We start from the raw sequence: 57,671 nt of genomic DNA, 5'->3' as shown, positions 1-57,671 counted from the left end.
CGCGGCCTCGCCGCTCCTGGCGACATACGGCGCCGCGATCGACCGGGAATCGGCGCGGGAGATCCTCGCGACCAAGCTCGAGGCGGCGAACCGGGCCGCGGCCGAGCAGCAGGCGGCAGAGCAGGCGGCGCTCGATGCGGCGAAGGCGGCCGCGGAGCGCGAGAAGGCGGACAAGGTCGCCGCCGCGCAGGAGGCGAAGGATGCGCGGGCCGGGGAGCAGGCCGACCGGAAGGCGCAGGCCGAATACGACCGGCTGATGCGGCAGACCGCGGGCCCGGCGCGCACCCGCACGAGCGCGAAGCCGCAGAAGAGCGTGCTCGAGGAGGTGCTCGGGTCGTCCGTGACGAAGTCGATCCTGACCGGGGTCGTTGCCGGCATCTTCGGAACCCGCCGCCGGCGCTGAGCCGCCGCCCGGCATCCGCTCAGCTTGTGTGGGAGGTGTAGCGGCGCTCGAACCAGTAGAGCAGCTCGGGCCGGGACCGGTTGAGGTCCTGCAGCGTCATCGGTTCGGCGACCCGCACGATCGGCGCGTCGAGCTGTTCGACGATCAGCTCCATCGCCCCGCGCGAATAGAACTGGCCGCGCATCCGCAGCAGCAGCCGGCCGTCGAGTCCCGTGATGAACAGCTGCGGGTGCGTGTCGAGCGCGCCGCTTTCGTAGAGGTCGAGCAGCACGATGGTGCCGATCACGGACTTGTCGTAGCTCGTGACCCTGCCCAGGAAGCCGCGTTCGGAGACGCCGTCCCTGTCGACCCAGATCACGGTGCGGAAGAACGCGATCGCGGCGAGAACGCAGATGGCGACGAGGATGATCTGGCCGACGAAAACCGGTCGCCAGGAATCTGTCGGGATCGTGAGCCAGTAGAGCACGGCGGAAACCGGGGCGACGAGGGCGAGCACGGACAGACCGGACTGCCGGAGCAACCGGCCGTGCGGTCTCAGAGCGTGCGCCCGAATGAGCGGTCCCCCAGTGACTTTCACCTTAAGCGTTCCCCCTAGCCGGTGTACCCAGATTATCGCGAATGAGAGAGCGTGCCGGATAGCCACCTTAAAGGGGACAGCACGCCGCACCCCGGTGCCCGGGTGCGTGCGGGCAGACGCCGGAACCGGGCGGCACGAGGGGATCGTGCCGCCCGGTTCCGGGTGGAGGCTGCGGTGCAGCCGGTCGTGCGGGCCGGGTCAGCGGCCGAGGATGCCGCCGAGGTCGATTCCGGTGCCGGTGCCGTTCGTGGCGCCGGTGCTGCCGGAGCCGCTGAGGGCACCGTCGACGATGTCGCTGACGCTCGCACCGATGTCATCGACCGACGCCGAGGTGCCGTTGCCGGCCGGAGCGGTGACAGGAGCGGTGACGGGCGCGGTCGTGTCGGTGGTGAGCGGAGCGGTCAAGGGAGCCGTGACCGGGGCGGTCACCGGAGCAGTGACGGCCGTGTCGTTGCCGGAGGCGACCGGGACGTCGTTGCCGGACGCGACCGGGACGGAGGTGCCGTTGCCGATCGAGGCGCCGTTGCCGACGGAGTTGCCCGAGACGACCGGGCCGGAAACCAGCGGGGCGTTCAGCACTCCGCCGCCGAGGGCATCCGTGCTGGTTCCGTTCGCGCCGGACCCGTTCAGGCCGGACCCGTTCGCGTCGATGCCGCGCAGCGCGTCGTTCAGCAGGCCGAAGTCGACCGTGTTGGCCAGGCTGCTGCCGTCACTGCCCGAGGGGGAGACCGTACCGGTTTCCGCTGCCTGCGCCGGGGCGACGAAGCCGCAGACGATGAGTGCGGATGCCGCGACTCCGGTGATTCCGAATGCGGTGAGACGCTTCGTGATGGTGTTCATGAGAGCTCCATTTCGTAGTTCTGGTCCGGCCTCGGGTATTCCCCGGGCCGCACAAGTAGTCCGGAGCCCTCGTCGAGGCGGATTGGAATCCGTAGAGTGGGCTCGTGCCAGACTCTCCCAGCGCGCACCGCCGCGCGCAGCCACCGAGATTCCGGGCGCACCCGGCCCAGGCCGGCGTCGCGGCCTTCGCGCTGGCGGTCCTCGTCGGCACAGCGCTGTTGATGCTGCCGATCGCGCGGGTGGGTCCCGGTGGGTCGAGCCTGCTCGAGGCGATCTTCACCGCGACGAGCGCGGTCTGCGTCACCGGGCTCGTCGTCGTCGACACCGCGACGCACTGGACGCCCTTCGGGCAGGTCGTGATCATGCTCCTGATCCAGGTGGGCGGCCTCGGCATCATGACGTTCGTGTCCGTCGTCGGGCTCTCGGTGCTGCGGAAGATGAGCCTCCGCTCCCGGATCACTGCCGCTGCCGAGGTCAAGAGCGTCGGACTCGAGGACGTGCGCGGTCTGGTGCTCGGCGTCGTGGGGACATCCGTGCTGATCGAGCTCTGCGTCGCCGTGGTGCTGAGCCTGCGGTTCCTCTTCGGCTACGGCGAGCCGCTCGGGAGGGCGCTCTGGCTCGGGCTGTTCCACGCGGTGTCCTCGTTCAACAACGCGGGGTTCGCCCTGTTCAGCGACAACATGATCTCCTACGCGACCGACCCGTGGGTCTGCCTCCCGCTCGCCGCGGCGGTCATCCTCGGCGGTCTCGGCTTCCCCGTGCTCGTGCAGCTGCGCCGGTACCCGCGCCTGCCCCGGAAATGGGTGATGAACACCCGGCTCGTGCTCGCGGGCACCGTTGTGCTCCTCGTTGCAGGCGCCGTGTACCTCACAGCAGTCGAGTGGTCGAACCCGTCGACCCTCGGGCCGTTGGGCTGGTCGGACAAGATCCTGGTCGGATTCTTCCAGTCGGTCCAGGCGCGCACGGCGGGCTTCAACAGCATCGACTGGGGCCAGATGGACTCGGCGAGCCTGCTCGGCACCGACGTGCTCATGCTGATCGGCGGCGGCCCCGCCGGAACCGCGGGCGGCATCAAGATCACGACCTTCGCCGTCCTGTTCTTCGTCCTCGTCGCGGAGATTCGCGGCGAAGGGACGGTCACCGTGTTCGGCAAGCAACTCGCCCGCTCGGTGCAACGCCAGGCCATCACGATCGTGCTGATCGCCGTGGCCGTGATCGCCTTCTCCACCGTCATCCTGATGCTCCTGACCGATTTCAGCCTCGACGCGCTGCTCTTCGAGGTGATCTCTGCCTTTGCTACCGTGGGGCTCTCGACCGGCATCACCGCGGCCATTCCTCCCGGCGGGCAGGTCGTGCTGATGCTGCTCATGTTCATCGGCAGGCTCGGCCCGATCGCCTTCGCGTCCGCCCTCGCACTCCGGCAGCGGCCCAGCGCCTTCGAACTCCCCATAGAAAGGCCGATCATTGGCTAAGTTCTCCCTCTTCGGGCGTCGCTCGTCCTCCCGTCTCACCCAGGAGGACGCCGTTGTCGTGATCGGCCTCGGCCGGTTCGGCAGCTCCCTCGCCCTCGAGCTGATGAAAAGCGGCACCGAGGTGCTCGGGATCGACGGCGATGCCGATATCGTCCAGGCGCACAACGGCCTGCTCACCCACGTCGTGCGCGCAGACTCGACGAAAGAGGAGACCCTCCGCCAGCTCGCGGTCGCCGACTTCAGCACAGCGGTCGTCGCGATCGGCGGCGACATCCAGGCGAACATCCTCACGGCGTCGCTGCTGCTCAAGCTCGGGATCGGCAACATATGGGCCAAGGCGGTGAGCGAACCGCACGGCGCGATCCTCGACCAGCTCGGCGTGACCCACGTGATCTATCCGGAGAAGGACATGGGCAAGCGGGTCGCGCACCTCGTGCGCGGGGTGATGCAGGACTATCTCGAGATCGGCGAGAACTTCGCCCTCGTCAAGATGGCGCCCCCTCGCGTGATCGTGGGGGTCTCACTCGGCGAGTCCCGGGTGCGTCCGGTGCACGGCGTGACCGTGACCGCGTTCTTCCACGAGGGGGCCGGCTGGAGCTACACGACCCTCGAGACGGTTCTCGAGGCGGGCGATGTGATCCTCGTCGCGGGGGAGACCGAGCGGGTCGAGGCGTTCAGCAGGCTGCGCTAGGCCGGCGCAGAGGTTGGCGCCGCGTAGGCTCGCCCTATGAGTAGTGCAGCAGTGGCCGCCGCCCGCTTCGTGACAGAGGCCGCGATCGGGACCCGCGTCGTCGTGCGCCGCACCATCGAGGGCGGCGTGACGGATGCCGTCGGCTACCTCCGCGCGTGCGGTCCGGCCGACTGCGTGGTCGAGACGAAACGCGGTCTCGTCACGATCGTGCTTGCCGAGATCGTGGCCGCGAAGGAAGTGCCGCCGCCGCCGGCGCCGCGTGCGCCCCGGCATCCGTTCGCCGACTGACGAGTCTTTACTGGCGGAGAATGGGGGATTCGAACCCCGGCTGTGGGCGCTGTGCGCTCACCCGTTGATGAATCTTTACTGGCGGAGAATGGGGGATTCGAACCCCGGCTGTGGGCGCTGTGCGCTCACCCGTTGATGAATCTTTACTGGCGGAGAATGGGGGATTCGAACCCCCGAGGGCTCTCACCCAACACGCTTTCCAAGCGTGCGCCATAGGCCACTAGGCGAATTCTCCTGGCCGGTCATTTCCCGAAGGTAACAACCTCGAAGAATCTTACCTGTTTCTGAAGGCACTTGAGAACGCGCTGCGCAGGGACCTGCTTTTGGCTCGGTGCGGCTTTGCGCATAAACTGGGAGCGGCTCCTCGCGTGGCGCTATCTCAGCCAACTCCCCCAGGACGGAAACGTAGCAAGGGTAACTGGGCTCTGGTGGGTGCGCGAGGAGTTTTTTCATGCCCCCGCGGCCTCGAAAAGCGGATTCCGCAGGGCACTCTGACGCCCACCCGGGCCGAGGTCTGGGCATGCCGCGCACTAGTCACTACGCGCGCGTCGCATACTGCGCACAATTCCGTGATAACGATTCCATATCTACTCATAGACTGGGCTATGCGCGGATCGCGCCCCGACAGTGCCGGAGGCACCCATGGTCAACACGTCCGATAAAACCTTCTTGTGGCCCACCCAGCAGCCACGTCCGCTGAGCGATGAAGCGCTCGCGAGCGTAGACGCCTGGTGGCGAGCCGCGAATTATCTTTCGGTGGGGCAGATCTACCTGCTCGACAATCCGTTATTGCGGGAACCGTTGACCCGCGACCACATTAAGCCCCGCCTGCTCGGGCACTGGGGAACGACCCCCGGACTCAACTTCATTTATGCCCACCTGAACCGCGCGATCCAGGAACGCAAGATCAGCACCCTTTACGTCACCGGCCCCGGCCACGGTGGGCCCGGCATGGTCGCCAACGCCTACCTCGACGGCACGTACACCGAGATCTACCCCGGTGTCGAGCAGAGCGAACGCGGCGTCAAGGCCCTGTTCCGCCAGTTCTCCTTCCCGGGCGGAATCCCGAGCCACGCTTCACCGGAGACCCCCGGTTCGATCCACGAGGGCGGCGAGCTCGGCTACGCGCTCAGCCACGCTTACGGCGCCGCGTTCGACAACCCCGACCTGCTCGTCGCGGCCGTCGTCGGCGACGGCGAGGCCGAGACCGGACCGCTCGCCACCAGCTGGCACTCCAACAAGTTCGTCGACCCGCTCGTCGACGGCGTCGTGCTGCCGATCCTGCACCTCAACGGGTACAAGATTGCCAACCCGACCATCCTCGCCCGCATCCCCGAGGAGGAACTCCTCGACCTGATGCGCGGTTACGGCCACAAGCCGTACATCGTTTCCGGCGGATTCAACGAGGAAGACCCGCTCCTCGTCCACCAGCGCATGGCCGAGACCCTCGACGAGGTGCTCAACGAGATCGCCGACATCAAGGCCCGCGCCCTCGCCGGCGACACCGAGCGTCCGCGCTGGCCCATGATCATCCTGCGCACCCCCAAGGGCTGGACCTGCCCGACCACGATCGACGGCCTCAAGGTCGTCGACTCCTGGCGTTCGCACCAGGTGCCGCTCAGCAACGCCCGCGACACCGAGGCGCACACCCGCCTCCTCGAGGGCTGGCTCGCCTCCTACCGCCCCGAAGAACTGTTCGACGAGTCCGGTGCGCCGGTCGCGAAGATCACCGGGCTCGCCCCGGACGGTGAGCTGCGGATGAGCGCGAACCCCGTCTCCAACGGCGGCCTGCTCCGCAAGGAGCTGCGCCTTCCCGACTTCCACGACTATGCCGTCGATGTTCCCTCCCCTGGAGCCACGACGGATGAGGCCACGAAGGTCCTCGGAACCTGGCTCGCGGATGTCATCAGGGACAACCCAGACAACTTCCGGATCTTCGGGCCGGATGAGACAGCATCCAACCGTCTCGCCCCCGCCGTGTTCGCTGCGACGGAGAAGACCTGGAACGCCGAATACCACGAGGGCGACACCAACCTCGAACGCGCCGGCCGCATCATGGAGATGCTCAGCGAGCACCAGTGCCAGGGCTGGCTCGAGGGCTACCTGCTCACCGGTCGCCATGGCCTCTTCAACTGCTACGAGGCCTTCATTCACATCGTCGACTCGATGTTCAATCAGCACGCGAAGTGGCTCAAGGTCACCCGCGAGATCCCGTGGCGCCGCTCGATCTCGAGCCTCAACTACCTGCTCTCCTCGCACGTCTGGCGCCAGGACCACAACGGCTTCTCCCACCAGGACCCGGGCTTCATCGACCACGTCGTGAACAAGAGCGCGGATGTCGTGCGCGTCTACCTGCCCTTCGACGCGAACACGCTGCTCTCGATCTACGACCACTGCCTGCGCAGCGTCGACTACGTGAACGTCGTCGTCGCAGGCAAGCAGCCCGCGCCGAACTGGCTCACCATGGACCAGGCCGTCGCACACTGCGACCGCGGCCTCGGCATCTTCGACTGGGCAGGCACCGAAATCGCCGGCACCGAACCGGATGTCGTCCTCGCCGCAGCCGGAGAGGTCCCGACCCTCGAGATCCTCGCCGCCGCCGCGATCCTGCGCGAAGCGATGCCCGACCTCAAGGTCCGCGTCGTCAACGTCGTCGACCTGATGCGCCTGCAGTCCGAGGCGGACCACCCGCACGGACTCAGCGACGCCGAGTTCGACGCCTACTTCACCGCGAACAAGCCGATCGTGTTCGCATACCACGGGTACCCGTGGCTGATCCACCGCCTGACCTACAAGCGCCACGGACACGCGAACCTGCACGCCCGCGGGTACAAGGAAAACGGCACCACGACGACACCGTTCGACATGGTCATGCTCAACGACCTCGACCGGTATCACCTGGTGATGGACGTTATCGACCGCGTCCCCGGACTCGGCGCGCGCGCCGGTGTTCTCCGCCAGGAAATGCAGGATGCCCGCCTCCGCGCCCGCGACTACACGCGTGCATTCGGTGAGGACATTCCCGCGGTCACCGAGTGGGTGTGGGATGCGAACGGCATCGGCGCCACCCCGGTCGATGTGGGACTTTCCACAGGTGGGGATAACGTCTAATCGTGGCTGACAGTATCTACATCACCTCCGCCGAGGGTTATACAGGCAAATCTACGATCGCGCTGGGTGTTCTGGACACCCTGCTTCGTTCGGTCGAACGGGTCGGCGTTTTCCGTCCCGTCGCCCGTTCTTCCAACCATCCCGACTACGTGCTCGAGCTCCTGCTCGAGCACCTCTCCGCAGGCAAGGCCGCAAGTGCGACCGCTGCAACGAGCACCCCGCTCACCTACGACGAATGCGTAGGCGTACATTATGACGAAGTCCACCTCGACCCCGATGCGGCACTCGGCCGTATCGTGCAGCGTTACAAGGCCGTCGAGGCCCAGTGTGACGCGGTCGTCGTCATCGGAAGCGATTACACCGACGTCGGCAGCCCCACCGAGCTCGCCTTCAACCTCCGCATCGCCGCCAACCTGGGCGTCCCTGTGCTGCTGGTTCTCGGTGGACGCGTGGGCTCCGGCCAGGGCGAGACGCTCAACCAGGATGACAGGCTCGGCCAGAGCGACCCGCGCACGCCGGACGACATCCGCCAGTTGACGGATGTCACCATCGCCGAACTGCGCAACGAGCACGTCTCGCTGCTCGGCGTCATCGTCAACCGGGCAGATCCGACGCGCCTGGACGACGTGATCGGCGCCGTCCGCGACGTCGTCGACGCCCCCGGAAGCGAACTCGCGAACGTGCCGGTCTGGGCGCTTCCCGAGGACCCGTACATCGTCGCACCGAGCATGAAGAGCATCCTCAAGGCCGTGAAGGGAACCCTCGTCAAGGGGGACCCCGCGCTCCTGTCCCGTGAGGCCCTCGGAGTCGTCGTCGCGGCGATGTCGATGGTGAACGTGTTGCCCCGCCTGTTCGACGGGGCCGTCGTGCTCATCCCGAGCGACCGTCCCGATGTGCTCCTCGCCGTGCTGATGGCGAACTCCTCTGCGACGTTCCCCTCGATCGCGGGCATCATCCTCGTCGGCGGCTTCGACCTCCCGACGGAGATCGAACAGCTAGTCGAGGGGCTCGCTTCTTCGGTGCCGATCATCCGTACCGAACTCGCGTCCTACGAGGCCGCGGTGCGCATCACGCACACCCCCGGCCGGATGGCCGCGGATTCGCAGCGCAAGCTCGACACCGCGCTCGCCCTCTTCGAAGGCCACGTCGAGGCATCCGTTCTGCTCGATCGCCTCAAGGTGAGCCGCGCCGACGTCGTGACGCCGCTCATGTTCGAGTACACGCTGCTCGAACGTGCCCGGAAGAACCGCAAGCGCATCGTGATGCCCGAGGGGGAGGACGACCGCGTGCTGCGCGCCGCCGCGACCCTGCTGGCCCGCGATGTCGCAGACATCATCATTCTCGGGGAAGAGGTCGAGGTCCGCTCCCGCGCGATCGGGCTCGGCATCGACATCGGGAAGGCCCAGGTGATCAGCCCCTTCAACGAGGAGCTCCGCACCAAGTTCGCCACAGAGTACGCCCGCCTGCGCGCTCACAAGGGCGTCACCATCGACCAGGCCAGGGACGTCGTCACCGACGTGTCCTACTTCGGCACGATGATGGTGCAGATGGGACTGGCCGACGGCATGGTCTCCGGTGCGACGCACACCACGGCGCACACGATCCGCCCGAGCTTCGAGATCATCAAGACCCGCCCGAACACGTCCGTCGTGTCGAGCGTGTTCCTGATGGCCCTCGCGGACAAGGTCCTCGTCTACGGTGACTGCGCCGTGAACCCCGACCCGACCGCAGAGCAGCTCGCCGACATCGCCATCTCCGCTTCGGAGACGGCCGTCGAGTTCGGCATCGAGCCGCGCATCGCGATGCTGTCGTACTCGACAGGCGAGTCGGGCAAGGGGGCGGACGTCGACAAGGTCCGCGCCGCGACCGCGCTCGTCCGCGAGCGTCGCCCCGACCTTCTCATCGAGGGCCCGATCCAGTACGACGCGGCAGCGGATGCTGCTGTCGCCGCTGTGAAGATGCCGGCTTCGGCCGTGGCCGGCCGGGCCACCGTCTTCATCTTCCCGGACCTCAACACCGGCAACAACACCTACAAGGCCGTCCAGCGCAGTGCTGGCGCCCTCGCGCTCGGCCCTGTCCTGCAGGGCTTGCGCAAACCGATCAACGACCTTTCCCGAGGAGCACTTGTGCAGGACATCGTCAACACCGTTGCGATCACCGCAATCCAGGCGGCGTCACTCGACTCCGCTGCCGCCGCTGCTGCCGCGACTGCGACGGTCTCAGCATGAGCGCCGTCCTGGTAATCAACTCCGGTTCCTCGTCGTTCAAGTACCAGCTGATCGACATGCAGACGGAGACCGAGCTCGCGAGCGGTCTCGTCGAGCGCATCGGTGAGGCGAGCGGGCACGCCCGTCACACCGCCGCCGGTTCCGACCGCGTCGAGCAGACGCTGCCGATCCCGGACCACACCGCCGGATTCGCCGTGATGCTCGCCGCGTTCGCCGCCAGCGGCCCGCAGCTCAGCACGGCGAACCTTGTGGCCGTCGGCCACCGGGTCGTGCAGGGTGGCAGTATCTTCCAGGGTCCGACCGTGATCGATGACGAGGTGCTCGCCCAGATCAGCGCGCTCTCCGACCTCGCGCCGCTCCACAACCCGGCACACGTTCAGGGCATCAACGCGGCCAGGGCACAGTTCCCGGACGTGCCCCACGTTGCCGTCTTCGACACGTCGTTCCACCAGACGATGCCGGCACCGGCGTACACCTACGCGATCGACACCGCGCTGGCCGCCGAGTACGGCATCCGTCGTTATGGAGCACACGGCAGCTCGCACAAGTTCGTGTCCGAAGCCGCTGCGGAGTTCCTCGGCCGCCCGCTCGCCGAGCTCAAGACCATCGTGCTGCACCTCGGAAACGGGGCGTCGGCGTGCGCGGTCGACGGTGGAAAGTCCATCGACACCTCGATGGGCCTCACCCCGCTGCAGGGACTCGTCATGGGTACCCGCTCCGGCGACATCGACCCCGCCGTGCTGTTCCACCTGCACCGCAAGGCCGGCATGTCGATCGAAGAGCTCGACACCCTGCTGAACAAGAAGAGCGGCATGCTCGGACTGACCGGCAACGGTGACATGCGCGACGTCGAGGACGCCGCGATAGCCGGGGACGCGGTCGCCCAGGCTGCCCTCGACGTCTACTACCACCGCATCCGCGGTTACGTGGGCAACTACATCGCCCAGCTCGGTGGACTCGACGTGATCGTCTTCACCGCCGGTATCGGCGAGAATTCGGGAATCATCCGGGCCGGCGCCCTCGCCGGACTCGAATTCCTCGGCATCGAGATCGACCCGGCGAAGAACGACCCGTTCTCCCGGGCCGCCCGCGTCATCTCGACCGATGACTCGAAGGTCACCGTGCTCGTCATCCCGACGAACGAGGAGCTGGAGATCGCTCGCCAGACCCTCGCCGTCATCTAGCAGCACCGAAGTCGACGGCCGCTCCCTTCGGGGGCGGCCGTCGCGTGCGTTAACGCACCCCGCTACTGCTCGCGAGAGTGCACTTTTGGCCCTTAAAACGGCGGTTTAAGGGCCAAAAGTGCGCTCTCGCGAACGGGGCGTGGCGGATACCTCAGGCGGTTCTGGGGGCTGTGCTTCCGCGCACCACGAGGTGCGTGGGCACGATCGTGGTGCCAGGAACGGACGCACCGGGGGAATCGATCTGCCGCAGGAGCTTCTCGATGCAGAGCCGGCCGACCTGGGCGAAGTCCTGGTGCACCGTCGTCAGTGGGGGCCAGAATTCACCGGACTCGCGCATGTCGTCGAAGCCGACGACGCTCACGTCGGCGGGCAGGGCCCGGCCGGCCTCATGCATCGCGCGCATCACACCGAGGGCCATCTGGTCGTTGGACGCGAAGATGGCCGTGACGAGCGGGTCGGCGGCGAGGGTCACCCCGTGCACGTAGCCGCTCTGCGCACTCCAGTCCCCTTCGAGCACGGGGGGCACCGGGGCACCGGCCGCCTTCAGGGTGTTGCGCCACGACGCCGTGCGGCGACCGGCCGAGAAGGAGGACTCCGGGCCGGCGATGTGCCAGACCGTGCGGTGACCGAGGTCGAGCAGGTGCTGGGTGGCCAGGCGGGCGCCCTCGGTCTGGTCGGTGTCGACGACCGTGTACCGGGAACCGGCGTCGGAGTCGACGATGACGACGGGAAGCCCGGTCGGCACGGTCACGTCGATCCGGTCGAGCATGTGGGCTTCCATGATGATCACGATGCCGTCGACGGCCTGCTCGGCCAGCCGGGTCACGGCGCCGGTGACCGCACCCTGGGTGGGTCTCGTCACCGGGATGAGGGTGATCGAGTACCCGGCCTCCGCGGCCGCCATCGCCACCGCGTCGAGCGTGCGCATGTTGCCGAAGCTCGACAGGGTGAACATGATCACGCCGATGGTGCTGAACCGGCCCGACTTGAGGGCGCGGGCGGCGCTGTTCGGGCGGTAGCCGATCTCATCCATGGCCGCGAGCACGCGGTCCCGGGTGTCGGAGTCGACATTGCTGCGGGCGTTCACCACTCGGGAAACGGTCTGGGACGAGACGCCGGCCAGGGCCGCGACATCCGCCATCGACGGCAGGCGCTGCACACCGCGGGTCAGGGGACTCTGGGGAGTCGGGTGAGTCGGGTGACTCGGGGGAGTCGAGGGCGCGGAGGTGCCGGCGCCTTCAGCGGGGCTGATCTTTGCCACGTTCCCTCCCGGGTCCCGGAAAATGCTTCCGTATGTTTACGTAAACATGCTAGCGTGCTTACACGTCATGTTTACGCAAACATGACCAGGAACCTCGAACTCCATCATCCGCCGCACCACACTATCGAGTCAGAGAAACAGGAATGACGACGCTGTCAACGCTCACCCCCAGTGGCCAGGCGCTTTCCGGCCCACGGAAGCCGCACGTGCAGAAGCGCGACTGGACCGGCTGGAAGTTCATCGCCCCGTTCATGGTCGTCTTCACCCTCGTCCTGATCGCTCCGGTACTGTATTCGATCTACCTGAGCTTCTTCAAGGAACAGCTCGTCGGGGGCAACTCCTTCGTCGGCTTCGCGAACTACGGCCAGGCGCTCACGGATCCCCAGTTCTGGGAGTCGATGGGGCGGGTGACCCTGTTCTTCGTCGTGCAGGTTCCGATCATGCTCGGCATCGCACTCTTCGCCGCCCTCGCGATCGACAGTGCGCGCCTGCACCTGTCCAGCTTCTTCCGCATCGCGATCTTCCTGCCGTACGCCGTTCCCGCGGTGGTCGCCACCCTGATGTGGGGCTTCATGTACGGCACGAAGTTCGGCCTGGTCGGCAACCTCAACGACTTCTTCCACCTCGCCATTCCTGACCCGCTCGGGAGCAGCTGGGTGCTCGCGAGCATCGGCAACATCGTCACCTGGGAATTCATCGGCTACAACATGATCCTGTTCTATGCGGCGCTCCGGGTGATCCCGACCGACCTCTATGAGGCGGCCTCCCTCGACGGCGCCGGCGCCTTCCGCATCATCCGCAGCATCAAGATGCCGGCGCTGCGTCCCGCCATCGTGATCGGCGGCATCTTCTCGGTCATCGGCAGCTTCCAGCTCTTCAACGAGCCGAGCATCCTGCAGTCCCTGGCGCCCAACACCATCTCGACCTATTTCTCCCCGAACATGTACGCGTACAACCTGTCGTTCGCGGGCCAGCAGTACAACTATTCGGCCACCATCGCGATCATCGTCGGCCTCTTCACTGCCGTCATCGCCTACATCGTGCAGAACTCCGGTTCGCGGAAGGAGGTCTGAGATGTCCACCACTGACCAGGCCAGAGTGAACGTGCCCGCAAGCCAGGCCAGGGCCCCACGGATGTCCCGCTACACCCGGACGAACAAGTCCAACCAGGGCCTGCACACAAAGAAGTCGATCCTGCTCACGATCATCATGGGCGCGCTGGTCCTCTATAGCCTGCTTCCCCTGTTCTGGCTCTTCGTGAACTCGACGAAGACCCAGGCCGAGCTGCTCAACTCCTTCGGCCTCTGGTTCAGCGGTCCGAACGCCCTCTGGGACAACATCGTCGCGACCGTGACCTACAACGACGGAGTCTTCGTCCGTTGGTTCGGGAACACCCTGATGTACGTCGTCGTCGGGGCGGGAGGGGCCACCTTCCTCGCGGCACTCGGCGGTTATGGACTGGCCAAATTCAACTTCCCGGGCAAGAAGGCCGTCTTCGCCGTCGTGCTCGGTGCCGTGGCGATCCCCGGCACGGCCCTCGCGGTCCCGACCTTCCTCATGTTCAGCCAGATGGGCCTCACGAACACGCCCTGGGCGGTCATCCTGCCCTCGTTGATCAGCCCGTTCGGCCTGTACCTGATCTGGACCTACGCCCTCGATGCCGTGCCGACCGAGGTGCTCGAGGCCGCACGCATGGACGGGGCAGGCGAATTCCGCACCTTCTTCACCATCTCCCTCAAGCTCCTCGCCCCCGGCCTCGTGACCGTGCTCTTGTTCACCCTCGTGGCCACCTGGAACAACTACTTCCTGCCCCTGATCATGCTGAGCGAACCGACCTGGTACCCGCTCACCGTCGGACTCAAGCAGTGGAGCAATCAGGCCCAGACCGTCGGCGGCGACGTGATCTACAACCTCGTGATCACCGGTTCGATGCTCACAATCATCCCGATCGTCGTCGCGTTCCTGTTCCTGCAGCGCTACTGGCAGTCCGGTCTCGCCGCCGGCAGCGTCAAGGCGTGACCCCCCGACCCATTCGACCGCACCACCTGTCCCGCATCGCAGTCCATCCATTTACAAGGAAGTGAAAGGCATTTCATGAAAGCACCACACAGCACCAGGAAGGCACTGCGTCGCACCGCGGTCGTCGTCGCCACCGGACTCGCGCTCAGCATGTCCCTCGCCGCGTGTTCCGGATCCGGAACCGGATCGACAGCATCGTCGACCGCCAGCGCCGCGGACATCACCGCGGCCCTGAACGAGAAGTCGACCATCACCGTCTGGGCGTGGGCCCCGGCCGTGGAGAAGATCGCCGCGGCGTTCGAGAAGGAACACCCGAATGTGACCGTCAAGGTCGTCAACGCGGGAACCGGCAACGATCAGTACATCAAGCTCCAGAACGCGATCAAGGCAGGGTCCGGCGCGCCGGACATCGCCCAGATCGAGTATTACGCGCTTCCGCAGTTTGCGTTGTCCAAGTCGCTCGCCGACCTCAGCGCATACGGCTTCGACTCGTACGCGTCCGAATACACCGACAGCACCTGGGGATCGGTCAAGCTCGGCGACGGCATCTACGCCCTCCCGCAGGACTCCGGCCCCATGGCCATGTTCTACAACAAGGCCGTCTTCGACAAGTACGGCCTCACCGTTCCCACCACCTGGGACGAGTACGTCGCAACGGCCAAGAAGCTGCACGAGGCCAACCCGAACGCCTACATCACCAACGACACCGGCGACGCCGGCTTCACCACGAGCATGATCTGGCAGGCCGGCGGCCAGCCGTACACCACGACGGACTCCACCAAGGTCAGCATCAACCTCCAGGACGCGGGCTCGAAGAAGTTCGCAGACACCTGGAACACGCTGCTCAGCAACGACCTCCTCGCCGCAACGCCCAGCTGGAGCGACGAATGGTACAAGGGCCTCGGCGACGGTACCATCGCCACCCTCAACATCGGTGCCTGGATGCCCGGCAACCTCGAGTCCGGTGTGAAGGAAGCCGCCGGTGACTGGCGGGTCGCGCCGCTGCCGACGTACACGGCAGGCGACAAGGCAAGCGCCGAGAACGGCGGCGGTGGAGATGCCATCCTCGAGCAGAGCAAGAACAAGCTCGTCGCAGCCGGTTTCCTCCAGTACATGAACGAGGGCGCGGGTACCCAGATCTCGATCGACGCCGGCGGATTCCCGTCGACCGTCGCCGACCTGAACTCCGACGCGTTCCTGAACGCCACGAGCGACTACTTCGGCGGCCAGAAGATCAACCAGGTCCTCGTGCAGTCCGCGAAGGACGTCGTTCCCGGCTGGAGCTACCTCCCGTTCCAGGTCTACTCGAACAGCATCTTCAAGGACACGGTCGGCCAGGCGTATGCCGCCAAGTCCGACCTCAATGCCGGGTTGACCGCGTGGCAGAAGGCCACCGCGGACTACGGCAACCAGCAGGGCTTCACCGTCACCAGCAAGTAGCATCCTGCGCCACCGTCGGAGAAGGGTGGGCCTGGACCAGGCCCACCCTTTTCCGTCGCCTTCACCACCGTCGTACCGAACAAAGAGGATCTTCTCCCGTGTTGCACGCCCGGCTCAGCATCACCCGCGACAACGTTGTGGCACCCGTTTCGCCCCGGATCTTCGGCTCCTTCGTCGAGCACATGGGCCGCGCCGTGTACACGGGCATCTACGAGCCCGGTCATCCCGCCGCGAATGCGGAGGGATTCCGCCAGGACGTGCTCGACCTGGTGCGGGAACTGAACCCGAGCCTCGTCCGCTATCCCGGCGGCAACTTCGTCTCCGGCTTCCGCTGGGAAGACAGCGTCGGCCCCCGCGACACGCGCCCCGTGCGCCTCGACGTGGCGTGGCACAGCATCGAGACCAACGAGGTCGGCCTGCACGAATTCGCGGCCTGGGCGGAGACCGCGGGCGTCGAGGTGATGCAGGCCGTGAACCTGGGCACCCGGGGCGTCGCGGAAGCCGCGGCCCTGCTCGAATACGCCAATCACCCGGGAGGCACCACCCGCTCCGAGGAGCGCAGGGCCAACGGCCGCACGGAACCGTTCGGCATCCGCGTCTGGTGCCTCGGCAACGAAATGGACGGCCCCTGGCAGATCGGCCACAAGACCGCCGAGGAATACGGGCGCCTCGCCGCCGAGACCGCCCGGGTGATGAAATGGGTCGACCCCACCATCGAACTCGTCGTCGCCGGCAGCTCCAACGCCGAAATGCCCACCTTCGGCAGCTGGGAACGCACGGTGCTCGGGCACACCATCGACCTCGTCGACCACATCTCCCTGCACGCCTACTACGAGGAGAAGCCCGGCGACCTCGGCAGCTTCCTGGCCTCCGGCGTCGGCCTGGACCGCTTCATCGGAGACGTCGCCGCGATCGTCGACGAGGTGGCGGCGGAACGGGGCGTCGACCGCTTCATCGGCATCAGCGTCGACGAGTGGAACGTCTGGTACCAGACCCGCTTCAACGAGGTGGACAAGGAGGACCTGCTCACCGGCGACTGGAACGCCCACCCCCGGCTGATCGAAGACGAGTACAACGTCAGCGACGCCGTCGTCGTCGGTTCCCTGCTGATCTCCCTGCTGCGCAACAGCGACCGGGTCTCGATGGCCAACCTCGCCCAACTCGTGAATGTGATCGCCCCGATCAGGTCCGAACCCGGCGGACCGGCCTGGCGACAGACCACGTTCTTCCCCTTCGCGTTGACCGCGGGCGCCGCCCGCGGCGACGTGCTGGCCACCGCGATCCACTCCGACACCTACGAAACCGTCGCCCACGGCACCGTCGACGTAGCGGATGCCGCCGCGACGGCCACCGACGACGAGGTCGTGCTGTATCTCGTGAACCGGTCGAGCGCCACCCCGCTCACCCTGGACGTGGACCTGGCCGGGGCACCCGCCGGAGCGATCCGGTCCGCGCGGAGCGTGCACGCCCCGGACGGCGGCGACCGGTTCAGCACGAATGCCCTCGATCATCAGGAGACGGTGGCACCCGTCGAACTCACGGGCCTGACGCTGTCGGAAGACGGCGCCCGCCTCACCGCGGTGCTGCCGGCACTGTCCTGGTCCATCGTCCGCCTGGCCGCCCGGAGCGCGTCATGAGCACCGTGAGCGCGACCATCGCGGCAACATCGACAGCGACCCGCTGGGTGCGCTGGCCGGATGCGCACACCCTCGCCGACGGCACGGAGAGCCTGGCGTCCGGAACCGCCCGTATCGCATACGGCGCCGACTACAACCCCGAGCAGTGGCCGGAGGCGGTCTGGGCCGACGACATGCGGCTGATGCGCGAGGCCGGCGTGAACATCGTCAGCGTCGGCATCTTCTCCTGGGCGCTGCTGCAGCCCACCATCGACAGCTGGGATTTCGGCTGGCTCGACCGCGCCCTCGACCTGCTGCACTCCAACGGCATCGCCGTCGACCTCGCCACCGCAACCGCGAGCCCGCCACCCTGGCTGACCGAGGCGCACCCTGAGGTGCTGCCCGTGAACCGGTTCGGCGAGACCATCTGGCCCGGCGGCCGCCAGCAGTGGCGTCCGACCTCACCGGTCTTCCGCCGGTACGCCCTGGCCCTCGTCGAGAAGATGGCCATGCGCTACGCCGACCATCCCGCACTCGCCATGTGGCACATCAGCAATGAACTCGGCTGCCACAACGTCTACGACTACTCTGACGACGCTGCTGCGGCCTTCCGCGGCTGGCTCGCAGGCCGGTACGGCTCGCTCGTCGAACTCAACCGGGCCTGGGGCACCGCGTTCTGGTCCCAGAACTACTCGAGCTGGAGCCAGATCCTGCCGCCGCGCCTCGCCGCCACCCACCCGAACCCCACCCAGCAACTCGACTTCGCCCGGTTCTCCAGCGACGCACTCAAGGACTACCTGGTCGCCGAGCGCGAGATCCTGCGGCAGGCGACTCCCGAGGTTCCGATCACCACCAACTTCATGGTGATGGGGGAGACCCGCGGCATGGACTACGCGGACTGGGCCGACGAGGTCGACATCGTCTCCAACGATCACTACCTGCTCGTCGCAGACCCGGAGGCCTTCGAGGAACTGTCGTTCTCGGCCAACCTGACCGGCCAGATCGCGCATCGTGCGCCCTGGTTCCTGATGGAGCATTCCACCAGCGCCGTGAACTGGCAGCCGGTCAACCAGGCGAAGTCGCCCGGCCAGCTGCGCCGCGACAGCCTCACGCACGTCGCGCATGGCGCGGACGCGGTCTGCTTCTTCCAGTGGCGACAGTCGCTGGCCGGCGCCGAGAAGTTCCATTCCGCGATGCTCCCGCACGCGGGTGAAGACAGCACCGTCTTCCGCAGGGTCGCCCGCTTCGGCGGCGACCTCGCCGGCCTCGCCGAGGTCGCGGGAAGCCGGACCCGGCAGGCCCGCATCGGCATCCTTTTCGACTGGGACTCGTGGTGGGCCTCCGAGCTCGACTCGCACCCCACCGAGCTGCTGCGCTACAAGGCCGAGGCGATGACCTGGTACACCGCGGCGCTCGCGAACGGGCTCCAGGCCGACATCATTCCCGCCCGATCGGTGCTGCACGGACCCGGCCTCGACGGCTATGACCTCGTGATCGCCCCGATGCTCTACGTGGTCACGGCAGACCTCGCGGAAGCGCTCACCGGCTATGTGACCGGTGGTGGCCACCTCACGGTCGGCGTCTTCTCCGGCATCGCCGACGCCGACGACCACATCCACCCCGGCGGCTACCCCGGTGCCTTCCGTGAGCTGCTCGGCGTGCGCGCAGAGGAATTCGGCGGCCTGCTCGCCGGCCAGGCCGTCGGACTGTCCGGCGACCTGCCCGCGGGCTCGACAGGGACGCTGCTCACCCACGACGTCACCGTGCGGAACGACGTCGACGTGCTCGCGCGCTTCGACGACGGCCCGTTCCCCGGCGTGCCGGCCATCACCGGCCGTGCCGTCGGTGCCGGACGGGCCAGCTTCGTCGGGACGGTACTCGACAGGGAAGCCCTCGTCGCCCTCGTCGGTCGCTTCGCCGCGGATGCCGGCATCGCCTCACCGCTGCCCTCCGACGTGCGCGGCACTGTCCAGCTCGCCGTGCGTGAGACGGACATCCTCGAGTACCTCTTCTACATCAACCATTCCGCGCATGCGGTCACGGTGGCACTCACCCCGTTCGATGGATGCCTCACGGCCGTCGATCTCGGAGGAAGCACCCTGGCCGCCGGCTCGCTCACCCTCCCGGCGACCGGGGTCGCCGTGCTGAGCCGGCCGCGGGCGGGGGAGTGACCGTGGCCGACTTCGCGATCGGCGAGACCGACTTCCTCCTGGACGGCACGCCGTTCCGGGTGCTCGCCGGCGCCATCCACTATTTCCGGGTTCATCCGGACCACTGGGCGGACCGGATCCACAAGGCTTGGCTGATGGGGCTCAACACGATCGAGACCTACGTGGCGTGGAACGCGCATTCGCCGGTTCGCGGGCAGTTCCGCACCGATGCCGGGCTCGACCTGGCCAGGTTTCTCGACCTCATCGCGGCGGAGGGGATGTACGCCATCGTGCGGCCGGGCCCCTTCATCTGCGCCGAGTGGGACAACGGCGGCCTGCCCGGCTGGCTTTTCCGCGACCCGGCCGTCGGCGTGCGGCGCAACGAACCGCTCTACCTCGCGGCGGTCGCCGAATACTTCGGGCAGCTGCTGCCGATCGTGGCCTCCCGTCAGATCGACAGGGGCGGGCCCGTCATCCTCGTGCAGATCGAGAACGAATACGGCGCATACGGCGCCGACAAGGACTACCTGCGTGCGCTCGTCGACCTCAACCGGGCCGGCGGCATCACGGTGCCGCTCACCACGATCGACCAGCCCACCGACCAGATGCTGACCGACGGCAGCCTTCCCGGCCTGCACAAGACCGGCTCGTTCGGGTCGCGGGCCACCGAACGACTGGCGACCCTGCGCCGCCACCAGCCGACGGGGCCGCTCATGTGCGCCGAATTCTGGAACGGCTGGTTCGACCACTGGGGAGCCCACCACCACACCACCTCCGCGGAGGACTCGGCCCGTGAGCTCGACGCCCTGCTCGCCACCGGCGCTTCCGTGTCGCTCTACATGTTCACCGGCGGCACCAATTTCGGCTTCACCAACGGCGCCAACGACAAGGGCGTGTTCCAGCCGACGGTCACGTCCTACGACTACGACGCTCCGCTCTCCGAGAGCGGGGAGGTGACGGAGAAATACCTCGCCTTCCGCGAGGTGCTCGCCCGGTACGGGCCGGTGCCGGCCGAACTGCCCGAAGCCGTTCCGGCGGCGCCCGCCTTCGAGGTCGAGCTCGATGAGTCGGTGACGCTCTGGGACGCTCTGCGCGAGCTGGCGGACCCGGCCGCCGAACCCGTGCCGGGGCTGCCGAGCATGGATGCCCTCGGCCAGTACACCGGATTCGCGCTGTACCGCAGCAGGCTGGCCCCCGGCGCACATCTGCTCTCCTTCGGCGCGATCCGCGATCGCGCCCAGGTGTTCGTCGACGGCAATCCCGTCGGCGTTCTGCAGCGCGACCACCACGACCGGTCGATCAGCCTGCCGAAGGGGTCCACGCTCGACCTCCTCGTCGAGGACCAGGGCCGGGTCAACTACGGCCCGAGAATCGGGGAGGACAAGGGCCTGATCGGCCCGGCGACCCTCGACGGGGCGCCTCTCGGGAACTGGCAGGTGCTGCCCCTCGACCTGGACGGATTCGCCGCAGCCGGTAGCCGGCTCTTCGCCCAGCATCCGCGATGCTCCGACGGGGGCGGCGAGCGCGATCTCGATCCCGACCTGGACGTCGATCTGACATTCGCCTTCGACTCGCTCCGGGCCGCCGAGCCCGCCGCGGACACGGTCGCCGTGGAGGCCCCGGTCGGCTCGCTGAGCGGACCCGCGTTCGCGCGCGGCTCGTTCGACACAGAGCAGGGACGCGACCTCTTCCTCAGCACGGCAGGCTGGGGCAAGGGCCAGGCCTGGATCAACGGGTTCAACCTCGGGCGGTTCTGGGACCGCGGACCGCAGACCACCCTGTACGTTCCGGGCCCGGTGCTGCGGGAGCGCAATGAGCTCCTCGTGCTGTTCCTGCACGGAACCGGAAGCACCCGGGCCCGCTTCGTCTCCCGCCCCGACCTCGGCCACACCGATTTCTAGCGGTCTCCGCCCGGGACCCCGGCCCCCGGGCGGGACTGTCAGCGGTCCCGGCTACGATTGATCCGTGGTTACCGCCCTGTATCGCCGCTACCGGCCAGAGACCTTTGCCGAGATGATCGGCCAGTCCCAGGTGACCGAACCCCTGATGACGGCCCTGCGCACGAATCGGGTGAACCACGCGTACCTGTTCAGCGGCCCCCGCGGCTGCGGCAAGACCACGAGTGCGCGCATCCTCGCCCGCTGCCTCAACTGTGCAGAGGGCCCGACCGACACCCCGTGCGGTGTCTGCCCGAGCTGCGTCGAGCTCTCCCGCGACGGTGGCGGCTCGCTCGACGTCGTCGAGATCGATGCCGCGAGCCACAACGGCGTCGACGACGCCCGCGACATCCGGGAGCGCGCCATCTTCGCGCCCGCCCGCGACCGCTACAAGATCTTCATCCTCGACGAGGCGCACATGGTCACGCCGCAGGGCTTCAACGCTCTGCTCAAGATCGTCGAAGAGCCGCCGGAACACGTGAAGTTCATCTTCGCGACGACCGAGCCCGAGAAGGTCATCGGCACGATCCGCTCGCGCACCCACCACTACCCGTTCCGGCTCGTCCCGCCGGGCCCGATGCTCGAATACGTGCAGACGCTCTGCGAGAGCGAGAAGGTCGCCGTCGCACCCGGCGTGCTTCCGCTCGTCGTCCGCGCCGGCGGCGGGTCGCCCCGCGACACCCTCTCGCTCCTCGACCAGCTCATGGCCGGTTCCGACGACCACTCCGTGGAGTACGACCGCGCGGTCGCCCTCCTCGGCTACACGAGCGCGTCCCTGCTCGACGAGTCGATCGACGCGATCGCCGCCCGCGACCCCGCCGCAGCCTTCGACGCGGTCGACCGGGTCATCCAGACCGGCCAGGACCCGCGCCGCTTCGTCGAAGACCTCCTCGAGCGCATGCGCGATCTCATCGTCGTCGCCGCAACCTCCGCAGCGGGCGCGTCCGCCGTGCTCCGCGGGGTTCCGCAAGACGAGATCGAGCGGATGGCCGTTCAGGCCGCCAAGTTCGGCCCGGCCGAGCTCTCCCGCACCGCCGACATCCTCAACACCGCACTCACCGAGATGACCGGCGCGACCTCGCCCCGGCTGCACCTCGAACTCATGATCGCCCGCGTGCTGATCCCCGCGAGCGACGACTCCACCCGCGGCGCGCTCGCCCGCGTGGAACGGCTCGAGCGCCGCATCGGTGTTGGTACGAGCGCTGTGGGTGCAAGCGATGTCGGTACAAGCGGTGCCGATACGAGCTCGGCCGCATCGGTGGCTCCCAGCTCCGCGACGCCCGCCGTTTCGTCTCCGACGGATGCTTCGCACGCCCCCGATGCACGCCCCGTGCCGGTCGCCGATCGCGGTGCGCCTGCGCCCGAAGCCCCCGTGACCCCCGCGGTCTCCACTGTTCCCACGAGCCCTCCGGCAGGTCAGGCATCCGTCGCGCCGGCCGTCGTTGCCGCGGCCCGCCCGATCGGGCCGGTCACGTTCCAGCAGGTCAAGGACGCCTGGCCAGAGGTCCTCGAGGCCGTCCAGACCGCCAAGACGAGCGCGTGGCTCGTGCTCTACACGGCGAACGTGCTCGAATTCCGCGACGGCGACCTCCTCGTGCTGTCGTTCCCGAGCCAGAAGGACGTCGCCGGCCTCAAGCAGTCAGCCGCGCCGGGGGAGGGCGTCGGCGACTACCTCAAACGGGCGGTCAATTCGGTCCTCGGCTTCACGCCGCGCCTCATCGCCAAGGTCACCGAGCCCGGGGCATCAACCCCCGTCGCCGGCCCGTCAGCTGTGCCCAGTGCGTCGCCCGCGCCAGAGCCACAGACATCGAGCCCTGCCGCCGCCGCGTCGCAGGCCGCACCGCCGGCCGCTGCGGTGAGCGACGGCGCAGCCGACACACCGTTCGGACGCCCGGACGCGTCAGCATCACCGACCGGACCCTCGGCCACCGCAGGGTCCAACGCCCCGACCCGGGCATCCGCTCAGCCGGCATCGGCACCGCGGTCCACCCCCGTCGAGCCGACCGGCTCCGTCACCGCCTGGGCGACCGTCGCGATTCCGGGCGCGGGCGACGCGTCCACCGGGGCGACGGCCCCCGCGACCGCACCTGCCGCGACCGCTGCCCCTGCCGCCGCTGCACCGAACGCGGCAACACCGGCACCCTCGGCTCCGGCAGCGCCCGGCCCCACGGCATCCGCTGCCCGACAGGGTGAACCGCCATACGACGACGAACCGCCGCCGTACGACGACAGCGACGTGCCGCCGGACGAGGACACCCCACCGGACCGCAACGCGGGCTCGGCCAGACAGGGTCAGAACCGGTCGCCCGCGCGCCAGGTGCCTCCCGCATCCCAGGCGCAGCCGGCACCGGTCGATCGCAACGTCACCCACACCGGGCCGAACACCATCGGCCCGAACGGCAGGCGCAGCCCGGCCTTCGAGGAGAAGCAGCGCTACGGGGAATCCGTCGTCCGCGAGGTCCTCGGTGCGACCTTCCTCGAAGAACAGCCGTACGAACCGGCACCCCGAACCAGAGGCGACTGACCCATGTACGAAGGAATCGTCCAGGAACTGATCGACGAACTCGGCCGCCTGCCCGGAATCGGGCCGAAGTCCGCGCAGCGTATCGCGTTCCACATTCTGCAGACCGAGAGCTTCGACGTCACCCACCTCGCCAATGTCCTCCTCGAGGTGCGCGACAAGGTGCGCTTCTGCGAGATCTGCGGCAATGTCTCCGAGCAGCCGACGTGCATGATCTGCCGCGACCCGCGCCGCAATCCCGCGATGATCTGCGTCGTCGAAGAGGCCAAAGACGTCGTGGCGATCGAGCGCACCCGCGAGTTCAAGGGGCTCTACCACGTGCTCGGTGGCGCGATCAGCCCCATCGACGGCATCGGGCCAGACCAGCTCCGCATCCGCCAGCTGCTGCAGCGCCTCTCCGACAACACCGTCCAGGAGGTCATCATCGCGACCGACCCGAACCTCGAGGGCGAGGCGACGGCGGCCTACCTGTCGCGCCTGCTGACGACCCTCGAGATCACGGTCACCCGGCTCGCCTCCGGCCTGCCCGTCGGTGGCGACCTCGAGTACGCCGACGAGGTCACCCTCGGCCGTGCCTTCGAGGGTCGCCGCACCGTCTCGAGCTGACCCCGGCTCCACGCCCGCGTGCGCGGCGTCACATTGCCGGTGCCGAATACATCAGCATTTAGGATGGAAGACGGGGCTATGCCCGCCATGCCCGCAGACCCGAACCCCCAGGAGCGCCACGTGAGCTTGATCGTGCAGAAGTTCGGCGGATCATCCGTCGCAGACGCCGAAAGCATCAAGCGCGTCGCCAAGCGCATCGTCGACACCCGCAAGGCCGGCAACGAGGTCGTCGTCGCCGTCTCCGCGATGGGCGACTCCACGGACGAGCTCCTCGACCTCGCCCACCAGGTCACCCCGATCCCGGCGCCGCGCGAGCTCGACATGCTCCTCACCGCAGGCGAACGCATCTCCATGGCCCTTCTCGCCATGGCGATCAAGAGCATGGGCTACGACGCGCGCTCCTTCACCGGCAGCCAGGCCGGCATGATCACCGACGCGCACCACGGCGCCGCGCGCATCGTCGACGTCACGCCCGGTCGCATCCGCTCGGCTCTCGACGAGGGCGCCGTCGCGATCGTCGCAGGCTTCCAGGGCTTCAATCGCGACACCATGGACATCACGACCCTCGGTCGCGGCGGCTCGGACACCACGGCCGTCGCCCTCGCCGCCGCCCTGAACGCCGACATTTGCGAGATCTACACGGATGTCGACGGCGTGTTCACCGCGGACCCGCGCGTCGTTCCCCGGGCGCACAAGCTCGACCGCATCTCGAGCGAGGAAATGCTCGAGCTCGCCGCCGCCGGCGCCAAGGTCCTCTACATCCGGGCGGTGGAATACGCCCGCAGGCACGGGGTGACCCTGCACGTGCGCTCATCGTTCAACAACAATCTCGGCACGATCGTGTACAACCCCGACACGACCGACCCGGCGACCGCGCTCCCGGATGGAACCGTCGGCACGCCTCCCGTTACCAGTACGACCGAATCCCTGATCGGAGAAAAAGTGGAAGAGCCCATCATCGCCGGGATCGCCGCCGACCTCAGCGAGGCGAAGGTGACCGTCGTCGGCGTTCCCGACATCCCCGGCAAGGCCGCGCAGATCTTCAAGATCGTCGCGAACACCAACGCCAACGTCGACATGATCGTCCAGAACGTGTCCGCCGCCTCGACCGGGCTGACCGACATCTCCTTCACCCTTCCGAAGTCGGAAGGACAGCGGGTCCTGACCGCGCTGACGAACGAACGCGGAAACGTCGGGTTCGCGAGCCTGCAGTACGACGACCAGATCGGCAAGCTCGCCCTCGTCGGCGCGGGCATGCGCACCAACACCGGTGTCTCCGCGAAGCTGTTCGCCGCACTCTACGAGGCCGGGATCAACATCGAGATGATCTCGACGAGCGAGATCCGCATCTCGGTCGTCACCCGCGCGGACACCATCAACGAGGCGCTCCGGGTCGTGCACACCGCGTTCGACCTCGACGACGACGCCGAGGCCGTCGTGCACGGCGGCACCGGCCGCTGAGCCGCGCCGCCCCGGCATCGCCGGGAACCGAGCCACACACCGCGTCACCCGCAGTCAGACCGTCAGACAGCACGACAGACAGATACTAGGGAAGAAACCGTGAGCAGCACAGCAGGAATCCACATCGGAGTCGTCGGGGCAACCGGCCAGGTGGGCGCCGTCGTCCGGCACCTGCTCGAGCAGCGGGACTTCCCGGTTGCGGGCATCCGCTACTTCGCCTCTGCCCGTTCGGCCGGAACCACCCTGCCGTGGAAGGACGACCGGATCGTCGTCGAAGACGCCGCGACGGCCGACCCGACCGGGCTCGACATCGCGATCTTCTCCGCCGGGGCGACCCTGTCCAAGGTCCAGGCCCCCCGGTTCGCCGCTGCCGGCGTCACCGTGATCGACAACTCGTCCGGCTGGCGGATGGACCCCGACGTTCCCCTCGTCGTCAGCGAGGTCAACCCCGAAGCCATTCACCACGCGGTCAAGGGCATCATCGCGAACCCGAACTGCACCACGATGGCCGCGATGCCGGTGCTCAAGGTCCTGCACGACGAAGCCGGGCTGCAGCGCCTGATCGTGAGCACCTACCAGGCCGTGTCCGGCAGCGGGCTCGCCGGTGCCCAGGAACTGGCGAGCCAGATCCGCGCCGCCGCGCACAGCGACAACCTCCTCCAGCTCGTCCACGACGGGTCCGCCGTCCCGATGCCCGAACCCGTGCTGTACGTGCGCCCGATCGCCTTCGACGTCGTTCCGCTCGCCGGTTCGATCGTCGACGACGGACTCTTCGAGACGGACGAGGAAAAGAAGCTGCGCAACGAGAGCCGCAAGATCCTCGAACTGCCCGACCTGCTTGTCTCGGGTACCTGCGTGCGGGTGCCGGTCTTCACGGGCCACTCCCTGTCCATCAACGCCGAATTCGCGAACCCGCTCTCGGTCGCCCGTGCGCTCGAGCTGCTCAAGGATGCTCCGGGCGTCGTGCTCACGGACGTCCCCACTCCGCTCGAGGCCGCGGGCAAGGACCCGAGCTTCGTCGGTCGGGTCCGCCAGGACCCCGGAGTGCCGGATGGGCGTGGACTGGCCCTGTTCATCACCAACGACAACCTGCGCAAGGGCGCCGCGCTCAACGCCGTCCAGATCGCCGAACTCGTCGCCGCGGACCTGCTCGCGTCCTGACCGACGGTGACTTTTCCGGTCGCGGAGGCGACCGCCGGACCGCGTGCACTACTGTGGAACACCATGGGCGGGTATCGCGTTTCAGAGGGCGTGCGGCGCGTGATCATCGCACTCTTCGCGACCATCGCCGGCGTCGTCGTGGTCTCCGCGATCCTGTCGCTGACCGGTCAGCCGGGGTCCGCCTGGTGGGTCGCCGCCACTGGTGTCTTCTGCGCCGCAGCGCTCAACGTCTGCTGGGTGCGCCTGGGCCCTGAACGGCATCGCAGCCCCGTCGTGAGCCTGCCCATCCTGGTGCTGCCCGTGCTCTACACCGTCGTCAGCCCGCTGGCCGCGGCCGGCGCCATCGTCCTCGGAGTGCTGCTCATCGTCCTGGTGCGCTCCCGACGCGTCGACGTCGCCCTCTACAGTGCCGGACTCGCGGGAACCGGCAGTGCCGCGGCCGTCGCCGTCCTCGCAGGCGCGACCGCCTTCGGCCTCCCCAGTTATCTCGCCGCCGGTTGCGCCGGCGCCGCGTATGTCGCGCTCGTGGCGATCATCGAATACCTGCGGATGGTGTTGGTCCGGCCGATCGCGAACCGCACCGGCCCCCTGATCGCGCCGGCGCGGCTGGCGCTGATGGTGCTCGGCTGCGCACTCCTGTCCGCGCTCGTCGTGGTCTTCCACGACGCAGGCCTGGCCGTCAGTCGGGACCCGATCGTGTTCGTGATCGCAACCCTGCTCGCCTTCACTCTCGCCGGCGTCGGGATCAAGCTCATCGGCCGCGTCGTCACGATGCGCAGCCGGCTCACCGGTCTCATCACGGGCGCTGCGGCGCTCGGCGCCGCCGGGCGCGAGGACATCTCCGCCGGCCGTGTCCAGTCCGGGCCTGAGGACGATGCCGAGGCGACCTCCCGGGTCCTCGCACTGCTTCACGAGGCCGTGCGGACGACCATCGGCGTCGAGTACGTCGCCGTGCGCGACCACGCGGCGCGCGTCGGGGAGATCAGCGCCCCCATCCTGCTGTCCGAGTCCGACACCCGGTTCGTCGTCGCGGGCCGCGAGCCGATGGGTGGCGTCTTCACCACCGACGACAGGAGCGCACTCAACGCCCTCGCCCGCGCGGCCGAACTCGCGATGAGCGCCCACTACAACATCGGCGGCCTCACCGCCCGCGCCAACACCGACCCCCTCACCGGCCTGCCGAACTACCGGGCCTTCCAGACGGCGCTCGCGAACATCAACGACCACCGTGACTACTCGGAGGCCCTCGCCGTCCTGTTCCTGGACCTCGATGACTTCAAGCGCCTCAATGACCGGCACGGGCACCAGAGCGGAGACGACCTGCTCAGGGAACTCGGCCGCAGGCTGCGCATGGTCGTGCGACCGAGCGACGTCGTCGCTCGCGTCGGCGGTGACGAATTCGTCGTGATCCTCACTCACCTGGCCTCTCTCGGCGAGGCGAAGGAGATCGCCGAACGCATCCTCGAGACCTCCGTGCAGCCGCTCACCCTCGGCTCGAGCAGCTACACCCCGACGCTCAGCATCGGCCTCGCCTATTCGGCCCACCGGGAGACGGATGTCTCCCAGCTCGTGCAGGACGCCGACCGGGCCATGCTCGCGATCAAGAAGTCGCGGCGCCGCGGCGGACCGGCCAACGAGAGCAGCATCAACATCTCGAGCCACCGCTCCTCCCAGATCAACGACATCATCGCGCACGCCATCGACGAGGACCTCCTCGAACTCGCGTTCCAGCCGATCGTCAGCCTCGTCACGGGCCAGATCTGGGCGTTCGAGGCACTTGTCCGCTACAACGACCCCGTTCTCGGCCCGCTTTCGCCGCCGTCCATCGTGGAGAAGGCCAAGGGACTCGGCCGGATGGACGCCCTCACCCGGCAGGTCGCCGTGAAGGCCATGGCCGCGGCCGCCGACTTCCGCCTCGTCGAACCCCGGGTCACCTGCATGGCCATCAACGTCGAGGCCGGGCAGATCGTGCCCGACCGGGTCGGCACCTTCATGGAAGACCTCGCCGGACGGTATCCGGGAATCTCGCTGTGCCTCGAACTCAACGAGCGTTCCGTCGCCCGGGTGACCCCCGCCATCCGCTCGCAGGCCGACCGGCTGCGCGACCTGGGGCTGCTGATCGCCCTCGACGACTACGGGTCCCAGGACTCCTCGGTGGACGCGCTCGTGCGGATGCCCATGGACATCCTGAAGATCGATCGCAGCCTCGTCGATGACCTCGATGACATCCGCCAGCGTGAGGTGCTCACCGCGCTGCAGGGCTTCGGCGACAACCTCGAATACTCGATGATCGTCGAGGGCGTGGAGAACGAGGCGATGGTCAGGCATCTCGCTGCCATCGGCATCCGCAGCGCCCAGGGCTTCCACTACGGCGTTCCGGAGAGCTTTGAGAAGACCCTGTCCCGTCTCGAGCGCTATGGGGCCGCAGCGGTCGTCCCCGCTGGCGACCTCCCGATCGGTCCAACCGTTGGAGCAGAGACTCCTGCTGCAGCCCCGGCGACCTGACCGATAGTCTCAGTCCATGAGTGAGACCGGGATGGACCGAGCGGTGAGGTCGAATCTGTCGCGCCTCGACCGTTCCGTCTTCCTCTCCCAGCTTCTCCTCGCCGGGGCGACCCTCTTCCTCGTCGCTGTCACCGGGCTCACCGCGATCCAGCGGCTGAGCTCCCCGATGTTCTTCCTCGGCGTGCTCCTGATTTTCATCGTCACGGCCGTCAGCGCCCTCGTCACGTGGAGCGACCACTCCAAGTACTGGATCGTCCTGCTTCCCGTCGTCGACATCATCGCGATCGTGCTGATCTGGCAGGCCGCGACCGCGATCGGCGCGAGTTTCCTCCTGGTGCTTCCCGTGATCTGGCTGTCGACGCACTTCGGAGCGCGGGGTGCGACGGGGAGCGTCATCCTGGCGGCCGTCATGATCTGGGGCGGGACCCTGTTCCGTTCCGTGCCCATTTCCCTGGCCGACGTTCCCCAGCTCGCGATGATACCGACCATGCTGGGCTTCGTCGCGGTGACCACGCACCTGACGACCAAGCGCGCCGCGGCGCAGCGGGTGCTCCTCACCCAGCAGGCCGGCCTGTTCGAGTCGGCCCTGCGACGTTCACGCCGCCAGGAGCAGACCCTCGACGAACTCTTCAACGCTGTGGACTTCGGGGTCGTCGGATTCGACCGTGCCTCCACGGCGAATTTCCTGAACCGTGCGCAGCGCGAGCTGCTCGCCCTCTATGGCACGACAGACAACCGGCCGGCAGTCGTCAGCACGGTGTTCCACGAAGACAGGGTGACCCCGTACGACGAGCTGGACCGGCCGTACTCCCGGGCGCTCCGCGGGGAGACCATCGACCGCCTCACCGTCTGGGTCGGCGAACCCGGCCAGCAGCAGGCTGCCCTCCTGGTCTCCGCGCGACCGATCACCGACGAGAACGGCGACTACGACGGCGGCGTCATGGTCTCGCGCGACGTGACCGCGGAAGTCAGGGCGATCCAGGCCCGCGACGACCTCGTCGCCTCGGTGTCCCACGAGTTGCGCACACCGCTCACGTCCATCCTCGGCTACCTCGAACTCGCTCTCGATGACGAACGTCTCGACCCGTCGACCAGGGGCATGCTCGAGGTCGCGTCGAAGAACTCCGACCGACTGCTCGAGATGGTCTCCGGGCTGCTCACCGACGCGAGTGATTCGAAGCACGAGCCTCCGCTCAACGTCGCCCCGTGCGACCTGGCCGGGATCGTCGCTGACGCTCTCGAGTCCGCCGGCCCTTCGGCCTCCAAACGCACCATCGGGTTCGATGTCGAGGCCCTTCCCGCCGTCACGGTCGAAGCGGATGCGTTCCGCTTGCGGCAGGTCGTCGACAACGTCCTCTCGAACGCGATCAAGTACAACGTCGAGTCCGGGCGGATCGGGGTCACGCTGGCCGTCGCCGACGGGCTGGCGGAACTGCGGATCTCGGATACCGGCAGGGGGATGACCGCCGAGGAACAGACCAAACTGTTTGACAGGTTCTACCGTGCGGACTCGGTACGGAATTCGAGCGTGCACGGCACCGGGCTCGGGCTGAGCATCAGCAGGGACATCATGCGCAAGCACGGGGGCGACCTGCGCCTCGAATCCACCAAGGGCAAAGGCTCGGTGGCGGTCTTCACGCTACCCCTGACGCCCGTCGCCAGCCGATAGACTGCCCTCAGAAGGGGGCCCAGCACTTGGACTCGACCACACTCTTTATCGTCAGCGCGCTCATCGTCGTGCTCTGCGGGGTGTCGTTCATCCTGAACACGGCCCTCAACCGCAATGACGCGGCGGGCAAGCTCTGGAGCCTCGCCTTCATCGCAGGGATCGCCGTGGCCTTCGGCTACGGCGTGGCGATCATCGGGGCATCGAACTGGTGGGGTCTCCTGGTCGGCAACGTCGGCCTCGTCGTGCTGTCCGGGGCGTTCTGGAGCGGTTCCCGCCTCTACAACTCGCGGGAGTCCCTGCTGTGGACCGTCGGAGCGGCCGGAGCGGTCGTCGCGATCTGGACGCTCGTCACTGCGCCGGGCGGCGACGGCTGGGGCGCCTCAGGGGTGACCTGGGCGGCCATGGCCGCCTTCGGCGCCCTGGGCGGTTCTGAGGCGCTGCGGGGCAGGCTCGGCAGGAACATCAACGGCAGGATTCTGGGTCTGAGCCTCTGGATCGTGACGGTCTACACGTCGGCGCGGGTGGTCGCCCTGGTCGCGCTCGGCCACGACCACCCGGACTTCTCCCGGTTCTTCGGAACAGGATCTGCGTCGATCGTCAACATGTCCCTGATCGTGGTCGGTTCCATCGCCATTTCGATCCTCCGCGCCGAGAAGCTCGGCAACAACGCCGTCGGGGACTTCACCGATGGCATCCACTCTGCGGCGGGCGTGATGACGTCTGGTGCCTTCGTGCAGGCGGCGACCGACCACATCGAGAGGGCCGACCGCTGGCAGCTCGGACTCGCCGTGATCGGTGCCGACATCGACAACCTCCCGGAGATCAACACCGCCTTCGGGCGCGCCGCAGGTGACGCGGCCATCGCCCGGTTCGCCCAGACTCTGCGGTACAGCGCGCCCGTGATGGCCCTGATCGGGCACCCCGCCGCCGGCAGCTTCCTCATTCTCGTCAGTGTCTCGTCCGCAACGGAGGCCCGGAGCATCACCGAACGCATCCAGACCGCGCTCGTCGACGAACCGGTCACGGACTCCTATCGCATCCGCCTGACCGCGAGTTTCGCCATCGCGGACACCTTCGACCACGGCTACGAGCTCGGCGTGCTCACGTCGGCCGTCACCGAGGCCATCCGCACGCTCAAGCGCGGCGGTGGCAACGACATCACGGTCGTCTCCGAAGCGGCCTGAGACCCGACGGACCGAGTCGCGGAAGCCGGCCGACCGGCGGCTATCCGGCGGGGGTGAGCGCGACGGTGATCTCGTCGCTCGCCGTCGACTTGGCGAATGCCGCCGAGGTCGGCGTCGACTGCACGAGGACCTCGTAGGTGAATGCGAGCGTGATGCTCGTCGCAGCGGGGTCGACCGCGGGCAGGATGAACGTCTGGCTGTAGCTGTACGGCGTCTTGATCAGGTAGCCGGGCGCGATCGAGGCCTGGTCGACCGAGGCGGGTGGGGCGGTCAGGGGGCCGCTGGGGCCCTTCACGGACGCGGCGACGCTCACCCGGGAGAGGTAGACGGCCTGGCCGTCGTCCGTTCCGAGGGTTCCGATCAGAGAGAAGCTGATCGGCTTGTTCGCGGAGGGTGTCCATTCGCCGATGTTGAGCGTCGACCAGTAGTTCACGGCGAGGGTGACATCGCCGGCCTTGAGGTTGCGGGTCGTCGAACCGGTCGCGAGGTCATTGATCACCGGAATGATCGGGGCCACCGAGAAGGTGGCCGTCGGCGTGCTCGAGGCGAGACCCGTCGACCAGGGTGCCTGGCCGCATCCGCTCAGAGACGCTGTGAGCAGAAGACCCAGACCGAGCGCGGGAAGCACTCGTGAGAGGGAACGAGCAGGCATGAGGACTCCCGTGGATCGTGGTTCAAGCCCGAACAGGGGGGCTGCGCTTGAGCTTATCTTGCGGAGACCTTGACCGGGGGTGTGGCAAAAGTTGCGGTTCGGATGGGAGAGTAAGACCTGTGAACGAGAACCCCCAGAATTCCCCGTATGTCAAGGCCCAGCCCCCGGTTGACCCTTCCCTCGCGGCCTACGCGAACGATTTCACGGAAATCGTCGACGCTCTGCCCGTGTTCCGCCCGACCATCGGGTGCATCGTTCCTGCGTACAACGAAGCGGACTCCATCGCTTCAGTCCTGGATTCCCTGCTCGCCCAGACGCGTCTTCCCGACGTGATCCACGTCGTCGTGAACAACACGACGGACGACACGGTCGAGATCGCCAGCCACTACGCCGGCCCGCACATGCGGATGACCGACGGTGTCGAGCAGTTCACCGAGATCTTCGTCCACGACATCGGGGAGAACCCGGACAAGAAGGTCGGTGCGCTCAACTACGGCTTCTCGCTCATCGAGGGCTGCGACTACCTCCTCGGCGTCGACGGCGACACCACCGCCGACCCCCGGGCGGTCTGGCACCTCGAGGCCGAGATCTCCTCCGACACCCGCGTCGGCGGCATCTCCGCCATTTACAGCATCGACGACAGCCAGATCGACGGCACGATGGGTAAGTTCCTCATCGCCGGCCAGCGCACCCAGTTCGCCGCCTTCAACATGCAGAACATGCTCCGCGGCCGCAACATGGCCGTCCTCGGCGGGCAGTTCTCGATCTTCTCGATCCGGACCCTCCAGGAAGTCATGATCGACAGCAAGCAGTCCACTCCGTGGGTGAAGGACAGCGAGGTCGAGGACTCCCTCCTCTCCCTGCAGATCAAGAGCGCCGGCTACCTGACCAAGATCAGCGCCCAGGCCCGCGCCAACGTCGGCGGCATGACGACCCTGCGCGGCCTCGACGCCCAGCAGGTCAAATGGAACTTCGGCGCCATCGAGCTGATGTGGCCCGGCCAGCGCGGCGACACGAAGGGGCAGCCCTTCCACCCCAACCTCCGGCTCCGCTGGATCGAGAACTTCTCGATGGCCGTCAACATCGTCACCCGTGGTCTGTTCATCATCCTGCTCGCCGCATCCCTGTCGATCGGCGCCTTCGTGTTCAGCCCGGTCTGGCTGATCCCGCCGCTCGTCGCACTGCTGCTCAACTTCCGCACGGCCTGGTCGATGAAGAACCGCAACGGGCGGGACTTCTTCTTCGCGCTGGCCTGGTTCCCCGCGGAGATCTACATGTGGGTGCGAATCGGACACTTCCTCAGGGCCTGGACGAAGTTCGCGAGCAACAAGCAGGTCGACAACTGGGCGGAGCAGGCCAAGGCAGAGCGCGGCTCCGGAAACGCCTTCCTTTTCCCGCTCATCTTCGCGACGGCCTTCTTCGCCGCGCTCGTGTTCATCTGGCTGCAGCTGCCCGTGGTGGCGCAGTCGACGGTCCTCTGGATCGGCTGGCCGATCCTCGGCGTCACCACCATCATCCAGACCCTCACCATGTTCGGCACACTCGTCAAGCGTCACCGGGGCTACCGGGTGTGATCGCCCTACTCGAAGACGGGGCGCTCGAGACGCTGCTCAACCAGGTGGGCGGCGATACCTCGCTGCGTCACCGATTCCTGCGCGACTTCATCGCCCTCTGGCCCAGCCGGGCCGAGCGGCTTGCGGAGTCCCTCGCCCGGCCTGACCTGGAAGAGGCGCACGTCGTCCTCCTCAGCATCCGTTCGACGAGCACGATGGTGGGAGCCGTCGTGCTCGAAGCGACCGCTGCCCTCGTGCACAGTGCGCTCTCGCGCAATGATCTGCCGGGCTGCCTGCAACACATGCGGCGGCTTGTCGAGGTCGGCGAAGCCACCTGTGCCGAGCTCGCCGTGCTGACGACCAGGGCAGAAGACGCCGAGCGCGCCCAGAAGGCCTGGCAGGCTCAACAGGGGCAACAGCAGGCTCAGTATGAGCAGCAGTCCCAGTTCGGCGACCGTGCGGTTCCGCCGCGGCGCTGGGAATTCCCCGCGACGCACGCTCACTGAAACAGGGACGAGCCTCGGGCCCGCCCCTGCGGAGTTCCGGCGGAGAGCCGGGCCTCAGTCGTCTTCGGAAGCCGCCAGCCGGTAACCGACGCCGCGCACGGTCTCGAGCCAGCGCGGGGTGGTGAGGCTGTCGCCGAGCTTGCGGCGCAGATTGCCCATGTGCGCTTCGACGGCACGCTTGTCGGCCTCGTTCACGTAGTACGCGGTCACGTAGCTTTCGCCGCGCAGGAGGAGCGCGAGGTCCGCCTTGCTGCGCACGCGGCGCTTGGAGTCGAGCAACGCGGCGAGCAGGTCGAATTCGGTGCGGGTGAGGTCGAGCTCCGCCGTGCCGAGTACCGCGAGACGCATTTCCGGGCTCAGGCGCAGGCCGTTGTGCTCCATCCAGTCCGCGGCGTCCGGAACGGCGGGCTGCGGCGCGATGAGTGCGAGCGCGTTCGAGGGGGCGGATGCCTGCGGCTGGGCCACCGGGGGAGCCTCGGGCGTCGGGGCGGGCGCCCAGCCCTGCGGGGGCGCCGGCGCATACTCGACCGGGGCGGGGACCCAGCCGGACGGCCCGGGGACGTATCCGGGCGGTGGGGCCTGCTGATACTGCACGGGCGGCGCGGCCTGCTGCGGTGGCGCCTGCTGGTACTGCGCGGGCGGCGCCTGCTGGTACTGCGGTGCCTGCGGCTGCTGCGGGGCCTGCTGGTAGGTCGTCGGCTGCGCAACGGGCGGCTGCTGGTAGTGCGGAGCCGCTGTGGCCGGCCGGTACTCGACCGGAGGGGCCTGCGCGTATTCCGGCGCGGATGCGGCCTGCGCGTAGTCGGTGGTGGCGTGCTCTGAGGTCGCATACTCGGCCGGCGCTGCCGGGAAGCCGGAGTCGTCGGAAGCGTCCGCAGACGGGGCATCCGCATAGGTCGAAGACGGTGAGACGAGGGCCTGACGGGGACGACGCATCATGGCGTCGATCCTGGCGCGCAGTTCGCGCGGGCGGAACGGCTTGGTCATATAGTCGTCTGCGCCGGCCTCCAGGCCCTGCAGGGTGTCGATTTCCTCGTCGCGCGCGGTGAGCATCACGATGTAGGTCGAGCTGAAGGCGCGAATGCGCTTCGCGGTCTCGAGGCCGTCCATACCCGGCATGCTCACGTCGAGGGTAGTGACGATCGGGTCGTACGCCCGCACCGCGCGCACGCCGTCGACACCGTTGCTCGTCGCGATTGCGTCGAAACCGGCCTGGGTCAGCACGGCCTCGAGGAGATGACGGATATCGTCGTCGTCCTCGATGATGACAGCAACGCGCCGCTCACTCTCCGTTGTTTCCATGATCTATCTCCTAGCTGCTTCGGCCTGCGACCGAAAACGAACAATGAACGGTGTGCTGTCGAGGGGAGTGCGGGCGGCACCGGGGCTTACCATCCGGCGGCCTTGGTGAGCGCGAGTGCCTGGGCGTTCCACCAGTCCCCTGCCGTGGGGCCGCCGTTGCAGGTTCCGTCGCTCTCGCCCGGCTGCTTGATCCAGAGGTTCGCATCCTGGGCGCCCTGGTTCGAGACGACGGAGGGCAGGACGCCGAGGGCGCGGCCGGGGGGATTGCACCACTCGCCGTTCGAGCCCGCACCGTTGCGGGAGGTGTCGATCACGTAGTGGGCGCCGTTGGTGAGGTCGGAGACCTGCTGTGCATACGCGTGCTCGGCCACGGAGTCCATGTAGTTGGACACGTTCGTCGCGAAACCGCGCACGGAGGCGATGCCCGAGCGGTTGAGCAGCCCGGCCATCGCGGACGGGGCGATCCATTCGGAGTGGCCGGCGTCGAGGTAGACCGTTGCGCGCGTGGGTGCGAGGAGGTCGACCGCGGTGTGCACCTCGTGAACCCGCTCCTCGACGTTGTTGCACTGGGTGGCGAGGGAGAGGGCATCGGGCTCGAGGATCACGACGGCCTCGCGCAACGTCAGGCTCGTCGCGATCGCCTGCACCCAGCCGGGGTATTCGAGCACCGAGAGCCCGCCGGCCGAGAAGTTGCCGCAGTCCCGGTTGGGGATTCCGTAGAGAACGAAGACGGCTGTCTTCCCGTCCTTGATCGCGGCATCTGTGATGGTCGCGACCTCTTCGCCGACCGTGTCGAGCGGATACTTCTCCGGCGTCAGCCAGATCGCCGCGGGCTGGGCGGCGAGCCGGCCCAGCGCCGTCGCCTCTGCCGAGGTCGCCCCGAACCTTTCGGCTGCATCCGCTGCGGCCTGCGCCGCCGAGGAGGACGGATTAACGTAGAACGAGGTGGTTGCCAGCGGGTTCACGGTCTGACCTCCGGGTACCTGCAGGGCGAAAGCGCTGACGAAAGTGCCGAGGGCAAGCACGGGCACCGCCAGGGCGATGATGCCGAGGACGAGACCTGTACGCGAGCCGGACGAATGCACGAACCCACCCTATCGGGGGGGTTATACAGATATGTTACGCAGGAGTATCGTCTGACGGATCTTTGTTCCGTTTTGGTGTCCCATTTCGCCCCCAGTCCGGGGTGATCGGCGGTATCGGACGCGGTCAGGCGCCCGTGCGCGCGGCGTTACACTCGAACGTGTGAATCCAATGGCGCAGGTTGATGTCGTACTTATTGGTGGCGGCGTCATGAGCGCCACTCTCGGCACCTTGATCAAACAGGTGCAGCCCGACTGGAGTATCGAGGTCTACGAGCGCCTCGGCGAGGTCGCCCAGGAGAGCTCGAACCCCTGGAACAACGCGGGGACCGGTCACGCTGCCCTGTGCGAGCTCAACTACATGCCCCAGGCGAGCGACGGAAGCGTCACCGCCGACAAGGCCGTGAGCATCAATGAGCAGTTCCAGATCAGCCGCCAGCTCTGGTCGTCCCTGGTCATCGACGGCGTTCTGCCCGAACCGACGAAGTTCATCAACTCGACGCCGCACATGACGTTCGTGCACGGCAAGTCCAACGTCGAATACCTGCGCAAACGGTTCGCGGCGCTCAAGGACCAGCCGCTCTTCCACGGGATGGAATACAGCGAAGACCCGGCCGTCATCGGCACCTGGACCCCGCTGCTCACGAAGAACCGCCCGAAGAATCAGCGCATCGCCGCGACCCGGATCGCCTCGGGCACCGATGTCGACTTCGGCGCACTCACCCGCTACCTCTTCGACGACCTCGCAGCCAAGGGTGTCGGCGTCCACGTCAACCAGCAGGTCACCGGCCTGAAGAAGCTGGCGGACGGCACCTGGCGGCTGAACCTCCGGCGCCTCGTCGGCGGGCACCCCAGCACGGTGAAGGCCCGCTTCGTGTTCGTGGGTGCCGGCGGCGGCGCGCTCGCCCTGCTGCAGCAAAGCGGCATCCCCGAGGCACGCGGCTTCGGCGGGTTCCCGATCAGCGGCCAGTTCCTGCGCACGACCAATCCCGCGGTCGTTGCCCAGCACCAGGCCAAGGTTTACGGCAAGGCCGCCGTCGGCGCCCCGCCGATGTCGGTCCCGCACCTCGACACCCGCCACGTCGAGGGGGAGGCCTCGCTGCTGTTCGGGCCCTTCGCGGGGTTCACCCCCAAGTTCCTCAAGTCGAGCACCTGGTTCGACCTCCCCTTCTCTGTCCGTGGGCACAACATCGGCCCGATGCTCGCCGTCGCCCGGCACAACGTCGGCCTGATGAAGTACCTCTTCGGCGAGGTCTTCGCGTCCCGCACCGTCAAGCTCAAGGCCCTGCAGGAGTTCATGCCGACGGCGAAGATGGCCGACTGGGAGCTCATCACCGCGGGCCAGCGTGTCCAGGTGATGAAGAAGGACCCGAAGGAGGGCGGAGTGCTGCAATTCGGAACCGAGGTCATCACCTCGGCCGACGGCAGCATCGCCGGCCTGCTCGGGGCATCCCCCGGGGCATCGACCGCGGCTCCGATCATGGTCGACTTGCTCAAGCGCTGCTTCCCCGAGCAGTACCCGGCCTGGGAACCGCGACTCCGCGAACTGATCCCGAGCCTCGGCACGACCCTGTCGGACGACCCCGCCCGCGCCGCAGCCTCCCTCGCCGCGACCGCCGCGACCCTGCACCTCACCAACCCCTGACCGATCCCCAACCCCTGACCGATCCGACGGAGTCGGGCACGATCTCCGTCGAATCGGTGAGGGCGGATGCCGCGTCACCCTTGCGCAAGTATCGAACGTGTGTTCGAATGTATGCATGCGGTGGAGCGGGCAGGAACTCACGACGGAACAAGCGGGCGCGCTTCCCGGCCTTGCCCGGCTGAACAACCTGGTGCGGAGCGTGCGCACCCCCGAGTTCGCGGGGATCACCTTCCACGAGATCCTGGCCAAGTCCGCGCTCAACCGGGTGCCCGGCCAGAGCGCCATGCCGTTCGGCTGGACGATCAACGCCTACCGAGGCTGCTCCCATGCGTGCACATACTGCCTGAGCCCGGAAACGCTTATCCTGATGGCCGACGGACGGCAGAAGCCACTCTGGGAGGTCAGGGTTGGCGATGCGATCATGGGCACGGAGACCGTCGGCGCCTACCGGCGGTATGTGCAGACCAAAGTGCTCGCTTCCTGGGACACCCGGAAGCGCGGCTACCGCGTCACCCTCGCTGACGGCACCGAGCTCGTGGCCAGCGGAGATCACCGCTTCCTCACCGAGCGAGGGTGGAGGTTCGTCACCCGCGCCATGCGCGGGGACGGTCAACGTCCCTACCTGACCGAGAACAACAAACTCATGGGTTTCGGGCTCGTAGGGCCCGCCATTGACCGGAAGCTGTCCATCGCCGGTGCAGCCGTGAAGTCCGCGGCTTTACTTCAGGTCGTGTCCGTCGAGGACCTGGGGACCACGATGGACATGATCGACATCACGACCGGGACCGGCGACTTCATTGCGAACGGGGTCATCAGCCACAACTGTTTTGCCCGCAACACGCACACGTACCTCGACCTCGACGCCGGCAAGGACTTCGACAACGAGATCATCGTGAAGGTCAACGTCGCGGAGGTTCTCCGCAAGGAGCTCGCCAGGCCCGCCTGGGAGCGCAACGCCGTCGCGCTCGGCACCAACACCGATCCCTACCAGCGTGCAGAGGGTCGCTACCGGCTGATGCCGGGCGTCATCGCGGCGCTCGCCGACTCCGGCACCCCGCTCTCGATCCTGACCAAAGGCACCCTGATCCGGCGCGACCTCGATCTGCTCGTGGAGGCGAGCACGCTCGTGCCCGTCGACCTCGCCCTCTCGATCGCGATCTACGACGACGAGCTGCAGTCAGCGGTCGAGCCGGGCACGCCATCCACGGCGGCGCGCCTCGCCACGGTGACCGCCATCCGGGAGCGCGGCCTGCGCTGCTCCGTGTTCATGATGCCGATCCTGCCGTTCCTCACCGACACCCGGGCGCACCTCGACGACGCCCTCCGCCAGGCGAAGGCTGCCGGGGCCTCCGACGTGATGTACACCGCGCTGCACCTGCGGCCGGGGGTGCGCGACTGGTTCATGCAGTGGCTCGCGAGGGACCACCCCGACCTCGTGCCCCGCTACCACGAGCTCTACGGTCGTAACGCCTACGCACCCAAGGGCTACCGGCAATGGCTCGCGCTCCGGATCAAGCCGCTGATCCGGGCGCACGGGCTCGAGCACGGGATCGAGGATCCCGTCACCGGCGGCGTCCGCTCCCGCGCGCTCGCCCGCCCCGCGCCCGCCGTCCCTGCGTTCCCTGGCCGGCCCGTGCCCGGCCCGGGGTTGCTCATTGCGGGCGAGCTCCCGCCTGAGCTGCACCCGACCCTGTTCTGAACTGCGGCTCCGCACAGCGGATGCCTCGCTGCGCCCCCGCCCCGGCTGAGGTGTCGCAGATCGACGTTCAACGCCCACGCGAACCTCGATTCGCGACCCGTCACGCCAGAAGGACTCCACCGGATGCGATAATCGACGGAGAACGGAGCGGCAATGACCCTAGGCCTCCCCGACCATCTGGTCGGTACCTCGGTCGGGCGTGCCCTGGCCCAGGCCACGCACTGGTTCGGCCTCACCTGCCTGGTCGGTGCCCTCGTCTCGATCGCCGTTCTCGGCATCAGCCACCCGAGCGCGCAGATCGGCGTGAGCCTGATCGGGATCCTCTCGATGGCGATCCTCCTCTTCCTCCTGTCCCGCCACCGCACCGTGCTGCTCTCGGTCGCCTACCTTCTCGTCGGCTCCGTCGTCACCTACGTCGTCAGCGTCACCCTGCTCGGGCTGCCCGAGCTCTTCCACAGCTCGGACGTCTTTCTCGTGTCCATGCCGAAGATGGCGCTGCTGATGGTCGGCGGCGTCGGAACGGGCGCCCTCGTGGGCGTGCTCTGGGGCACCGCCGGCTTCATCCTCGCCGAAACCGTGACCGTCCTCGCCGCCCTCGAAACCGGGGTGCCCTATCACCCCGATGCGTTCACGGTGTCGACGTACCTCTTCCTCGTCGGGGTGATGCTCGTGAGCGGCCTCGGCCGGCGCCGGCACCGTCCCGTCCAGCTCGCCATGCACCGGGCGCTGCAGGAGGACCAGTCCCGGCTGCTGCGGCACGAACTCGACGTGCGCGCGGTCGCCCTCAGCCAGGACACCACGCTCAACCAGCTTGTCGCGCTCGTGCACGCCCACCCCGGGCCACTCGGCCCGCACCTGGCCGCAGGCATCCGTGAGACCGTGGACACCCTGCACGGCACCAGCTGGCTCACCGACTCCGACGAGCGACTTTCCGGACCGGACGGCTGGCTCGACAGTGCCGTCTACTCCGCGATCGAACGCTGCCGTGACCGCGGCCTCGTCGTCGAGGTCACGGGGGAGCGCGCCGCCCTCGGCCGCCTCGACGCGGTCGCCGACCGCGAGCTCGGCCTCGCCGTGCAGCAGTGCCTGATCAACGTCATCCTGCACGCCGGCATCGTCTCCGCCGAGGTCGTCATCGAATCCACCGACCACGATCTCTCGGTGATGGTGATGGATGCCGGCCGCGGCTTCACGGAATCGGAGACCGGCGCCGACCGCCTCGGCCTTCGCCAGGCGGTGCGCCGCCGGATCGAGCGCCTCGGCGGCTCGGTCACGATCATGACCCGTCCCGGTGCGGGCACTTCCGTGCTCCTGACGGTGCCTGCGCCTCCCGGTGACGCCGTCGAACGGCCCGGCACCGGTGCGGCAAGCGGCCCGGCATCCGATCCGGCCGGCGACACCGCGAGCGACGCCGGGATCGGCTGGCCGCTATGAGCCGCAGCTCCCTGACCCAGCAGCAGCTCGATCCGCTCGGAGCCCTCGCCGCGTGGCCGCTCGCGCCGGCGATCGCCGCGATCGTCACGGTCTCCGCAGTCACGGCCACGATCACCCAGGCCGGCCAGACCGGCAACGCGCTCCTGGGCTCCCTCGCGATCGCGGCCGTCACCCTCGCCGCGATCCTGCTCGTCCTCGCCTCCCGCCCGAGAAACGCACCGTTCCGCGCCGCCGCGCACGTGGCCATCGCCGTGCTCGCCCTCGCCGCCTACCTGCTCGAACAGGCCTCCCGCTGGAACCACAACGCCCTGATCCAGGACGACTTCGGTCCCGTCGCGATCGGCCTCCTCCTGCTCGGCCTCGCCCCCTACCGGCCGTGGCGCCAGATCGCGGCCTCCGCCGGGGTCCTCGCGCTCGTCGTCGCCGCGGTGACCTGGGTGCAGGCGCCCTTCCACTCCATCGACGTCGCCCCCGTCGTCTTCGCCGCCGTCGCGGTCACCCAGGTCCTCGCTCCCGCGCTCGCCGGGGCCGCATACTCCCGTCGCCTCGTCGGCTCACTACTGGCCTGGCAGACGGATGCCCGCCGTGCGATCATCGAGCGCACCGAGGAGACCAGGGCCCGCGTGGTCAGGGCCGTCGTCGAGCAGCAGCGCACCGAACTCGCCGCCGGCGTGCTCCCGCTGCTCACCGAGGTCCTCGATCGCGGCGAGATCACCAAGGCCGACATCACCCGGGCCGGTGCGCTCGCCGCCGACGTGCGCAAGGCGCTCCTTCGCGAGCTCGACAAGACCTGGCTCGACGCGGCCATCGCGAGGGAGCGCGCGGCACTCCTGGCCCGCGGCATCACCCCGCTGCTCGTGGTCGCCGATCCCGACCGCCGCGCCGCCGCCTTCCATACCGACCAGCGCGCCGCGACCGCGGCCCTGCTCGGCGCCCTCTGCTCGGCGCCGGGCTTCGACCCCTGCAGCCTCGTCGTTCAGGTCACCGCGGGCGACGAGTTCCGCGGCACCGGGTCCCCGCGGCCGGCCCTGACCCGGTCGCCGCTCACCACGACGTCCGAGATCCCGCTGAGCACCTCCCCGCTCCGCACGATCCCCGACCGCGGACCCCGGCGCGAGATGCCCGCGGGCGCCGGCGCCCCGGCATCCGCCCCCCGGCTCGACCAGGTCACGATCCAGGTCGGCATCGACCTGCCCGCCCGGGCCGTTCGCGCCCTGCTGCGGCCCTACCTCGGCGTCCTGCACGTGGTGTTCGGGCGGGTGCGGGTCTCCACGAGCCGGGCATCCGGTCGTCGTCCGCTCGTGACGCTCGAGTTCGACGCGGAACACGGCCCCGAACGCCGACGCGTCGCACGCCCAGTACGCTGAACTGACCCGGGGCAGACGAACGCGCCGGGTGGCGCAGAGGGGGATTCCAGGTACCGTGGCAAAACTGTACTTTCGCTATGGAGCGATGAACAGCGGCAAGAGCACGTCGATGCTCCAGGCCGCATACAACTACGAGGAGCGCGGCCATCGTGTGCTGCTCGCCAAGCCGTCTGTCGACACCAAAGGTGATCGGGGCATCCTCTCGCGCCTCGGTGTGACGCGCGGCGTCGACTTCCTGCTCACCCCTGAGACGGATGCCTACGCCCTCTTCCAGGAGCACCGCGCTGAGGTCGTGGCCCGCGACGGGCTCGACGTCAGCGCCCTCCTCGTCGACGAGGCGCAGTTCCTCACCGAGGCCCAGGTCGACGACTTGCTCCGCATCGCGATCCTCGAGAACATCCCCGTCCTGGCGTACGGGATCCGCACCGACTTCCAGACCGTCGCGTTCCCCGGCAGCCGCCGCCTGCTCGAGATCGCGCACAGCCTCGAAGAACTCAAGACCATCTGCCGCTGCGGGCGCAAGGCCGTCTTCAACGGCCGCAAGATCGACGGGCGCTTCGTCTTCGCTGGCGACCAGGTCGCGATCGACGGGGCCTTCGTCACCTATGAGTCCCTGTGCGGCTCCTGCTACCTCGAGGAGAGCGGCGGGCGCCTCGGCCATCGGGCCATGAACGAGGGGAGGGGGCGCCCGGCTGTCTCTCCAGAAGACCTCGTCCCTGGCGAGACTGCGAGCGCCCCACATGCCCCCCGGCGCGTTCCCCCGGTTTCACCCTAGGACCAGCACATCACCGTCGAAAAGCCGTCACTTCCGGTGGCACCCGAACACGCACGCCGGCGGCAGGAACACCATCCAGCTTCACCGCACCGCAGGCGCCGTCCCCGTACGGCCTGACCGAAAGTTTCTCGTGCCCAGCTATCGCATTGCCTTGATCGATGACCACGAGATCGTCGCGCGCGGTTTCGCCGCCCTCTTCGGGGCGCTCCCGGAGATCCAGGTCGTCGCAACGGTCGCTTCGGTGACCGAACTGCTCGAATCGACCGCGCAGGCCAGCCACCCGGTCGACCTCGTGATCCTCGACCTGCGGCTGTCCGACGATTCGGCCGTCGGCGACAACGTCGACCGGCTGCGCTCCGCCGGTTCGGCCGTCCTCGCCTTCACCGCGGGCGACGACGCCGTGCTGATGCGCACGGCCGCCCGCAGCGGGGTGCTCGGCGTGGTGCGCAAGTCCGAACCGACGGCGGTGCTGCTCGACGCGGTGCTCCGCGCCGCCGCCGGGGAGCCGATCCCCTCGACCGAGTGGGCTGCCGCCCTCGACGGCGACCCCGAGCTCAACGACGCCGGGCTCAGCCCGCGGGAACGCGAAGTGCTCTCCCTCTACGCGGCCGGCGCGAAGGCCCCGCTCGTCGCCGCCCGCACCGGCCTCGCCGAGGCGACCGTGATCGACTACATCCGCCGGGTCCGTTCGAAATACCAGCGCGTCGGACGCCCGGCCAACACGAAGATCGACCTGTACAAGCGGGCCCTCGAAGACGGCATCCTGCCGGTCCCCGGCCAGCCGTGAGGCGCGGCCGGCGCCCGCTCGCCGGCCTGACCGCCGCCGAGCGCCTCGCCCGGGTGCTCTATACGTCGATCGGTCCCACCGCGGTGGTGTTCTGCCTCCTCAGCCTGGGCTCCTTCCTCAGTCAGGTCTGGGCGCCGCGACCCCTTCCCGCGATCCTGATCTGGGCCCTCGTCTTCGGGCTGCCCGTCGCGCTCGGTGTGCTCTCCCGGCGGGCGTCGCTGAGGTTGCTGCGCCGGATCGCGCTCGCCGAGGGTGTCGTGTTCCTCGCCATCCTCGTCTTCTGGTTGTCGTTCCGGGCCACCCCGCTCCCGGCCGGCGCGGACATCCCCTGGGCCCTGACCTTCACCGGGGTGCCCGTCCTCGCCGTCGGCGTCGCCACCCGCGACCGCGTCGGCTGGGCCTATCTCGTCGTCGTCTGCGCGCTCAGCGGCCTCGTCCGCGCCGCGACATCGACGGATCCCCAGCCGGTCCTCGTCGGCCTCGAAGACGCCGTCTACTCGATGCTCCTCGTGGGCGTCTTCCTCGGGCTGATGATGGCGGCCCGCCGCAATGCCGTCCGGGTCGACACTGCGACGGTCGCCACCCGGGCGGACATCGCTGCCGCCGCGGCGGGAGTGGCCCGCAGCCGCGAGCGCGTGGCGATCGACGCGCTCGTGCACGACAGCGTCATCTCCACCCTGTTGATGGCCGGCCGCGGCGGCATTCCGGCCGCAGCCCTCGCCGAGCACGCCGCCACCACCCTCGTGCGCCTCGACGCGGTCAGGGACCGCGCCCCGGGGCAGCTCGTCCCCGGCCCGGAACTGACCCGACGACTCGAAGCCCTCGCCGCGCAGATCACGCCCGACGCCGTCGTCAACTCCGACCTCGACGACCGCTCAGTAGTGACGGCCGCAGCCGCGACGGCCCTGCTCGGCGCCGTCGGCGAGGCCCTGCGCAATTCCCGGGTCGCTGCGGGGGTCGGCCTTGACCGCCCGGTGCAACGCAGCGTCACCGCACGGATGCAGGGCCCCGGCCTCCGCATCACCGTCCGCGACGACGGGGTCGGCTTCGATCCCGCGAGCGTCCCGGCCGAACGCCTCGGCATCGCCCGCAGCATCGTCGAGCGGATGCGCCGCGTGGCGGGAGGGGCGGCCACGGTCTGGTCGCGGCCGGGCGCCGGCGCCGAGGTCGTGGTCTCCTGGACGCCGGAGGCGACAACGCTGGCCATGCCGGTCGCCCCGGGAACCCCGGCAACGCCCGCAGCCATCCCGCTGCTCGTCACCCTGCCGCGGAGCCTCGCCCTCGTCCTCCTTACCGTCTTCGCCGCGGTGCACCTGCTCCTCGCCTTCGGAGACCCCGGCCCCGCCGCAGGCCGGCCCCTCACCGCCCTCGGCCTGCTCCTGATCGTCGCCGCCGCGGCGTGGCTCCTGGTCATCGTCCCCGACCCGATTCCCCGCCGGGCCCCTGTCGTGGTGATCCTGCTCGCCACCGCGGGGGCCGCGCTCGCCTCGGCAGCCGTCGCCCCCGCATCCGCCCAGCCGTTCGCGCACTGGGCGTTCGGTGCCGTCACCCTGCTGCTCGTCCTCCTCGCCACCCGCGGACGGCCCGGCCCGGCCTGGGCCGGCTACGGCCTGCTCGTCGCGGTCGGCCTCGGCTGGGCGCTTCTGAACGGGCTGGGCGTCGCCGACGGCCTCACCCTCGTGGTGCGGCACGCCGCCACCCTGCTCGCCGGGGCGGTCTTCGCCGTCGGGCTCACCCGTTCGACCCGCACCCTCGCCGTGCTCAACCGGGAGCGCGCGGTCTCCATCGCGACGACCGCGAGCGCCGAAGCGGGTGTCACCGAACGGGAATCGGAACTCGCCCGAGTGAACGCGCTCGCCCGGCCTGCCCTCGAGCGCCTGGCCGGCGGGGAAGACCTCGATCCGCCGCTCCGCGCCGAGTGCCTCATCGTCGAGGCCACCCTGCGCGACGCCATCCGGGCCAGGACGCTCTTCGTCGAACCCGTGATCACCGCCGCCCGCGCCGCACGGCTCCGCGGCGTCGACGTCACCCTGCTCGACGACTCCGGCGGACGGCCCCCCGAGGCGCTCGCCGCGGTCGCGGACATCGTCGCCGGCCAGCTCGATCTGCTCGACGCCGGTCGCCTCACCGCGCGGCTCCTCCCGCCCGGCCGCGACGACGTAGCTTCCCTCGTCGTCGAGTCCACGGGTACCCGGATGCTGACGGTTTCGCCGGTCGGAAAGCTCCGCACCCCCTGATCGTGGGTCTGTCCCGGACTCGAACGCGGGGTTAGCGTTGGGCGTTACCAACTTTCCCGGGCGTGGATAGATTTGCTGCGTGCGCTCGCGGTTCTCTGCAGCTTCAGCCGGCGGGGGAGGATCACGTGGCTTCACTGACCGAGATTCTCATCCTGCACGGGCTGCTGCCGATCGAGAAGCTCGACACCCTCATGGCCGGTGACCCGGCCGACGAAAGCGCCGTGCGTGCACTCGTCGACTCCGGGGTGATCACCGAGGCGCAGTTCGCCCGTGCCCGCGCCGAGCAGGCCGGCCTCGCCTTCGTCGAACTGATCGACTTCCCCGTCGACCGGCTCGCCGTCGCCCTCGTCACCCCGGCAATGAGCCGCAGGCACCAGGTGCTGCCGATCGCGATCGAGGGCGGCCGCCTCGTGCTCGCCATGGTCGACCCCGGCAACGTGTTCGCGATCGACGACGTGCGCGAGTCCGCGCGGATGCGGGTCATCCCCGTTGTCGCAGAGAAGAATGACCTGCTCGCCGCGATCGCCCGCTACCACCGCGCCGACGACGAGCTCAGCAACCTCACCACCACCATGGAGGACGAGCAGGCCACCGTCGAGGCCGCATCGGCTTTCGGGGTCTCCGACTCGCTCGACGACGACGCCCCGATCGTGCGCTTCGTCAACCTCCTCGTCAGCCAGGCCATCCAGGACAAGGCCTCGGACATCCACATCGAGCCCGCCGAGCACAACCTGCGGGTGCGGTACCGCATCGACGGGGTGCTGCACGAGATGCAGCGGGCGCCCAAGAGCATCCAGAACGGCGTCATCTCGCGCCTCAAGATCATGAGCGACATCGACATCGCCGAGCGTCGGAAGCCCCAGGACGGCCGGATGTCGGTCAGCCACGCCGGCCGCCAGATCGACCTCCGCGTGGCGACCCTGCCCACGGTCTGGGGCGAGAAGATCGTCATGCGAATCCTCGACAACTCCTCGACGACGATGGACCTGCACGACCTCAACCTGCTCGAGCACAACTACGAGGCGTACAGGAAGTCGTACACGAAGCCCTACGGGATGATCCTCGTCACGGGCCCGACCGGGTCCGGCAAGTCGACCACCCTGTACACCACGCTCAACTCGGTCGCCCGCCCGGAGATCAACGTGATCACGGTCGAGGACCCCGTCGAGTACCGGATGAAGGACATCAACCAGGTACAGGTGAACCCCAAGGCGGGGCTCACCTTCGCGAGCGCGCTGCGGTCCATCCTCCGCAGCGACCCCGACGTCGTGCTCCTCGGCGAGATCCGCGACCACGAGACCGCGCAGATCGCCATCGAGGCGTCGCTCACCGGCCACCTCGTGCTCTCGACCCTGCACACCAACGACGCCCCGAGCGCGATCACGCGCCTGACCGAGATGGGTATCGAGCCCTTCCTCGTCGGCTCCGCACTCGACTGCGTTGTCGCCCAGCGCCTCGCCCGCCGCCTCTGCGACCGCTGTAAGGCCCCCGCAGAGGTCACCGTCGAGCGCCTGAACCAGCTGCGCTTCGGGTTCGACCCGACCCAGCCGCTGCCGGTGCTCTACCAGCCCATCGGCTGCCAGAACTGCTCGAAGACCGGGTACCGAGGCCGGCTCGCCGTGCACGAGGTCATGACGGTCTCCGAGAACATTGAACGGCTCGCCGTCGACCGCGCCTCGAGCGCGGACATCGGCCGGGCCGCCCGGTCGGAGGGAATGATTTCCCTCCGTGATGACGGCTGGGAGAAGGTCCGCATGGGCCTGACCTCGATCGAAGAGATTCTGCGAGTTGTTGCATAGCGCTCGTCGCATGCCGAAAGGAAAGAACGCATGGACAAGCCCATCTATGAAATTCCGGCCGTCGAGCCGGGAGAGAACGTCTCCTGGTGGGACCAGATCGCGGCCGGCCCCGCCGAGAGCGCTGCCCTCGAGAAGGCGGATGCCGAGCGCACCGCCGCCGAGCAGGTCGCGGCCGAGCGCACCGCACGCCTCCAGGCCGCGGTCGACAGCGCGGCGGCCGAACGTCGCGGCGCCGGAATCGACGAAACCGGCGGCCACGGCTTCGAACGCCGCAGCGTCCGTCGCGCCGAACCCGATTTCGCCCCGGCGCCCCTCCAGGGATTCGCGGTCCCGGCGGCATCCGCTGACGAGGACCTCGACGACATCGATGTGAACCAGGCCGAACCGCCCCGTTCCGCGATCGACTACACGCTTCCGCTCCCGGTAGCGGCCCCGTACACGCTCCCGCAGCCGGTGGCCGCACCGCACACTCCCCTGGGTACGCAGCCGATGGAGCCGCCCACCGGGACACCTTTCGTCGTTCCCTTCGTTGTGCCCACTGCCGCCGCCGAGCAGGAACGGGTCGCCGACCCGGCGATGACCCCGCCGCAGCCGTACGTCTCGCAGAACGCACGCCCTGCCGGTCGCCGCGCCGCGATCCAGGCCGAGCCGGAGACCCACACCGAAGGCGCCCGCCCGCATTCCCCCGTGCAGGTCGGCCCCGACGGACGCCCCGCCGACCAGGACCTGATCGACGCCCTCCACCTCGTGCTCGAGCTCGAGGCATCCGACCTGCACATCACCGTCGGCGCCCCGCCCACGATCCGCATCGACGGCGCCCTGCGCCCGATCGAGGGCCTCCCGGCCTGGATGCCGGAGAAAGTCAGGACGGCCCTCGAGAGCATCATCTCGCCCGCAGACCTCGCACGATTCGAGGACGACCGCGAGCTCGACTTCGCGTACACCGCCGCCGGCGCCCGGTTCCGAGTGAACTTCTACCACCAGCGCAACTCGATCGGTGCAGCCTTCCGGCTCATCCCGCGCGAGATCAAGCCGCTCAAGGAACTCGGCGTGCCCGAGTCCGTCGGCCGATTCTCGCTGCTGCCGCGCGGCCTTGTCCTGGTCACCGGGCCCACCGGTTCGGGTAAGTCCACGACCCTCGCCGCGATGGTCGACCTCGCCAACAGCACGAGGCCCGACCACATCGTCACGGTCGAGGACCCGATCGAGTTCCTGCACAAGCACAAGAAGTCGCTCGTCAACCAGCGCGAGGTCGGCCACGACACCAAGAGCTTCGCCGCCGCGCTCAAGCATGTGCTGCGCCAGGACCCCGACATCATCCTGATCGGTGAGCTCCGGGACCTTGAGACCATCTCGGTGGCCCTCACCGCCGCCGAGACCGGCCACCTCGTCTTCGCGACCCTGCACACCCAGGATGCCGCCCAGACGATCGACCGCATGATCGACGTGTTCCCGCCGCACCAGCAGGGACAGATCCGTACCCAGCTCGCGGCGACCCTCCGCGGCGTGGTCTGCCAGACCCTCGTCAAGCGCGCGAACCAGAAGGGCCGCGTGGTCGCGACCGAGATCCTCGTCACGACACCGGCCATCGCCAACCTCATCCGCGAGGGCAAGACCCACCAGATCACCTCGATGATGCAGGCCGGAGCAGCCGAGGGCATGCACACAATGGACCAGCACCTCGCCGACCTCGTCGACTCCGGCCAGATCACTCGTCAGGCTGCCCTCGACAAGGCCCACGACGTGGAGAGCCTGCAGCAGCTGATCAAGCGCGCCGACACCACAACTGACGACTCCTCCCGCACGATGGGGAGCGGTGGCGTCGACTACGGCGACACCTACTCCATCCCGCAGCGCTGATGTCGACTGCGCAAGCCTGGGCCTACGTCGGTCGCGACAACAACGGGAAGACCGTCAAGGGCAAACTGGATGCCGCGAGCGAGGGGGCCGTGGCCTCGCGCCTCGGCGCCATGGGTATTTCGCCCGTCTCGATCAAGGTCTCCGCCGAGGGCACCGGCCTGAATCGCGAGATCAATATCCCCGGTTTCACGAAGGGCGTCGGCCTCAAGGACCTCGCGATCATGAGCCGGCAGATGGCGACCATGATCGGCTCCGGCCTGTCCCTGCTGCGAACGCTCAACATCCTGGCTGAGCAGACGGAGAACAAGCCGCTCGCCAAGATCCTCGGGCAGGTGCGCGACGACGTGGAGACCGGCGTTTCGATCTCGGAGTCCTTCGCGAAGCACGGCCGGGAGTTCCCTCCGATCATGATCAACATGATCCGGGCCGGTGAGACCGGCGGTTTCCTGGATCGGTCGCTCGAATCGATCGCGGCGAACTTCGAGAAGGAGGTCAAGCTGCGCGGAACCATCAAGTCAGCCCTGACCTATCCCGTGATCGTGCTGATCATGTCTCTCGTCTCGGTTATGATCATGCTCATCTTCATAGTTCCGATCTTCGACGACATGTTTAAGGGGCTCGGGGGCGGGCTACCACTACCAACCCAGATCCTGGTTAACCTCTCCCATTCCATGGTCTACGTGGTGCCCGTGATCGTCGTAGGAGGTGTGGTGTTCAGTGTTTGGTGGAGCAGAAACAAGAACACCGAGAGGGTGCGTCGCTTCCGCGACCCGATCATGCTCAAGCTGCCTGTGTTCGGCCCGCTGCTGAAGAAGATCGCCGTTGCTCGATTCAGCCGCAACTTCGCTAACATGATCGGCGCCGGCGTGCCCATCCTGCCAGCACTCAAGATCGTCGGCGAGACCGCGGGGAACTGGGTCATCGAAAACGCACTGGTCAAGGTGGCTGAGTCTGTACGCCAGGGCCAGTCCATCTCAGCACCGCTCCTGACCCAGCCTGTCTTTCCCCCGATGGTCACCCAGATGATCGCCGTCGGCGAGGACGCCGGCTCGCTCGAGACCATGCTGAACAAGATTGCCGACTTCTACGACCAGGAGGTCGAGTCTTCCACCGAGCAGCTCACGGCCGCCATCGAACCGCTCATGATCGCGTTCCTCGGCGTCATCATTGGCGGTATGGTCATTGCGCTCTACATGCCGATTTTCAGTATCGCGAGTGCCATCAAATAGGACACGCCGCGAACCGCCCTCGTACTGGGGGTGAGATTGCATGCAATACCCCTCATTCATGGGTCGCCGCTGAAAATGACCTGCAAATACTCTTAGAGTCCGATCGGGCCCGATGGCCGATTCCTCGCCCTCAACTGAATGGATCCCACCGTGGTCACTCGTGCGCTCGCCGCTCTCAACCTCCGCCGTAAGAACCTGAACGAGAACGAAAAGGGCTTCACCCTGATCGAACTTCTCGTCGTCGTCATCATCATCGGCATCCTCGCCGCGATTGCCATCCCGGTGTACCTGGGTGTGCAGGACAACGCCAAGGACAGCTCGGCTCAGTCTGACGTCGTGAACCTCAAGACGGCCGTCGTCAGCATGCAGACGAACACCGGCACGCTTCCGGCGGATGCCACCGTCGTCGCCGGCAGCGTCCTGACCACTGCTGCGATCAGCGCGGGCGCGTCCAAGGGCACGAACACTGCCACGATCACCTACAAGGCTGGCGCCGGCAGCGCCTTCTGTGTCGCGGCAAAGAGCACCAGCACCGGTGGAACCGTCTTCTACGCCACCGAGTCCGGCGGAGCCGTGAAGCTGGTCGGAACCATTCCGGCCGGATGCACCGCGCCGTAACCTGAATCGACTGTGGGGCGCCGTCTGACGGCGCCCCACATTTTTCGTCCTGCGCTAACACGTCGATCGTAACGTCGCTGCCTCAAGTCCCGATGAGAGGGAGGTGAACCATGAAAGCCCTGCGGGATCGCATCACTGCACGAGAAGGCCGCGATCAGGGACTCACTCTCGTGGAGATTCTGGTTGCGATGATGGTGTTCGCCATCATCGCCGTCTCGGTCGCCTACTCGCTCACCTTGGCTCTGGCGCTGGTGAACGATGCACGCGCCCGCGAAGTCGCAGCGAACCTCGCGGCCCAGGAGCTCGACCTTGACCGTGCTGCGGCCGACGTCTTCACCCTTGTCGACACCGACAAGACACTCATCGTGAATCAGACCACGTTTCACCTTCACCGCGACGTCAGCTGGATCACAAGTACCGGAGTGGATGCAAACTGCGGTTCGGGTGGCGGCCAGCTTCAATACAAGCGATTGAACGTCAGCGTCACCTGGGACGGGATGCGCGCGGCGACGAACCCGGTCCGCTCCGACACCGTGGTCGCCCCGGGCAGCAAGATCAACGATCCGACCCTGGGCACGATCCTGGTCTCGGTGCTGACGGCATCGGGCAATGGCAGTTCCGGAGTCACGGTGACGGCTATCCCGTCGGTGCCGGCCAACGGTGCCGTCGCGATCACGGACGTTCCTGACCCCACGGACGCGCAGGGCTGCAGTTACGTTCTCAAGGTCGTCCCGGGGAATTACGACGTCAAGATCTCTCGTGCCAATTCGGTGGACGTCAATCAAGCGGCGACCTCGACGACGACCGTTGGTGTCGCCGCCGGTGCAGCGGCATCCGTCGCCTTCCAATACGACCTGCCTGCAACGTTCACCGCCAAGTATGGGGTCAACTACACGTCCGGCTCGACCCTGATTCCCAACAATCTCGACACGACCGTCCGAAGCACATACGGCGTGTACACGACAAGCGCAACTACGAATGCGCTGTCGAGGGTGATTTCACTGCACCCGTTCACGTCCGGCTACGAGCCGATCGCGGGCAAGTACGTCCCGCCGGCGGGCACAGCACCGACCTGCCTGTCGCCCGACCCGGCCAGGTGGATCATCCCCGCCGCGGACGGTGCTATCGGGCACACGCCCTCGGCCGTTTCGGCCCTGCCGGGTGGTGCCGCCGACCTGCCGGTGCCCATGGGAATCGCGGCTGTAACCGGACTCTCGGGCAAATACCTCAAGGCGGTCTCCCAGGCCACGGCTCCGCTGACCGGTGATCCTGGCTGCAGCGTCACGACGACGTACACGTTCGGCGCCCTCGGCTCGGGAAACCAGCAGATCGGCCTGCCATACGGCTCGTGGCTCCTCTACTGGGGAACCTCGACGGGCCAGACCACGTTGGTGCCAGCGACGAGCATCACAACCCTCAACCGGGGAGTGGTCGGCGCTACTGGCGTCGTCACATTCGACCCCCGAACGGTAGTGCCGTGAACCGGATGACCAGTCGCGGTCGTCGTCGCCACCTGGATGACACCGGTATTACCCTGATCGAGCTGCTGGTCTCGGTGGTGCTCCTCGGCGTCGTCGCCGCGATGGTCTCCAGCCTCTTCCTGAGTGCCACCCGGACCCTTTCACAGGCGCAAAGCCTCACGGGCAACACTCGCGAGGCGTCAAACGGCATGAACGAAATCTCGAGGGTGATCAGGGCCGCGACCGAGAACCCGGTCTCGGGCCAGGCCCTCAACGACCCGGCTTTTTCATCTCCGTTGACCGCGCCCCTCACCGGGGAATCCGTAACGCTTTACGCATACGTGAACCTGACCTCCGCGGCGCAGCAGCCGGTGAAGATCCGTCTCGCCCTCGATTCCAGCCGTCGCCTGGTGGAGACCGTCTGGCCGGCCACGTTGCTCAGCCCCGGTTTCTATGGTTTCACGACGACGGTGCCGACATCGACCAGGATCATGGCCGGCACCGTGGCACCGCAGGCGACCGGCGGCCCGGCCCTGTTCACCTACCTCCTTTCGGATGGCACACCTCTCCCGGTCCCGGCAACCGGGACCTTCACGGTCGCGCAGTTGAGAACGATCGCAGCGGTCTCCGTCAATCTGACCCTGCAACCGAGCGCCACGAATTCGCAATCAGCCGTGACACTGCAGAATACGGTCGGGATGCCCAACCTGCCGCTGACAAGAACGGGTCCCTGATGCGCCCCAGTGAACGATTCCGCGTCCGTATCGACCTGATCAGGGACGAATCCGGTGCAGCGCTCATCATGGTCGTCGGCATCGGCATGGTCCTTCTGCTGATGGTCGCGACGGCGATGAGCTTCTCCATCAGCGGCGTCGTGAAAGCCGGCACCGACCAGAATTGGAACGGCGCGATGTCGGCTGCGTACGCTGGGGTTGCGGAATACGAGAGCAGGCTGGCCAACAACAACGCTTACGTACAATACGGCAACTCGGCCTCAACATTTAGCACGGGGAGCACGGTATCCCTGCCCAGCGGTACTCTGACCAATCCGGCGTTCGGCGTCGGAACGGCTGGCTCGTGGGCGACTGTTGCGGGGAGTGGTGGAGGTGCTTCATTCCGGTACGAGGTCGACAATTCCCAGTACTCATCTTCCGGGACCCTGCGTATTCGCGCCACCGGCCGGGTGGGCAGCACGACGCGAAGCATCGTCGCGAACCTCAAGCAACAGGGTTTCATCGACTTTCTGTACTTCACCGACTACGAGATCCAGGATCCCGATCAGAGTGGGGCTTCGGTCACTCAGTGCGTGAAGTATGGCTGGGCAGGTCGGCCGCTGCCCGGAAGTTCTACCGACTGCAGCGACATCGCGTTCGGCGGCGGAGACACCATCAACGGGCCGGTCCATTCCAATGACACCATGCGCATCTGTGACGCGACCTTCTCCGGCATGGTCACGTCGGCCAACCCGGGAACAGGCCTGCTCTACCTGAAGAAGGACTCGAACGGCAACACCTGCTCCGGCCAGTCGATTCCCTTCGGAGTCACGTACAGCCCGGTCGTGGGCATGCCGTCCACCAACTCCCAGATGAAGAAGGAGACGCGCACGGACCTGTCAACGGATGTGCCGCTGCCGGGATGCCTCTACACGGGCCCCACGAGCATCGTCTTCAACAGCGGCGGAACAATGACGGTCCGCTCACCGTGGTCGAAGTTCACCAACGTCATCGGGGACCCGGTGACGTCGGGAGTCAATATGCCAGCAAAGTGCGGAACCGTTGGTACGGCCACCGGAAGCCTCGGTTCGTCGGCGGGCGCAACCATTCCTGTGCTCCCCAACAACCTTGTTTACATTCAGAACGTGCCGTCGGGAACCAGCGATCCGAACGGTTGGCCGACCAGCGGTTCGAGTTCGTACCCGTCCGGCTATACGTCCTCAACCTGCGGATCAGGCAACGGCATCGGGTTCCCCATGGCGAATGAGGTGGTTTCTTCCATCCCGACCTCGTACGGCTGCCGAAATGGCGACGTTTTCGTGAAGGGAACACTCCACGGGGCGATGACGGTCGCCAGCGAGAATTTCGTCTACGTCACGGGAGACGTGCTGTACTCGGACACGAGCTCTGACATCCTCGGTCTCGTCGGCCAGAACGCAGTCTGGGTCTGGAACCCGGTCAACGGCTCGAATGCGGACCTCCTCGCCAACAACCGAACGATCAACGCTGCAATCCTGTCTGTCACGCACACCTTCCAGGTGCAGAACTACGACAGGGGCGGCGAACAGGGCACCCTCACGGTGAACGGGGCCATCGCGCAGAAATTCCGTGGGATCGTGCATTCCGGTTCGAACGGATACGTCAAGGCCTACTCCTACGACCAGCGCTTCAAGTACATCGCCCCGCCGAAGTTCCTGTCCCCCGTCGCGACGACCTATGGCGTCAGCGTGCTGGTCGAGGTCGCATCTGCCTTTACGACTGCCGGGGCGGCGCTTCCGTGACGTTCGCACAAACGATGGACCTGCTGCCCGTCATCGTCGTTCTGTGCGCCGTGGTCGGCCTCGTCGTGGGATCGTTCCTGAACGTCGTCATCTATCGAGTCCCGGCCGGACTCTCCATCGTGTCGCCCCCGAGCGCGTGCCCGCGGTGCGGCGCCCCGATTCTGCGCCGAGACAATGTGCCCGTACTCTCCTGGCTCGCCCTGCGGGGCAAGTGCCGGAACTGCGGCACGGGGATCTCGGCACGGTATCCGCTCGTAGAAGCGGGAACGGCCGTTTTCTTCGTCGTGATCGCGTTGTGGGCATGGACCGGGTCCGAGGCGGCAGATGTCGGCGACGGCCGCGTTGGGCCGGTCTGGGTCCGCTCTCTTCTTGTGCTGCTGGCCTTTCTGTACCTGGCCGCGGTGAGCGTCGCCCTCGGACTGATCGATCTTGACACCCACCGGCTTCCGAACGCGATCGTGCTTCCGAGCTATCCGGTCGGGGCGGGATTGCTCGGGGCGGCGGGTATCACGACCAGTGACTACGCGGCGCTCATCCGTGCTGGTGCGGGTCTCGTGATTCTCTGGGCCTTGTACCTGATCATGGCGCTGGTCTATCCGGGCGGCATGGGTTTCGGCGACGTCAAACTGGCAGGTCTCCTTGGGTTGTTCCTCGGCTATCTCGGCTGGGGTGAACTCGCCGTCGGCGCGTTCGCGGCGTTCCTTCTCGGGGGATTCTTCGCGCTCGGACTCGTCGTCACCCACCGCGCCACCCGGAAGAGCGGCATCCCGTTCGGACCCTGGATGCTCGCCGGCGCCTGGGTCGGAATCTTCGGGGGCGCTCAACTGTGGGACGGTTACCTGTCTCTC

43 protein-coding genes, 1 tRNA gene and 1 other RNA gene (2 of these 45 running past the window's edge) are annotated in these 57,671 nt (G+C 67.8%); 38 read left to right on the top strand and 7 right to left on the bottom strand.

All coding sequences use genetic code 11. From position 1 onward, the window contains the following. Window positions 1-403: the 3' portion of a helicase HerA-like domain-containing protein gene (locus E3O46_RS10460; protein ID WP_134561654.1), read on the top strand. It extends 1,505 nt beyond the left edge of the window; only the last 403 of its 1,908 coding nucleotides appear in the window; its start codon lies beyond the left edge, outside the window; it ends in the stop codon at window positions 401-403. 19 nt (window positions 404-422) lie between these two features. Here E3O46_RS10460 and E3O46_RS10455 read toward each other — a convergent pair whose 3' ends face one another. Both E3O46_RS10455 and E3O46_RS10450 read right to left on the bottom strand, forming a co-directional pair. Continuing rightward, complete coding sequence (locus E3O46_RS10455) at window positions 423-899, bottom strand: hypothetical protein (RefSeq protein ID WP_134446874.1); 477 nt, start codon at window positions 897-899, stop codon at window positions 423-425. Between the two features lie 279 nt (window positions 900-1,178). Beyond that, window positions 1,179-1,820, bottom strand: a complete 642-nt coding sequence (locus E3O46_RS10450) for a RodZ family helix-turn-helix domain-containing protein (protein WP_134558027.1) — start codon at window positions 1,818-1,820, stop codon at window positions 1,179-1,181. Window positions 1,821-1,924: 104 nt separating this feature from the next. Between E3O46_RS10450 and E3O46_RS10445 the strand changes: the two genes are divergently transcribed. Genes E3O46_RS10445 through E3O46_RS10435 form a run of 3 tightly spaced genes read left to right on the top strand, consistent with a single transcriptional unit; the run spans window position 1,925 to window position 4,271 of the window. Further along, window positions 1,925-3,292 carry a TrkH family potassium uptake protein gene (locus E3O46_RS10445; RefSeq protein ID WP_241987386.1) on the top strand — a complete coding sequence of 456 codons (1,368 nt, stop codon included), beginning with the start codon at window positions 1,925-1,927 and terminating at the stop codon, window positions 3,290-3,292. Further along, window positions 3,285-3,983 (top strand): potassium channel family protein, encoded by a 699-nt coding sequence (locus E3O46_RS10440; RefSeq protein ID WP_134558026.1) that lies wholly within the window; start codon window positions 3,285-3,287, stop codon window positions 3,981-3,983. Before E3O46_RS10445 ends, E3O46_RS10440 begins: the two co-directional genes overlap by 8 nt. 36 nt (window positions 3,984-4,019) lie before the next feature. Then, window positions 4,020-4,271, top strand: coding sequence for a putative acetyltransferase (locus E3O46_RS10435; protein ID WP_134446880.1), 252 nt, complete (start codon window positions 4,020-4,022; stop codon window positions 4,269-4,271). Window positions 4,272-4,418: 147 nt separating this feature from the next. On the opposite strand, the gene E3O46_RS10430 is transcribed toward E3O46_RS10435, so the two are convergent. Continuing rightward, window positions 4,419-4,506: transfer RNA gene (locus E3O46_RS10430), tRNA-Ser, on the bottom strand. 120 nt (window positions 4,507-4,626) lie between these two features. Between E3O46_RS10430 and ffs the strand changes: the two genes are divergently transcribed. The 4 genes from ffs to E3O46_RS10410 all read left to right on the top strand — a co-directional run bounded on the left by ffs (window position 4,627) and on the right by E3O46_RS10410 (window position 10,794). Continuing rightward, window positions 4,627-4,723: signal recognition particle sRNA small type (gene ffs / locus E3O46_RS10425), an RNA gene on the top strand. Between the two features lie 190 nt (window positions 4,724-4,913). After that, window positions 4,914-7,382, top strand: coding sequence for a phosphoketolase family protein (locus tag E3O46_RS10420; protein WP_134558025.1), 2,469 nt, complete (start codon window positions 4,914-4,916; stop codon window positions 7,380-7,382). A gap of 2 nt (window positions 7,383-7,384) precedes the next feature. Further along, a complete protein-coding gene (pta, locus tag E3O46_RS10415) occupies window positions 7,385-9,610 on the top strand; it encodes a phosphate acetyltransferase (protein ID WP_134449848.1) in 2,226 nt (741 codons plus the stop codon). After that, window positions 9,607-10,794 (top strand): acetate/propionate family kinase, encoded by a 1,188-nt coding sequence (locus tag E3O46_RS10410; RefSeq protein WP_134561653.1) that lies wholly within the window; start codon window positions 9,607-9,609, stop codon window positions 10,792-10,794. Before pta ends, E3O46_RS10410 begins: the two co-directional genes overlap by 4 nt. Before the next feature lie 151 nt (window positions 10,795-10,945). Here the strand turns inward: E3O46_RS10410 and E3O46_RS10405 are convergent, their stop codons facing one another. After that, complete coding sequence (locus E3O46_RS10405; protein ID WP_134450071.1) at window positions 10,946-11,935, bottom strand: LacI family DNA-binding transcriptional regulator; 990 nt, start codon at window positions 11,933-11,935, stop codon at window positions 10,946-10,948. A 263-nt stretch (window positions 11,936-12,198) separates the two neighbouring features. On the opposite strand from E3O46_RS10405, the gene E3O46_RS10400 reads away from it, so the two are divergent. The 13 genes from E3O46_RS10400 to E3O46_RS10340 all read left to right on the top strand — a co-directional run bounded on the left by E3O46_RS10400 (window position 12,199) and on the right by E3O46_RS10340 (window position 32,324). After that, window positions 12,199-13,128, top strand: a complete 930-nt coding sequence (locus E3O46_RS10400) for a carbohydrate ABC transporter permease (RefSeq protein WP_134449850.1) — start codon at window positions 12,199-12,201, stop codon at window positions 13,126-13,128. 61 nt (window positions 13,129-13,189) lie between these two features. Continuing rightward, a complete protein-coding gene (locus E3O46_RS10395) occupies window positions 13,190-14,074 on the top strand; it encodes a carbohydrate ABC transporter permease (protein WP_241975181.1) in 885 nt (294 codons plus the stop codon). A gap of 75 nt (window positions 14,075-14,149) precedes the next feature. Further along, window positions 14,150-15,514: an ABC transporter substrate-binding protein gene (locus E3O46_RS10390; RefSeq protein ID WP_134449852.1), complete on the top strand. Its 1,365-nt coding sequence runs from the start codon at window positions 14,150-14,152 to the stop codon at window positions 15,512-15,514. A gap of 98 nt (window positions 15,515-15,612) precedes the next feature. Continuing rightward, the gene (arfA, locus tag E3O46_RS10385; protein WP_198413712.1) at window positions 15,613-17,151 is read left to right on the top strand and encodes an arabinosylfuranosidase ArfA; all 1,539 of its coding nucleotides are present in this window, start codon (window positions 15,613-15,615) and stop codon (window positions 17,149-17,151) included. Continuing rightward, window positions 17,148-19,301 (top strand): beta-galactosidase, encoded by a 2,154-nt coding sequence (locus tag E3O46_RS10380; RefSeq protein ID WP_134561652.1) that lies wholly within the window; start codon window positions 17,148-17,150, stop codon window positions 19,299-19,301. The genes arfA and E3O46_RS10380 overlap by 4 nt, the downstream gene beginning before the upstream one ends. A gap of 2 nt (window positions 19,302-19,303) precedes the next feature. Continuing rightward, complete coding sequence (locus tag E3O46_RS10375; RefSeq protein ID WP_241975169.1) at window positions 19,304-21,181, top strand: glycoside hydrolase family 35 protein; 1,878 nt, start codon at window positions 19,304-19,306, stop codon at window positions 21,179-21,181. Between the two features lie 64 nt (window positions 21,182-21,245). Continuing rightward, window positions 21,246-23,741 (top strand): DNA polymerase III subunit gamma and tau, encoded by a 2,496-nt coding sequence (locus E3O46_RS10370; RefSeq protein ID WP_134561651.1) that lies wholly within the window; start codon window positions 21,246-21,248, stop codon window positions 23,739-23,741. Between the two features lie 3 nt (window positions 23,742-23,744). After that, window positions 23,745-24,344: a recombination mediator RecR gene (gene recR, locus E3O46_RS10365; protein WP_134449856.1), complete on the top strand. Its 600-nt coding sequence runs from the start codon at window positions 23,745-23,747 to the stop codon at window positions 24,342-24,344. A gap of 120 nt (window positions 24,345-24,464) precedes the next feature. Beyond that, a complete protein-coding gene (locus E3O46_RS10360) occupies window positions 24,465-25,805 on the top strand; it encodes an aspartate kinase (protein ID WP_134450073.1) in 1,341 nt (446 codons plus the stop codon). Window positions 25,806-25,904: 99 nt separating this feature from the next. After that, complete coding sequence (locus E3O46_RS10355) at window positions 25,905-26,966, top strand: aspartate-semialdehyde dehydrogenase (protein WP_134449857.1); 1,062 nt, start codon at window positions 25,905-25,907, stop codon at window positions 26,964-26,966. A gap of 63 nt (window positions 26,967-27,029) precedes the next feature. Beyond that, the gene (locus tag E3O46_RS10350) at window positions 27,030-29,471 is read left to right on the top strand and encodes an EAL domain-containing protein (protein ID WP_134561650.1); all 2,442 of its coding nucleotides are present in this window, start codon (window positions 27,030-27,032) and stop codon (window positions 29,469-29,471) included. 16 nt (window positions 29,472-29,487) lie between these two features. Further along, window positions 29,488-31,140: a sensor histidine kinase gene (locus E3O46_RS10345; protein ID WP_134449859.1), complete on the top strand. Its 1,653-nt coding sequence runs from the start codon at window positions 29,488-29,490 to the stop codon at window positions 31,138-31,140. Window positions 31,141-31,166: 26 nt separating this feature from the next. After that, window positions 31,167-32,324 (top strand): GGDEF domain-containing protein, encoded by a 1,158-nt coding sequence (locus E3O46_RS10340; protein WP_134561649.1) that lies wholly within the window; start codon window positions 31,167-31,169, stop codon window positions 32,322-32,324. Between the two features lie 40 nt (window positions 32,325-32,364). On the opposite strand, the gene E3O46_RS10335 is transcribed toward E3O46_RS10340, so the two are convergent. Further along, on the bottom strand, window positions 32,365-32,976 hold the full coding sequence (locus tag E3O46_RS10335; protein ID WP_134449861.1) for a hypothetical protein: 612 nt from the start codon (window positions 32,974-32,976) through the stop codon (window positions 32,365-32,367). 119 nt (window positions 32,977-33,095) lie between these two features. Here E3O46_RS10335 and E3O46_RS10330 point away from each other — a divergent pair, with 119 nt between their 5' ends. Both E3O46_RS10330 and E3O46_RS10325 read left to right on the top strand, forming a co-directional pair. Further along, window positions 33,096-34,550 carry a glycosyltransferase family 2 protein gene (locus E3O46_RS10330; RefSeq protein WP_134449862.1) on the top strand — a complete coding sequence of 485 codons (1,455 nt, stop codon included), beginning with the start codon at window positions 33,096-33,098 and terminating at the stop codon, window positions 34,548-34,550. Beyond that, the gene (locus tag E3O46_RS10325; protein ID WP_134449863.1) at window positions 34,547-35,035 is read left to right on the top strand and encodes a hypothetical protein; all 489 of its coding nucleotides are present in this window, start codon (window positions 34,547-34,549) and stop codon (window positions 35,033-35,035) included. The genes E3O46_RS10330 and E3O46_RS10325 overlap by 4 nt, the downstream gene beginning before the upstream one ends. A gap of 54 nt (window positions 35,036-35,089) precedes the next feature. Here E3O46_RS10325 and E3O46_RS18930 read toward each other — a convergent pair whose 3' ends face one another. Further along, window positions 35,090-36,337, bottom strand: coding sequence for a winged helix-turn-helix transcriptional regulator (locus E3O46_RS18930; RefSeq protein WP_134558020.1), 1,248 nt, complete (start codon window positions 36,335-36,337; stop codon window positions 35,090-35,092). An 86-nt stretch (window positions 36,338-36,423) separates the two neighbouring features. Next, on the bottom strand, window positions 36,424-37,422 hold the full coding sequence (locus E3O46_RS10315) for a glycoside hydrolase family 6 protein (protein WP_134558019.1): 999 nt from the start codon (window positions 37,420-37,422) through the stop codon (window positions 36,424-36,426). 169 nt (window positions 37,423-37,591) lie between these two features. Here E3O46_RS10315 and E3O46_RS10310 point away from each other — a divergent pair, with 169 nt between their 5' ends. The 15 genes from E3O46_RS10310 to E3O46_RS10235 all read left to right on the top strand — a co-directional run. Beyond that, a complete protein-coding gene (locus E3O46_RS10310; RefSeq protein ID WP_134558079.1) occupies window positions 37,592-39,064 on the top strand; it encodes a malate:quinone oxidoreductase in 1,473 nt (490 codons plus the stop codon). 115 nt (window positions 39,065-39,179) lie between these two features. Beyond that, complete coding sequence (locus E3O46_RS18480; protein WP_194088516.1) at window positions 39,180-40,763, top strand: Rv2578c family radical SAM protein; 1,584 nt, start codon at window positions 39,180-39,182, stop codon at window positions 40,761-40,763. 153 nt (window positions 40,764-40,916) lie between these two features. Then, complete coding sequence (locus tag E3O46_RS10295) at window positions 40,917-42,197, top strand: sensor histidine kinase (protein WP_134449866.1); 1,281 nt, start codon at window positions 40,917-40,919, stop codon at window positions 42,195-42,197. Then, window positions 42,194-43,564, top strand: a complete 1,371-nt coding sequence (locus E3O46_RS10290; RefSeq protein ID WP_134561648.1) for a hypothetical protein — start codon at window positions 42,194-42,196, stop codon at window positions 43,562-43,564. Before E3O46_RS10295 ends, E3O46_RS10290 begins: the two co-directional genes overlap by 4 nt. A 55-nt stretch (window positions 43,565-43,619) precedes the next feature. Next, window positions 43,620-44,339 (top strand): thymidine kinase, encoded by a 720-nt coding sequence (locus E3O46_RS10285; RefSeq protein ID WP_134561647.1) that lies wholly within the window; start codon window positions 43,620-43,622, stop codon window positions 44,337-44,339. 151 nt (window positions 44,340-44,490) lie between these two features. Then, window positions 44,491-45,126, top strand: a complete 636-nt coding sequence (locus E3O46_RS10280; protein WP_241987385.1) for a response regulator — start codon at window positions 44,491-44,493, stop codon at window positions 45,124-45,126. Then, a complete protein-coding gene (locus E3O46_RS10275) occupies window positions 45,123-47,363 on the top strand; it encodes a hypothetical protein (RefSeq protein ID WP_134561646.1) in 2,241 nt (746 codons plus the stop codon). Before E3O46_RS10280 ends, E3O46_RS10275 begins: the two co-directional genes overlap by 4 nt. Before the next feature lie 125 nt (window positions 47,364-47,488). Then, a complete protein-coding gene (locus E3O46_RS10270; RefSeq protein ID WP_134449871.1) occupies window positions 47,489-49,162 on the top strand; it encodes a GspE/PulE family protein in 1,674 nt (557 codons plus the stop codon). Between the two features lie 30 nt (window positions 49,163-49,192). Then, complete coding sequence (locus tag E3O46_RS10265; RefSeq protein ID WP_241987384.1) at window positions 49,193-51,022, top strand: type IV pilus twitching motility protein PilT; 1,830 nt, start codon at window positions 49,193-49,195, stop codon at window positions 51,020-51,022. Beyond that, window positions 51,022-52,251, top strand: a complete 1,230-nt coding sequence (locus tag E3O46_RS10260) for a type II secretion system F family protein (RefSeq protein WP_166791058.1) — start codon at window positions 51,022-51,024, stop codon at window positions 52,249-52,251. The genes E3O46_RS10265 and E3O46_RS10260 overlap by 1 nt, the downstream gene beginning before the upstream one ends. Window positions 52,252-52,401: 150 nt before the next feature. Next, a complete protein-coding gene (locus E3O46_RS18865; RefSeq protein ID WP_277612973.1) occupies window positions 52,402-52,869 on the top strand; it encodes a type II secretion system protein in 468 nt (155 codons plus the stop codon). Window positions 52,870-52,979: 110 nt separating this feature from the next. Further along, entirely contained in the window at window positions 52,980-54,350 is a 1,371-nt protein-coding gene (locus tag E3O46_RS10250; RefSeq protein WP_134561645.1) for a type IV pilus modification PilV family protein, read from the top strand. 5 nt (window positions 54,351-54,355) lie between these two features. Next, entirely contained in the window at window positions 54,356-55,063 is a 708-nt protein-coding gene (locus E3O46_RS10245; RefSeq protein ID WP_134561644.1) for a prepilin-type N-terminal cleavage/methylation domain-containing protein, read from the top strand. Continuing rightward, window positions 55,063-56,823, top strand: a complete 1,761-nt coding sequence (locus E3O46_RS10240; protein ID WP_134561643.1) for a hypothetical protein — start codon at window positions 55,063-55,065, stop codon at window positions 56,821-56,823. Before E3O46_RS10245 ends, E3O46_RS10240 begins: the two co-directional genes overlap by 1 nt. Beyond that, window positions 56,820-57,671, top strand: the 5' portion of a protein-coding gene (locus tag E3O46_RS10235) for a prepilin peptidase (RefSeq protein ID WP_338145024.1). It continues 18 nt past the right edge of the window; 852 of the gene's 870 nt are visible here — the first part of the coding sequence; it begins with the start codon at window positions 56,820-56,822; its stop codon lies beyond the right edge, outside the window. Before E3O46_RS10240 ends, E3O46_RS10235 begins: the two co-directional genes overlap by 4 nt.

The sequence above is a fragment of the Cryobacterium glucosi genome (assembly GCF_004402235.1).
Lineage (GTDB): Bacteria > Actinomycetota > Actinomycetes > Actinomycetales > Microbacteriaceae > Cryobacterium > Cryobacterium glucosi.
The sequence above is the reverse complement of the archived record's forward strand: the minus strand, read 5'-3'. Positions and strand labels throughout refer to the sequence as shown.

Coding starts and splice junctions, on each gene's coding strand:
- E3O46_RS10450 (WP_134558027.1), bottom strand. CDS start 1,820: ATGAACACCATCACGAAGCGTCTCACCGCATTCGGAATCACCGGAGTC.
- E3O46_RS10435 (WP_134446880.1), top strand. CDS start 4,020: ATGAGTAGTGCAGCAGTGGCCGCCGCCCGCTTCGTGACAGAGGCCGCG.
- E3O46_RS10420 (WP_134558025.1), top strand. CDS start 4,914: ATGGTCAACACGTCCGATAAAACCTTCTTGTGGCCCACCCAGCAGCCA.
- E3O46_RS10410 (WP_134561653.1), top strand. CDS start 9,607: ATGAGCGCCGTCCTGGTAATCAACTCCGGTTCCTCGTCGTTCAAGTAC.
- E3O46_RS10405 (WP_134450071.1), bottom strand. CDS start 11,935: ATGGCGGATGTCGCGGCCCTGGCCGGCGTCTCGTCCCAGACCGTTTCC.
- E3O46_RS10400 (WP_134449850.1), top strand. CDS start 12,199: ATGACGACGCTGTCAACGCTCACCCCCAGTGGCCAGGCGCTTTCCGGC.
- E3O46_RS10395 (WP_241975181.1), top strand. CDS start 13,190: ATGTCCCGCTACACCCGGACGAACAAGTCCAACCAGGGCCTGCACACA.
- E3O46_RS10390 (WP_134449852.1), top strand. CDS start 14,150: ATGAAAGCACCACACAGCACCAGGAAGGCACTGCGTCGCACCGCGGTC.
- E3O46_RS10380 (WP_134561652.1), top strand. CDS start 17,148: ATGAGCACCGTGAGCGCGACCATCGCGGCAACATCGACAGCGACCCGC.
- recR (WP_134449856.1), top strand. CDS start 23,745: ATGTACGAAGGAATCGTCCAGGAACTGATCGACGAACTCGGCCGCCTG.
- E3O46_RS10350 (WP_134561650.1), top strand. CDS start 27,030: ATGGGCGGGTATCGCGTTTCAGAGGGCGTGCGGCGCGTGATCATCGCA.
- E3O46_RS10345 (WP_134449859.1), top strand. CDS start 29,488: ATGAGTGAGACCGGGATGGACCGAGCGGTGAGGTCGAATCTGTCGCGC.
- E3O46_RS10335 (WP_134449861.1), bottom strand. CDS start 32,976: ATGCCTGCTCGTTCCCTCTCACGAGTGCTTCCCGCGCTCGGTCTGGGT.
- E3O46_RS18930 (WP_134558020.1), bottom strand. CDS start 36,337: ATGGAAACAACGGAGAGTGAGCGGCGCGTTGCTGTCATCATCGAGGAC.
- E3O46_RS10310 (WP_134558079.1), top strand. CDS start 37,592: ATGGCGCAGGTTGATGTCGTACTTATTGGTGGCGGCGTCATGAGCGCC.
- E3O46_RS18480 (WP_194088516.1), top strand. CDS start 39,180: ATGCGGTGGAGCGGGCAGGAACTCACGACGGAACAAGCGGGCGCGCTT.
- E3O46_RS10295 (WP_134449866.1), top strand. CDS start 40,917: ATGACCCTAGGCCTCCCCGACCATCTGGTCGGTACCTCGGTCGGGCGT.
- E3O46_RS10290 (WP_134561648.1), top strand. CDS start 42,194: ATGAGCCGCAGCTCCCTGACCCAGCAGCAGCTCGATCCGCTCGGAGCC.
- E3O46_RS10265 (WP_241987384.1), top strand. CDS start 49,193: ATGGACAAGCCCATCTATGAAATTCCGGCCGTCGAGCCGGGAGAGAAC.
- E3O46_RS10260 (WP_166791058.1), top strand. CDS start 51,022: ATGTCGACTGCGCAAGCCTGGGCCTACGTCGGTCGCGACAACAACGGG.
- E3O46_RS10250 (WP_134561645.1), top strand. CDS start 52,980: ATGAAAGCCCTGCGGGATCGCATCACTGCACGAGAAGGCCGCGATCAG.
- E3O46_RS10245 (WP_134561644.1), top strand. CDS start 54,356: ATGACCAGTCGCGGTCGTCGTCGCCACCTGGATGACACCGGTATTACC.
- E3O46_RS10240 (WP_134561643.1), top strand. CDS start 55,063: ATGCGCCCCAGTGAACGATTCCGCGTCCGTATCGACCTGATCAGGGAC.